Source organism: Variovorax sp. OV084 (assembly GCF_900111625.1).
Taxonomy (GTDB): domain Bacteria; phylum Pseudomonadota; class Gammaproteobacteria; order Burkholderiales; family Burkholderiaceae_C; genus Variovorax.
Window position 1 is genome coordinate 56268 of sequence record NZ_FOII01000018.1, and the last position, 55849, is coordinate 112116.

Annotated in this window: 52 protein-coding genes (2 of these 52 only partly in view); 22 read left to right on the forward strand and 30 right to left on the reverse strand. The window is 66.8% G+C overall.

Going from position 1 to position 55849, the window contains the following annotated elements:
• Positions 1-800, forward strand: partial view of an MFS transporter gene (locus BMW87_RS28725; protein WP_093080793.1) — the 3' portion only. Its footprint begins 448 nt before the window's first position; 800 of the gene's 1248 nt are visible here — the last part of the coding sequence; its start codon lies beyond the left edge, outside the window; it ends in the stop codon at positions 798-800.
• 30 nt (positions 801-830) lie between these two features.
• Here BMW87_RS28725 and BMW87_RS28730 read toward each other — a convergent pair whose 3' ends face one another.
• The 7 genes from BMW87_RS28730 to BMW87_RS28760 all read right to left on the reverse strand — a co-directional run bounded on the left by BMW87_RS28730 (position 831) and on the right by BMW87_RS28760 (position 8131).
• Entirely contained in the window at positions 831-1526 is a 696-nt protein-coding gene (locus BMW87_RS28730; RefSeq protein WP_176928970.1) for an alpha/beta hydrolase, read from the reverse strand.
• Positions 1527-1808: 282 nt separating this feature from the next.
• A complete protein-coding gene (locus BMW87_RS28735) occupies positions 1809-2960 on the reverse strand; it encodes a DUF4419 domain-containing protein (RefSeq protein ID WP_093080797.1) in 1152 nt (383 codons plus the stop codon).
• Positions 2961-3039: 79 nt separating this feature from the next.
• Entirely contained in the window at positions 3040-3465 is a 426-nt protein-coding gene (locus tag BMW87_RS28740; protein WP_093080895.1) for a hypothetical protein, read from the reverse strand.
• A gap of 8 nt (positions 3466-3473) precedes the next feature.
• Positions 3474-4814 (reverse strand): adenylosuccinate synthetase, encoded by a 1341-nt coding sequence (locus BMW87_RS28745; protein WP_256216957.1) that lies wholly within the window; start codon positions 4812-4814, stop codon positions 3474-3476.
• Between the two features lie 7 nt (positions 4815-4821).
• Positions 4822-5802 (reverse strand): hypothetical protein, encoded by a 981-nt coding sequence (locus BMW87_RS28750; protein ID WP_093080801.1) that lies wholly within the window; start codon positions 5800-5802, stop codon positions 4822-4824.
• A 27-nt stretch (positions 5803-5829) separates the two neighbouring features.
• Entirely contained in the window at positions 5830-6807 is a 978-nt protein-coding gene (locus BMW87_RS28755; protein ID WP_093080804.1) for a lipopolysaccharide kinase InaA family protein, read from the reverse strand.
• A gap of 10 nt (positions 6808-6817) precedes the next feature.
• Positions 6818-8131 (reverse strand): hemolysin family protein, encoded by a 1314-nt coding sequence (locus BMW87_RS28760; protein WP_093058490.1) that lies wholly within the window; start codon positions 8129-8131, stop codon positions 6818-6820.
• A gap of 23 nt (positions 8132-8154) precedes the next feature.
• Between BMW87_RS28760 and BMW87_RS28765 the strand changes: the two genes are divergently transcribed.
• The gene (locus BMW87_RS28765) at positions 8155-8997 is read left to right on the forward strand and encodes a symmetrical bis(5'-nucleosyl)-tetraphosphatase (RefSeq protein ID WP_093080806.1); all 843 of its coding nucleotides are present in this window, start codon (positions 8155-8157) and stop codon (positions 8995-8997) included.
• A 19-nt stretch (positions 8998-9016) separates the two neighbouring features.
• Here the strand turns inward: BMW87_RS28765 and BMW87_RS28770 are convergent, their stop codons facing one another.
• Positions 9017-10573, reverse strand: coding sequence for a M20/M25/M40 family metallo-hydrolase (locus BMW87_RS28770; protein ID WP_093080808.1), 1557 nt, complete (start codon positions 10571-10573; stop codon positions 9017-9019).
• A gap of 121 nt (positions 10574-10694) precedes the next feature.
• On the opposite strand from BMW87_RS28770, the gene BMW87_RS28775 reads away from it, so the two are divergent.
• Positions 10695-11612 carry a LysR substrate-binding domain-containing protein gene (locus BMW87_RS28775; RefSeq protein ID WP_093058493.1) on the forward strand — a complete coding sequence of 306 codons (918 nt, stop codon included), beginning with the start codon at positions 10695-10697 and terminating at the stop codon, positions 11610-11612.
• A 10-nt stretch (positions 11613-11622) separates the two neighbouring features.
• Here BMW87_RS28775 and BMW87_RS28780 read toward each other — a convergent pair whose 3' ends face one another.
• Entirely contained in the window at positions 11623-12336 is a 714-nt protein-coding gene (locus tag BMW87_RS28780) for a GNAT family N-acetyltransferase (RefSeq protein WP_093080811.1), read from the reverse strand.
• Positions 12337-12431: 95 nt separating this feature from the next.
• Between BMW87_RS28780 and BMW87_RS28785 the strand changes: the two genes are divergently transcribed.
• Positions 12432-13907 (forward strand): MocR-like pyridoxine biosynthesis transcription factor PdxR, encoded by a 1476-nt coding sequence (locus BMW87_RS28785; RefSeq protein WP_093080813.1) that lies wholly within the window; start codon positions 12432-12434, stop codon positions 13905-13907.
• Between the two features lie 170 nt (positions 13908-14077).
• Positions 14078-15616, forward strand: a complete 1539-nt coding sequence (locus BMW87_RS28790; RefSeq protein WP_093080816.1) for a peroxidase family protein — start codon at positions 14078-14080, stop codon at positions 15614-15616.
• Between the two features lie 27 nt (positions 15617-15643).
• On the opposite strand, the gene BMW87_RS28795 is transcribed toward BMW87_RS28790, so the two are convergent.
• Positions 15644-16561, reverse strand: coding sequence for a helix-turn-helix transcriptional regulator (locus BMW87_RS28795; RefSeq protein WP_093080818.1), 918 nt, complete (start codon positions 16559-16561; stop codon positions 15644-15646).
• Between the two features lie 110 nt (positions 16562-16671).
• Positions 16672-17376 (reverse strand): fumarylacetoacetate hydrolase family protein, encoded by a 705-nt coding sequence (locus BMW87_RS28800; RefSeq protein ID WP_093080821.1) that lies wholly within the window; start codon positions 17374-17376, stop codon positions 16672-16674.
• 380 nt (positions 17377-17756) lie between these two features.
• On the opposite strand from BMW87_RS28800, the gene BMW87_RS28805 reads away from it, so the two are divergent.
• Both BMW87_RS28805 and BMW87_RS28810 read left to right on the forward strand, forming a co-directional pair.
• Positions 17757-21077, forward strand: coding sequence for a bifunctional diguanylate cyclase/phosphodiesterase (locus BMW87_RS28805; RefSeq protein WP_093080823.1), 3321 nt, complete (start codon positions 17757-17759; stop codon positions 21075-21077).
• A 72-nt stretch (positions 21078-21149) separates the two neighbouring features.
• Positions 21150-21860, forward strand: coding sequence for a glycine-rich domain-containing protein (locus BMW87_RS28810; RefSeq protein WP_256216958.1), 711 nt, complete (start codon positions 21150-21152; stop codon positions 21858-21860).
• Here BMW87_RS28810 and BMW87_RS28815 read toward each other — a convergent pair.
• The 5 genes from BMW87_RS28815 to BMW87_RS28835 are packed head-to-tail and all read right to left on the reverse strand — an operon-like array spanning position 21857 to position 26832.
• Complete coding sequence (locus BMW87_RS28815) at positions 21857-22813, reverse strand: ABC transporter substrate-binding protein (RefSeq protein WP_177142479.1); 957 nt, start codon at positions 22811-22813, stop codon at positions 21857-21859. The genes BMW87_RS28810 and BMW87_RS28815 overlap by 4 nt on opposite strands.
• Before the next feature lie 20 nt (positions 22814-22833).
• Complete coding sequence (locus tag BMW87_RS28820; RefSeq protein WP_093080828.1) at positions 22834-23835, reverse strand: ABC transporter substrate-binding protein; 1002 nt, start codon at positions 23833-23835, stop codon at positions 22834-22836.
• A gap of 10 nt (positions 23836-23845) precedes the next feature.
• Positions 23846-24670, reverse strand: a complete 825-nt coding sequence (locus BMW87_RS28825) for a class II aldolase/adducin family protein (protein ID WP_093080831.1) — start codon at positions 24668-24670, stop codon at positions 23846-23848.
• A 3-nt stretch (positions 24671-24673) separates the two neighbouring features.
• Positions 24674-25792, reverse strand: a complete 1119-nt coding sequence (locus tag BMW87_RS28830; RefSeq protein WP_093080833.1) for an LLM class flavin-dependent oxidoreductase — start codon at positions 25790-25792, stop codon at positions 24674-24676.
• 38 nt (positions 25793-25830) lie between these two features.
• The gene (locus tag BMW87_RS28835; protein ID WP_093080836.1) at positions 25831-26832 is read right to left on the reverse strand and encodes an ABC transporter substrate-binding protein; all 1002 of its coding nucleotides are present in this window, start codon (positions 26830-26832) and stop codon (positions 25831-25833) included.
• A gap of 110 nt (positions 26833-26942) precedes the next feature.
• On the opposite strand from BMW87_RS28835, the gene BMW87_RS28840 reads away from it, so the two are divergent.
• The 5 genes from BMW87_RS28840 to BMW87_RS28860 all read left to right on the forward strand — a co-directional run bounded on the left by BMW87_RS28840 (position 26943) and on the right by BMW87_RS28860 (position 31744).
• The gene (locus BMW87_RS28840) at positions 26943-28187 is read left to right on the forward strand and encodes an acyl-CoA dehydrogenase family protein (protein WP_093080838.1); all 1245 of its coding nucleotides are present in this window, start codon (positions 26943-26945) and stop codon (positions 28185-28187) included.
• The gene (locus tag BMW87_RS28845; protein WP_093080841.1) at positions 28184-29167 is read left to right on the forward strand and encodes an ABC transporter substrate-binding protein; all 984 of its coding nucleotides are present in this window, start codon (positions 28184-28186) and stop codon (positions 29165-29167) included. Before BMW87_RS28840 ends, BMW87_RS28845 begins: the two co-directional genes overlap by 4 nt.
• The gene (locus BMW87_RS28850; protein ID WP_093080844.1) at positions 29164-29775 is read left to right on the forward strand and encodes a cysteine dioxygenase family protein; all 612 of its coding nucleotides are present in this window, start codon (positions 29164-29166) and stop codon (positions 29773-29775) included. Before BMW87_RS28845 ends, BMW87_RS28850 begins: the two co-directional genes overlap by 4 nt.
• Complete coding sequence (locus BMW87_RS28855; RefSeq protein ID WP_093080846.1) at positions 29772-31394, forward strand: rhodanese-related sulfurtransferase; 1623 nt, start codon at positions 29772-29774, stop codon at positions 31392-31394. The genes BMW87_RS28850 and BMW87_RS28855 overlap by 4 nt, the downstream gene beginning before the upstream one ends.
• 128 nt (positions 31395-31522) lie before the next feature.
• Positions 31523-31744: a hypothetical protein gene (locus BMW87_RS28860; RefSeq protein ID WP_093080849.1), complete on the forward strand. Its 222-nt coding sequence runs from the start codon at positions 31523-31525 to the stop codon at positions 31742-31744.
• 35 nt (positions 31745-31779) lie between these two features.
• Here the strand turns inward: BMW87_RS28860 and BMW87_RS28865 are convergent, their stop codons facing one another.
• The 6 genes from BMW87_RS28865 to BMW87_RS28890 all read right to left on the reverse strand — a co-directional run bounded on the left by BMW87_RS28865 (position 31780) and on the right by BMW87_RS28890 (position 37976).
• Complete coding sequence (locus tag BMW87_RS28865) at positions 31780-33243, reverse strand: DEAD/DEAH box helicase (RefSeq protein ID WP_093080851.1); 1464 nt, start codon at positions 33241-33243, stop codon at positions 31780-31782.
• A gap of 131 nt (positions 33244-33374) precedes the next feature.
• Complete coding sequence (locus BMW87_RS28870) at positions 33375-34271, reverse strand: KPN_02809 family neutral zinc metallopeptidase (protein ID WP_093080854.1); 897 nt, start codon at positions 34269-34271, stop codon at positions 33375-33377.
• A 110-nt stretch (positions 34272-34381) separates the two neighbouring features.
• The gene (dcd, locus tag BMW87_RS28875; RefSeq protein WP_093058509.1) at positions 34382-34948 is read right to left on the reverse strand and encodes a dCTP deaminase; all 567 of its coding nucleotides are present in this window, start codon (positions 34946-34948) and stop codon (positions 34382-34384) included.
• A gap of 79 nt (positions 34949-35027) precedes the next feature.
• Positions 35028-36314 carry a guanine deaminase gene (guaD, locus tag BMW87_RS28880; RefSeq protein ID WP_093058510.1) on the reverse strand — a complete coding sequence of 429 codons (1287 nt, stop codon included), beginning with the start codon at positions 36312-36314 and terminating at the stop codon, positions 35028-35030.
• Between the two features lie 76 nt (positions 36315-36390).
• Positions 36391-37374, reverse strand: coding sequence for an NHL repeat-containing protein (locus BMW87_RS28885; protein WP_177192866.1), 984 nt, complete (start codon positions 37372-37374; stop codon positions 36391-36393).
• A complete protein-coding gene (locus tag BMW87_RS28890; RefSeq protein WP_093058511.1) occupies positions 37371-37976 on the reverse strand; it encodes a short chain dehydrogenase in 606 nt (201 codons plus the stop codon). The genes BMW87_RS28885 and BMW87_RS28890 overlap by 4 nt, the downstream gene beginning before the upstream one ends.
• A gap of 105 nt (positions 37977-38081) precedes the next feature.
• Here BMW87_RS28890 and BMW87_RS28895 point away from each other — a divergent pair, with 105 nt between their 5' ends.
• From BMW87_RS28895 to BMW87_RS35600, 4 genes are all read left to right on the forward strand, one after another.
• The gene (locus BMW87_RS28895; RefSeq protein WP_093080856.1) at positions 38082-38963 is read left to right on the forward strand and encodes a LysR family transcriptional regulator; all 882 of its coding nucleotides are present in this window, start codon (positions 38082-38084) and stop codon (positions 38961-38963) included.
• Between the two features lie 64 nt (positions 38964-39027).
• Positions 39028-39498: a helix-turn-helix domain-containing protein gene (locus BMW87_RS28900; RefSeq protein ID WP_093058539.1), complete on the forward strand. Its 471-nt coding sequence runs from the start codon at positions 39028-39030 to the stop codon at positions 39496-39498.
• Positions 39491-39814 (forward strand): nucleotidyl transferase AbiEii/AbiGii toxin family protein, encoded by a 324-nt coding sequence (locus BMW87_RS35595; protein WP_256216959.1) that lies wholly within the window; start codon positions 39491-39493, stop codon positions 39812-39814. Before BMW87_RS28900 ends, BMW87_RS35595 begins: the two co-directional genes overlap by 8 nt.
• 19 nt (positions 39815-39833) lie before the next feature.
• Positions 39834-40211 (forward strand): hypothetical protein, encoded by a 378-nt coding sequence (locus tag BMW87_RS35600; RefSeq protein WP_354339289.1) that lies wholly within the window; start codon positions 39834-39836, stop codon positions 40209-40211.
• A gap of 2 nt (positions 40212-40213) precedes the next feature.
• Here the strand turns inward: BMW87_RS35600 and BMW87_RS28910 are convergent, their stop codons facing one another.
• The 3 genes from BMW87_RS28910 to BMW87_RS28920 form a co-directional block, all read right to left on the reverse strand.
• Positions 40214-41314, reverse strand: coding sequence for a BMP family ABC transporter substrate-binding protein (locus BMW87_RS28910; RefSeq protein ID WP_093080859.1), 1101 nt, complete (start codon positions 41312-41314; stop codon positions 40214-40216).
• Positions 41315-41404: 90 nt separating this feature from the next.
• The gene (locus BMW87_RS28915) at positions 41405-42211 is read right to left on the reverse strand and encodes an SDR family NAD(P)-dependent oxidoreductase (RefSeq protein WP_093080861.1); all 807 of its coding nucleotides are present in this window, start codon (positions 42209-42211) and stop codon (positions 41405-41407) included.
• A gap of 106 nt (positions 42212-42317) precedes the next feature.
• Positions 42318-43265, reverse strand: coding sequence for a GlxA family transcriptional regulator (locus BMW87_RS28920; RefSeq protein WP_093080864.1), 948 nt, complete (start codon positions 43263-43265; stop codon positions 42318-42320).
• A gap of 172 nt (positions 43266-43437) precedes the next feature.
• On the opposite strand from BMW87_RS28920, the gene BMW87_RS28925 reads away from it, so the two are divergent.
• Positions 43438-44679, forward strand: coding sequence for an MFS transporter (locus BMW87_RS28925; protein ID WP_093080866.1), 1242 nt, complete (start codon positions 43438-43440; stop codon positions 44677-44679).
• Positions 44680-44703: 24 nt separating this feature from the next.
• Here the strand turns inward: BMW87_RS28925 and BMW87_RS28930 are convergent, their stop codons facing one another.
• The 3 genes from BMW87_RS28930 to BMW87_RS28940 form a co-directional block, all read right to left on the reverse strand.
• A complete protein-coding gene (locus tag BMW87_RS28930; RefSeq protein WP_093080869.1) occupies positions 44704-47136 on the reverse strand; it encodes a penicillin acylase family protein in 2433 nt (810 codons plus the stop codon).
• Positions 47137-47250: 114 nt separating this feature from the next.
• Complete coding sequence (locus BMW87_RS28935; RefSeq protein WP_093080871.1) at positions 47251-48063, reverse strand: helix-turn-helix domain-containing protein; 813 nt, start codon at positions 48061-48063, stop codon at positions 47251-47253.
• Positions 48029-49057: a LysR substrate-binding domain-containing protein gene (locus BMW87_RS28940; RefSeq protein ID WP_093080874.1), complete on the reverse strand. Its 1029-nt coding sequence runs from the start codon at positions 49055-49057 to the stop codon at positions 48029-48031. The genes BMW87_RS28935 and BMW87_RS28940 overlap by 35 nt, the downstream gene beginning before the upstream one ends.
• 96 nt (positions 49058-49153) lie before the next feature.
• On the opposite strand from BMW87_RS28940, the gene BMW87_RS28945 reads away from it, so the two are divergent.
• Entirely contained in the window at positions 49154-50452 is a 1299-nt protein-coding gene (locus BMW87_RS28945) for an MFS transporter (protein WP_093080901.1), read from the forward strand.
• Here the strand turns inward: BMW87_RS28945 and BMW87_RS28950 are convergent.
• Entirely contained in the window at positions 50413-51474 is a 1062-nt protein-coding gene (locus BMW87_RS28950; protein WP_093080876.1) for an adenosine deaminase, read from the reverse strand. The two genes, BMW87_RS28945 and BMW87_RS28950, sit on opposite strands and share 40 nt — an antisense overlap.
• Positions 51475-51562: 88 nt before the next feature.
• Positions 51563-52366, reverse strand: coding sequence for an IclR family transcriptional regulator (locus tag BMW87_RS28955; protein WP_093058521.1), 804 nt, complete (start codon positions 52364-52366; stop codon positions 51563-51565).
• Between the two features lie 201 nt (positions 52367-52567).
• Here BMW87_RS28955 and BMW87_RS28960 point away from each other — a divergent pair, with 201 nt between their 5' ends.
• The 4 genes from BMW87_RS28960 to BMW87_RS28975 form a co-directional block, all read left to right on the forward strand.
• Positions 52568-53335 (forward strand): ABC transporter substrate-binding protein, encoded by a 768-nt coding sequence (locus tag BMW87_RS28960; protein WP_093080879.1) that lies wholly within the window; start codon positions 52568-52570, stop codon positions 53333-53335.
• 166 nt (positions 53336-53501) lie between these two features.
• The gene (gene ehuD / locus BMW87_RS28965) at positions 53502-54173 is read left to right on the forward strand and encodes an ectoine/hydroxyectoine ABC transporter permease subunit EhuD (protein ID WP_093058542.1); all 672 of its coding nucleotides are present in this window, start codon (positions 53502-53504) and stop codon (positions 54171-54173) included.
• On the forward strand, positions 54170-54931 hold the full coding sequence (locus BMW87_RS28970) for an amino acid ABC transporter ATP-binding protein (RefSeq protein WP_093058523.1): 762 nt from the start codon (positions 54170-54172) through the stop codon (positions 54929-54931). Before ehuD ends, BMW87_RS28970 begins: the two co-directional genes overlap by 4 nt.
• Positions 54928-55849: the 5' portion of an NAD(P)/FAD-dependent oxidoreductase gene (locus tag BMW87_RS28975; RefSeq protein ID WP_093080881.1), read on the forward strand. Its footprint extends 359 nt past the window's final position; only the first 922 of its 1281 coding nucleotides appear in the window; it begins with the start codon at positions 54928-54930; its stop codon lies beyond the right edge, outside the window. The genes BMW87_RS28970 and BMW87_RS28975 overlap by 4 nt, the downstream gene beginning before the upstream one ends.

A 55849-nucleotide genomic window follows, 5' to 3' on the forward strand; every position in this document is an offset into this window, starting at 1 on the left:
CCTCGGGAGGGCAGCATGGCTTCGCGCAGTCGGTGTTCCAGGTGGGCGGCAATACCGGCACGGCCATCGGGCCGCTGCTGGCTGCTGCCGTCATCGTGCCCTTCGGCCAGCGCAGCGTGGCCTGGTTCGGGTTGGCGGCATTGCTGGGCATCGTCCTGCTGCTGCAGGTGAGCCGCTGGTATGCCGCGCACCATGTCGCCACGGCCGGCCGCAAGAAGCCGGCCGCCGCGGCGCCGTATCCGCCCAAGGTGGTGATGGGCGCCATCGCGGTGCTGCTGGTGCTGATCTTCTCCAAGTACTTCTACGTAGCGGGCATCAGCAGCTTCTATACGTTCTACCTGATGGAGCGCTTCGGCCTGACGGTGCAGAACGCGCAACTGCACCTGTTCTTCTTCCTCTTCGCCTCGGCGCTGGGCACGCTCCTCGGTGGGCCCGTTGGCGATCGCATCGGCCGCAAACCGGTGATCTGGGTGTCCATTCTTGGCGTAGCGCCGTTCGCACTCCTGTTGCCGCATGCCGATCTGTTCTGGACTACGGCGCTGACCGTCGTGATCGGACTCGTGCTGTCCTCGGCCTTCTCTGCGATCCTGGTCTATGCGCAGGAACTGATGCCGGGCAAGGTGGGCATGGTGTCGGGGCTGTTCTTCGGCTTCGCGTTCGGAATGGGCGGGCTGGGCGCCGCGGTGCTGGGCATCTTCGCGGACCACACCAGCATCGCCTTCGTCTACCAGACCATCGCCTACCTGCCGCTGCTGGGCGTGGTGGCGGCGCTACTGCCCAAGGGCACCCGGCGGGACTGAACGTTGGAAGAAGAGGACCGGCTTGCGCTGCTAGTCGATGAACCTTGCCACGATATCCTCGAATGACGGCAGGTCCATCGGTGTGTGGCCGCCCGGATAGCCCTTCACGCTCAGCTGCAGGCCCTTGTAGTTGCGACTGGCGATCTGGTCGTACATCGCGGTGATCACCGTTCCTCCGACGTTGCCGATGCCATATCCGAGCAGCAAGGTCACGGGGATGTCCCGCCCGCTGCTGCTCGCGTACATCTGGCTTTCGAGCGGATCGATCTGGTCGTGTGCGCCGTTGAAGGGCGCCTCGGAAGAGAAGAAATACTGGAAGGTGAATTGGCTCGCACCTTCCATGAAGAAGGCACATGCGACAAAGATGCCGCCGTTCGACAAGCCCGAGAGCATGCGCTTGGCCGGGTTGGCACGGTAGTTCGACTCGACGTACGGCACCAGCTGGCCGGTGAGGAAGTCGTGGTACGCCTTGGCACCCGGCATCAGATAGTCGGTGTTGCGGCGCGCGGTGCCGCCGATGCCAACGACGATCGCCTTCTTGCCCGCCGCCTCGAGGATGTCCGTGAAGTTCTTGAAGCGCGTCACGCTGTTGTTGTAGACAGCGTCGCCATCAGTGATGTAGATCGCGGGATAGGACGACGTTGCGCTGTCGTATCCGGCCGGCAGATAGAACTGGATGGGATAGGTCGCGCCCGTGGCATCCGACTTCATCGAGATGCTGACCACTCGGCCGCTCGAGGTGTTCGCGGGCGGCGGTGTGGTGACTACAGGAGCTACGGGCAATACCGCTGCGCCACCCCCTCCGCCTCCGCCTCCTCCGCCGCAGCCTGAAAGCTCCAGCAGCAGGGCACAACCTGCCGTGAACATGAGCCTGCGAAGAATCCCTCTTGTCTCCATGTCGCGTTCCTTGATGATGGTTTTAGTGGAAGCCAGACTGTCAACCGCGGTCGCCGACGGATCTTAGTGGCAGCATCGATTTGCTCAACGGAACGACCTGTACCTCTGTACCTATTCGGCGATCCACTTCCCCGTGACTTCATCGAGAACAGGCACTGGCTCGGAAAGCGGGCTGGCGGCGGCCGCATCAACCGCCGGTTCATGAACCACCGCCCATCCAAAGCTCGCTGACAGCGCACCCGTGTCACCATCCTGCGCGACGCCGAACATACCCGCCACAAATCGCAGCTCTTTCTTCGAGCCGTTCAGCAGATCGATGCAGCGCACGGGCGCGCTAGCCAGCGCCTGCGGCACCGCATGGATGCCAGGGCCTTCTGATGGCACGTCGTAACGCAGCCATCCCGTGCGCGCATTCGCGGCGTCGAAGTGCGCCTTCCAGTTGCCCAGGTACTTGTTTGGCCCAAGCGCCTTGGTTCTCCAATCGACGATCAGGTAGGGGAACAAGGTAACGATCCAGCCGGTCAGCTCAGAGGGACCCGAACCGCTCTGGTAGCGAAAGAAAGAGCGCCAGAAATCGATGTCGACCTCGCCCGCTGCAGCGCGCTGAATCTTGTCCAGAACACCGCAGAGCGTTTCACCCCACTCCTCGAGCCCGTAGGTCGCGAGCTCCTTCACACGCGGGATCATCGAAGCCCAGTCTTCCGGTGTGCCGAGCAGCGTGATCTCAGGAATGCCGCAACCGCAGCGCACCTCATAGTCGAAGTACCCCTCGAAAGTTTCCATCAGGCACACGTCGAACGCGGCTGCCTCGGTAGGTGTGGTGGTCGAGAAGCGGGCGCTGACAACGCCTTTCAGTTCGCCCACATGTTCACCGATCTGAGCGGAGAAAGCATCGAAGACTTCGGGCCATGGGTTCGGCTGGCCGAGAACGAAGTCTGCTCTTTCAACAACGAGTGTTTTCTTGCCTTCATGCGCGACGAATCGTGACCGGAGCGCTTCAACGTTCTGCCCCACATGCGTCGCAAAACCCTGGGCAATGCAAAACCAGATGTCGTCTGGTCGGATGACCAGGGGATGGTGATCGTAGAAAGCGTCGTGCGCTGCCTTCACCAAGGCATGCTGTGTATCGCATGAGACGAGACGAGAGGCCGCGCAGTACAGGTCTTCGACAGGCTTGGCGAGCAGGCTGCGGATGCTTTCCTGCGCATCGAGCGTCTCGCATGGCCCGCCACGGACCACATCGGAAACCGCGAATTTCTTCATGTCTTGATCCCTTGTTTCATCTGGTTTTTTTACCAATGCGCAGATGCGTACGAACCGCTCGGACGCGCATTCGACAAATTCAAAGCCTATCCCACACCTGGACCAACCCAACCAGATGGACGATGCCGAACACGAGACAGATCGCCGAACTCCACACCCAGAAGGCCGTCAACCGCTGCCGGTCGAAGACGAACAGCGCCAATGCGACGAGTCCGCGCAGCAGGTACACCGCGGTGATCACGGGCAACACGAACGCCAGCAGCGGCAGTGGTTGCAGCACTCCGGCCCCCGAGAGTGCATACGCCGCCCACACACCCAGCACGCACGCGATCAGCAACGTGACGATGGGTGGATACAGGTGCCCGGCCGCCGCACCTGCGGCCATGCGCTCGCCCGCGCCAAAGAAGCGATACCACGCGGGCCCACCGAAGATCACGCAGATATGCAGCAGTGCGGCGATGGCGCTGAGTGCGGCGCCGACGATCAAGGGAATGTTGTAGGGCACGCTGTCTTTCAAAGACGATTGACGGGCTGCAATGCGCTCACTGTGCCCCGCGTCGGACCGAAGGCACCGTAGCGCACGGCAAGGCCGCTCAGGGTCTCGACGCGTTCGACCCATTCCTGCGGCGTGGCGATGGCGCCGGGCTCGTACAGTGGCTGCACGCCTTGCAGCTGTTGCGTCAGGGTGTGCTGGTGATCGAGGTTTGGCGTCTCGCTGCAAGGCAGCGAGGCGAGCCTCGAACCATCTGCGCTGCGATAGCCAGAGCACCAGCGCAAGCCTGCGCCTTCGATGCCGTCGAGATGGCTCGCCACCAACCCATCGAGCTTGCCGACCGCATCGAGCGCATACCGCAGCAGCACCGCGTCCGGGTGCCCTCGCCGAAACGCCCCTTGCCAGCCGTCATCGGCGTTGTGCGGCTCGGCCAGCCGCGCGTCGAGTGCGTGGTCATGCGTGGGAAGCGGGCCTGAGCCGTGGCGCGTGAGGTAGGTGCGCAGCACGCCGAGGTGCTGCACGGGCGCATCGATGCCCACGTCTCGCAGCACGGCTTCGACCGCTGCGGTCGAGATGGTGCTCCACGTGGTGTGCGGATGAAACCCGCGCCACTCGTCGAGCAGCACGCCCTGCGCGCCTTCGAAGATCACGGTGCCGGGCTGCGCGAGGCATTCAGCGATGCGGTCGGCGCTCGCAGGCGGCGACTGCTTCAAGCACAGCGCCACGGCATCAAGCCAGCGCCGTGCGAGCGTGTCGTCTCGAAGCATGGCGAGTTCCTGTGCAGCATCGGCATGCGAGGGAACTGAGTTGGTTGTGAACTCGCGCAGCAACGTGGTGCGCGAGGCTTCCAGCTTTTCAAGCGCGCGTGCGGGCTGCAGCAAGTCGCCGTAGTGCAAGGCTTCGTCGGGTGAAGCAAGCGCGTGCCGCACGGTCTCGCCAACACCGACACCGCAACTGCCATGCGCGTCCTCCCCTCGCACCCATTCGCGCAACCGCCCCGCTGCCTGGTGGAAAGGCGTGGTCACGCGGCAGCGAGCGTCGATCAGCAAACGCGAGAAGGCGTCTTCCACGCCCACGCGGCTCAATGCCGCTTCCTCTACGCGCAGTGCCGTCGGGTGCAGCACCACCGGGCTCGCGAGCACAGTGCCCACGCCCGCATGAAAACTGCCAGCACCGAATTGCGAGAAGGTGTGATGCCGCCCGTCGGCCAGCACCACGTTGTGCCCGGCCTGCGCGCCGCCGTTGAAGCGCACGACGGTGTGGGCTTGCAGCGTGCCGCAAAGGTGATCGGTAAAGAGCCCCTTGCCGCAGTCTCCAAATCCAAGGCCCAGCAGCGAGACGTAGCGCGTGGCGGCAGTCACACGGCCATCAGCCGAAAAGCCGCTTCCACCACGACGAACGCGGGCCCGCTGCCGCGGCGGCCACAGCCGGCGGTGCGCGGCGCGATGCGCTCGGGTCGAGCAGCGCGGCATAGCCGTCGAGCGCATGCAGAACACCCCCGACGCGCTCCTTGGCCATGCCGGTGCCGCTCATCACGCCGGCCAGTGCTTCGAGGCTGGGCACTGCCTTCTCGGTGAGGGCGACGATGCCGGCGGCCACGGCGCAGGCGTCGTCGGGCGAATCCATGCAGATGACGTGATCGCCCAGCAGTTCGCGCCAGCGCGGTTCGCAACGGCGGCGGCGCTGGGCATCGGGAATCAGGAAGAACAGGTTGGTGGTCTCGGCCGCGGCGGCGATGACTTCTTCGATGGGAATGTCCTCGTCGAGCTTCTCGCCGACGAGGCCTTCGACCTGGTGGCGCGAGACTGCCGGGTACGGCAGCTCGTCGCCGGTAACGAACAGGTAGCCGCGCTTCTTGCGCTTGACCCAGCAGTCCATGTCGGTGTGCTGCGCCATGACGTAGAAAGCCAGCTCGTAGCTCTCTTCGCCGGTGCCGCCACCGCCGCCTTCGAGATAGCTCCAGGTGAGCCACTGGTCCATGAGGTTTGCGGTCGACTCGAACTGGCCGACCTGCAGCGGCGCGTGGTCGGAGGTGGCGTCGCCGATAGCCATGAACATGAGCTGTGGGTCTGCCACGCCGCAGTCGGTCAGCAGCTTCATGAAGGTGGGCAGCTCGCGGCGCGCCAAGGTCTGCGGGATGTCGCCCATGGAGCCGGTGACGTCGAGCGCGAAGACGATGCCCAGGGAGTTGGGGTGGTCGGCGTTGTCGCGCGACTCACGCACCTTCAGGCCCTTCGGGTTCATCAGCGGGTGGGTGGAGCGCTGCGTGAAAACCTCGGCGCCAGGCTTGGCGGCGCGATCGGCAATGAGCGCCGTGTGGGCGGCGTGCGAGTAGTTTCCGTATCCCATGAGCTTTTCTTCCTTGATGACTGCGGTTCAGGCGCCGGCGCGCGGCGCGGGGTCGAAGTGAACGAACTTCGATGCGCCGAAGGCTTCGCGCGATGCGGCGGAGAGTTCTTGCTCGATGCCCTGCGCGCCGAGGCGCCGGCAGGTGGCGGCGTCTTCGCTGCACTGGCGCAGCAAGGCGACGAGCGGTGCGGGGGTGTGAGAGCCGAAGCCGGGCTCACCGGCCGCGCCGCCATGCAACACGGCGCGCACGGTCCAGGCGGCTTGCATGAGGTCGCGAGCAACAGCGGAGCCTTGGGCCGCGCCGGTCGCATGCTGAGCGCGCGACCAGCCGATGAGCAGTACGCCATGGTCACGCGGATGCACGAGCGCGTGCGCAGGCGACAGGTCACGATGCGTCCAGCCAGCGCCGTGCACGAAAGCCAGCACTTCGAGCATGCGGCGCCAGATCCACACGGCATGGCGCGGGTCGATGCCTTGTGCATTGGCCTGCTGCACGTCTTGCAGGCTGCCCCAGAAGCCGGGCGGATGGCGCAGCACCAGCGCCTGGCGAGCGCCGTCGCCCAGCCCCTCGGCCACGCCCACACCCAAGGGCTGCGGCAGGCGGCGGGTGAAGTAGGCAGCACCGGGCACCGACAAGTCTTGCAGGGCCTGCAGCACTACGCCTTCGCGCACCAGCACGTCGTTGGCCGCGCTGTCTCGCGCGAGCTTGAAGGTGACGCGCTCGGGCAAAGCGCCGAGGCGTTCGGCCAACAGCACTTCGCTGTGCTCGCCGGTAGCCAGCGGCGCCAGCACGCGGTAGCGCGCACCGCGCCACGCGAGGATGCGTCCGCCGGCCACGTCGGCATTGGCCCGGCGCAGCGCGGCGCGGAAGCTCTCGCGCTCGACGGTTTCCTCGCTGCGCACGACAGTGGCACCGCAGTAACTGCAGTTCACCGTGCGCCAACGGGCGGCGCGCGGCAGCGGCGCGGAACATTGCGGGCAGCTGAGAGCAAGCAGCGACAGCATGGCCCGCGCCTCAGTCTTCCTTGGGGGGCGCCGCCGGGTCGGGCGATGCCAGCACGCGATCGATGCGGCGGCCTTCCAGCGCGACGATCTCGAAGCACCAGCCGGCGCAGTCGATGTGCTCGCCCACCTCGGGCAAGTGGCCGGACACAGCCATCAGAAGGCCTGCTACGGTGTTGTACCGGTTGCGCTCTTCGTCGGGCAGCTCGCGGATGCCCAGGCGCGCGCGCAACTCCGACACGGGCATGAGGCCATCGAGCTCCCACACGCCGTCGGGCCGCTCGCGCGCCCAGGCGTCGGTCTGCATGCCGGGCTGCAGTTCGCCGGTGATGGCTTCGAGCAGGTCGCGCGGAGTCATGAGGCCCTGCACCACGCCGTATTCGTCGACCACGAACACGAGACGGCCGGCGCGGGCGCGAAACTGTTCCAGCAGCTCCATGCCGGTGAGGGTCTCGGGCACGAACACGGCGGGCGTGGCCTCCTGGCCGAGCACGCCGGGGTGTGCGGCGCCCAGGCGCAGCAGGTGCGCCACGCTGATCACGCCGACCACGTCGTCGAGCGAGTTGCGGCACACGGGGTACCAGGAATGCACGAGATTGAGCGCGCCCGCCTCGGCCACCTTCTGCAGCGCCTGCTGCACGCTGAAGGAGGCGTCGAGCCATTCGATGTCGGCACGCGGGATCATCAGCGACGACAGGCGCCTGTCGTCGAGGTGAAACACATTGCGCACCATCTGGTGCTCATGCTGCTCGATGACGCCGGCGTCCACGCCTTCTTCGAGGCTGGCCGAAATCTCTTCTTCGGTGACGGAGCGGGCCGCGTTGGCATCGATGCGCAGCACCTTCAGCATGGTGGCGGTGGCGCCCGCCAGCATCCAAACGAAGGGCTTGGCGGCCTTGGCCAGTCCGCGCATGGGGCGTGACACCCAGCGCGCCACGGGCTCGGGGTAGAGCTGGCCGATGCGCTTGGGCACCAGCTCGCCGAAGATGATGGTGAAGAAGGTGATGCAGGTAACCACCACCGCGGTAGACGCGATGCTGGCGGTGCCACGGCCCATGCCGACGCTTTCCATCCACACCGAGAGCGGCTCGGCAAAGGCGGCCTCGCCGACGATACCGCTGAGCATGCCGATGGAGGTGATGCCGATCTGCACCGTCGAGAGGAACTGCGTGGGCGACTCCATCAGCTTCAGCGCGGCCACCGCGCCGGTGTCTCCCGTTTCGGCCAATGCCGCGAGACGTGCGCGCCGGCTGGTGGAAAGGGCCATTTCGGACATTGCGAACAACGCGTTGAGCGTGGTCAACAAGGCCAGGAGGAAGACATCCATGAACTGAGGGAGAGAATGAGGGAATGTCACTTTACTTGATTGGCGACCTGCAGGGCTGCGACGCCCCCCTCGGGCGGCTGCTGCAAAAGATCGATTTCTCCCCCAGCCGCGACACCATCGTGCTGCTCGGCGACCTGGTGAACCGGGGCCCCGATTCGCTCGCGGTGCTGCGCCGCGTGCAGGGCTACGGCGCCTCGGCATTGAGTTTGCTGGGCAACCACGACCTGCACTTGCTGGGCGTGGCGCACGGCGCGCGCAAGGCCGGCCGCAAAGACACCCTGGCCGAGCTGCTGGCCGCGCCCGACATCGAGGCGCTGCTCGAATGGGTACGCCAGCAGCACATGGCGCTGCACATGCGCATCGGCAGCGGCGATCTGCTGATGGTGCACGCCGGCGTGCTGCCGCAGTGGACGGTGGGCGACACGCTGGTGCTGGCGTCAGAGGTCGAATCGGTGCTGCGCGGGCCGGCGCTCGGCGAGTTCCTGATGTCGATGTACGGCAACGAGCCGGCGCAGTGGAGCTACACGCTCACGGGCAGCGCCCGGCTGCGCGCCATCGTCAATGCACTGACGCGGCTGCGTTTCTGCACGACCGACGGCGTGATGGAGTTCGATGCCAAGGACAGCGCGGCCACCGCGCCCGAAGGCTTCATGCCCTGGTTCGACGTGCCCGGGCGCAAGACGGCCAACGCCACCGTCGCCTTCGGCCACTGGTCGACGCTGGGCTGGCTCTCGCGGCCCGACCTGCTCTCGACCGACACGGGCTGCGTGTGGGGCGGCTGCCTGAGCGCGGTGCGCATCGGCGCGACGCTGGACGAGCGGGAGCTGATCCAGGTCGAGTGCGAGCAGGCGCAGAAGCCGGGCTGAAGCTCGGCTGAAGGACCTCTCAGAACGCCTGCGTCATCAGCCCGTACACGGTGCGCACGCCACTCACGTAGTTGCCCATGCGCAGGTTCTCGTTGGCTGCATGCTGGTTGTTGTCGGCGTTCACCAGCGGAATGATCGCGAAGGGCACCGGCAGCACGCGCACGATCTCGGCGGTGGGAACCGTGCCGCCCATCATCCGGATGCGCACCGGCTCGGGCTTGGCGCCGAAGGTGTCGCTCAGCGCCCTGTAGGCCCATTGCCCCACGGGCGAGTCGATCTGCGAGCCCGCTGCTTCGCCGCCCTCGCTCTGGTAGGAGAAGCTCGCGAGCTTGTCGTAGCGGCTGCGCTCCTCGTCGGTCGGTTCGCCCTTGACCAGATGGTAGCCCTGGCGCTCGATGTGTTTCTGGATGAGCTGGCCGAGGTAGGCCGGATCGGAGTCGGGCGTGGTGCGAAGGTCCATCTCGGCCACGGCCTTGTCGGGCACGATGTTGGCCACCTTGTCGCCCACCGCTGCCGCGGCCATGCCGCGCACGTTCAGCGAGGGGTACTGCATCGCCTCCTGGTAGTTGGCGCCGACCTTGTCGGTCTCGGCAATACCCAGACGACGCTTGAGTGCGGCCTCGTCGTCGGGCACGGCGGCCATGATCTTGCGGTCGGCCTCGCCGATCTTCACGTGGTCGTAGTAGCCGGCCACCGTCACGCGGCCCTGATCGTTCTTCATCGAGGCCAGCAGGCTGGCCAGCCGCTGCGCCGGATTGGGCGCGTAGTTGCCATAGTGCCCGCTATGCAGCGGCACCTTGGCACCGTACACCGTGAGCTGGGCTCTGGCCGCGCCGCGGTTGCCGAACACCAGCGTGGGCCGGTTGGTGGCGTGCATGGGGCCGTCGTGGATCACGATCGCGTCGCAGCGCAGCAGGTCGCGGTGCGCCTGCATCACCTTGCTGATCGACGGCGAGCCTTTTTCCTCCTCGCTGTCGAGGATCACCCTGACGTTGACCGCCGGCTGCCCGCCGCCGGCCTTCAGGGCGTCGATGGCCGCGAGCATCATCATGATCGGCCCCTTGTCGTCGGCCGACGCGCGGCCGAACACGCGCCACTCGGGGTCGAGCGGTCCGCTGAAGAGCGGCGCCGAATCGATCTCTTCCCATCCGCCGTTGGCCGCCTTGCGCTTGAGCACGGGCGTCCACGGGCTCTTTTGCGCCCATTGCGCGGGAATGACGGGCTGGCCATCGAGGTGCATGTAGAACAGCACCGTCTTGCGCGTGGGGTCGCTGCCCGGATATTCGGCATAGAGCATCGGCTTGCCGTCGTTGGGCAACTGCCGCGTGGTGAAGCCGCGCTTGCGGAAGGCCTGCTCCAGCCATTCGACGTTCTTGCGGATGTCCTCCGGCGAGATCGCATCGTTGGGCAAGGACAGAAGCTCGAAGTACTCGCGATAGGTGGCCTGCGCATGGCGCTCGGCATCGGCCGGGGAAAGTTCTGCGGCTGCGGCCATGCAGGTCATGCAGGCGCCTGCGAGCAAGGCCAGTGGGAGCAGCGCGAGCGGGCTGCGCGAGGTTCTGCGCTGTAAGGGCATGGCGGGATCCGCTTTGTGACAGTTGCGAGGCAGTCTAGGCAAACGCGTGCTTTTGAACAATTGCCGATTTTTCGGGATATCTTTGCTTTTTTTGCAACGCAGCCAACCCGCGTCCGCCGCCATGTCCTCCCATCGCCTGCAGGAAACCTCGCTTCGCTACTTTCTCGAGGTGGTCCGCGGCGGCTCGCTGACCGAAGCGGCCACGCGCCTCAACGTCAGTGCATCGGCCATCAGCCGGCAGGTAGCCATGCTCGAGGAGTTGCTGGGCGTGCCGCTGTTCGAGCGCCGCCCGCGCGGCATGGCGCCCAGCGCAGCCGGGGAGCTGCTGGCGGCGCACGCGCGACGCGGTGCGCTGGAAGCCGAGCGCGTTGTGTCCGACATCCAGGGACTGCAAGGCCTGCAGCGCGGGCATGTACGCATCGCCTGCTCGTCGGGCTTCGCGAACGAGTTCCTGCCGCAGGCCATCGTCGCGTTCCGCGCGCTGCACCCCGGCATCCAGTTCGAGCTGGAGGCCTGCGACCCCGCCGACGTGACCGAAGCCGTGCTGCTCGGCGATGCCGACATCGGCCTCACCTACAGCCGCGCCGCGGTACAGGGCGTTCGGGTGTCGCATCGCCAGGCGGCCTCGGTGTTCGCGCTGATGCGGCCCGACCATCCGCTGGCGAAGCAGCGCAGCGTGACGCTGGCGCAGATGCTGCCGTTTCCCATCGGGCTGTCGGGGCCGGACACCACCGTGCGCCAGCTGTTCGACGTGGCCTGCAGCAACCGCGCAGTGGTGTTCGAGCCCGCGCTGGTGAGCAACCGTTTCGAGGCGCTCGCCAGCTTCGTGCTGCACGGCGGCGGCCTTGCGATTGCCGGCGAGATCACGGTGCGCGAACGCGTGCGGCGCGGCGAGTTGCATGCCGCGGAGATTCGCGAGCGCGGCATGCGGGCGCGCTCGGTCGAGCTGCAGACCTTGGCCGGGCGCACGCTGCCCGAGGTGGTGCGTGCCTTTCTCGACTTCCTGTGCAAGGCGCTGCCTGCGCCCGGTACGCAGTGACGATGCAGGCTCAGGAAGGCAGGCGGAACTTGTCGAGCGACATGCGCTGCTTGCCCTGCGCATCGAAGTTCTCGGGCGAGAGCCAGCGCTCGAAGGCGGTGCGCAACGCCGGCCATTCGCTGTCGATGATCGAGAACCACGCCGTGTCGCGGCCGCGTCCCTTGTAGATCACGGCCTGGCGAAAGAGCCCTTCGTACTGGAAGCCCAGCCGCAGGGCCGCACGCTTCGAAGGTTCGTTGAAGTTGTCGCACTTCCATTCGTGGCGGCGGTAGCCGAGTTCGTCGAAGACGAGCTTCATCAGCAGGTATTGCGCCTCGGTGGACATCGGCGTGTGCTTGAGCAGCGGCGAGAAATTGACGGTGCCGACTTCGATGACTCCATTGGCGGGGTCGATGCGCATCAACGCCAACGAGCCAATGGCGCGGCCGCTTTGCCTGTCGATGACGGCGAAGTGCATCGGGTCGGTGCTCTTCGCGATGCGCTCGGCGTAGGCCCGGGTGCTGTCGATGTCAGCGGGCGGCTCGATGCCCAGGTAGGTCCAGTCGCGGCCGTCCGGGGCCTGCGCGTAGGCGGCGTACAGGTCGTCGGTGTGCTTTGCTGCATCGAGCGGCTCGAGGGTGCAGAAACGGCCCTCGAGGGAGCGGTGCGGCGGCAGGGAACGCGGGGTCCATTCGGGCAGGTCTGGGCCGATGGACTGGCCGAATTCGTTGTGGCGGACTGGCATGCGGGTGTCTTTCTGAAAAGCTGGAGCGGCAAGGTCGGAGGACGTAAAGTACCCGCATCGTGGCTCCAATGAAAGTGCCACGAATACCTTATTCGATGGTGCCACGCCCACTCCCTTCCCCCACCGCCCTGCTCGAATCTCCGCTCGTGAAGGAACGCGACGCTGGCTCGATGCAACGCCAGCTGCACGATCGGCTCAAGCGCGCCATCCTCGACGGCAGCCTGGCGCCGGGCAGCCGCCTGCCCGGTTCGCGTGCACTCGCCGAGGCGCTCGCCATCTCGCGCAACACCGTCACCGCAACCTACGAGCATCTGGCGGCCGAGGGCTATGTGCGGCCCGACCGGCAGGGCACGCGCGTGACCGAGCTCTCGTCGCCCGCCCTTGCGCCGAAGCGCGCAGGCAAGCCAGCCGGCACGCCCACCACCGCGCTGCGCCTCTCGAACATCAAGCCCAGCGTGTCGCGCGCCGAGACAGACATGGCACTGCGCCCCGGCGTGCCCGCGCTATCGCACTTTCCGTCGGCCGCATGGCGGCGCGCGCTCGACCGGGCGATTCGCGATGCCGGCTCTGCCGCGCTGGGCTACGGCGACCCGCTGGGCGAGCCGCCGCTGCGCGCGGCCATCGCGCGGCATCTGTCGGTGGCACGCGGCGTGCGCTGTGAGCCGCACCAGGTCGTCATTGCCGAAGGCGCACAGGAAGCCATCTCGCTGTGCGTGCGGCTGCTGTCCAACCCAGGCGACATCGGCTGGGTCGAAGACCCGGGCTACCGCGGCGTGAAGGCTGCCATGCATGCGGGCGACATGCGCATCGTGCCCGTGCGGGTCGATGCCGAAGGCCTGTGCGTGAACGAGCGCGACTGGCAGAAGCATCCGCCCCGGCTGATCTACACCACGCCCTCGCACCAGTACCCAGCGGGTTCCGTGCTGAGCATCGCGCGCCGCCTCGACCTGATCGCGCAGGCCCGCCTGCATGGCGCGTGGATCATCGAGGACGACTACGACAGCGAATTTCGCCACACGGGCGAGCCCATCGGTGCGATGCAGGGGCTGGTGGACGATGCGCCCGTGCTCTACGTCGGCACCTTCAGCAAGACGATGTTTCCGTCGCTGCGGCTGGGCTTTCTTGTGCTGCCCGCCCAGTTGATGTCCGCCGTGCAGGCGCCGCTGGAAGAGATGCTGCGCGGTGGGCACCGCCACGAGCAACTGGCCATGGCCGACTTCATCGAGAGCGGCCAATTCAGCCGGCACCTGGGCCGCATGCGCCGGCTGTACCGCGACCGACAGCAGGCGCTGCGGCTCGCGCTGAACAAGCATTTCAAGGTGCCGCATGAAATCGACGGCGGATATTGCGGCCTGCACCTCACGGTGCGGTTGCCCGAGCGCTACGACGACCGCCGCATCGCAACCGAGGCGCTGCGCCATCGCATTGCGCCCACGCCGCTGTCGGGCTTTGCGCTGCAGCCCATGCCCTTGGACAACGGGCTGGTACTGGGCTACGGCAATACACCGGCCGAGCTCTTCGAACCACTGGTGAAGAGGTTGTCGCAATTGGCGCGTGCGGTAGAAATTTAGAACGGCCGGAGAAAGAGTCTGGCTATTCAGTGAGCTCTTCGTCGCAAAGCTTCGCTAGCGCAACCGGCCTACCGCGTGCAGCGTATATGAATTCTTCGGCCGCTTCGTAGGATGCAAGTCCGCTTTGAACATGTTGCTCGAAGCCCCACATACGAAGCAAGGAAACCCTCATGTCCGAAGAAATCGGTGTCGATCCCAAGCACGGCCGAGCCGGCCGCCACCCCACCAAAGGATCGCTGGATGCGCTCTCGGGACATGGCGATCCGGGCATGTTCGGCCGGATGTTCCCTCACCTGGCGCCTCTTTCTGTTTCCGACGACAAGTTGAAGGCGCTCGCCGCTGCAATGCTGGACGACAACAGCAGTGCAGACAACGCACGAGTGCCGGCGGGGTTCACCTATCTGGGCCAGTTCGTCGACCACGACATCACGCTGGATCTGACCTCCATCGGCGACAAGCTGGAGGACCCGACCGGGGTCGAGAACTTCAGGACGCCGGCGCTGGACCTGGACTCGATCTATGGGCGAGGTCCGGACGGCAGCCCGCACCTCTACGCCCGCGGCCCCAACAATGCGCCGAGCGCGAAGCTGCTGATCGGCAAGACCACCCTGGGCTTTCAACAGAATGCGGCCGACATACCTGGCGTGTTCCCCAACGACCTTCCGAGAAGCCCCGAGGGCCAGGCCTTGATCGGCGACCATCGCAATGACGAGAACCTGCTGGTCGCACAAACTCATCTGGCCTTCATGAAGTTCCACAACAAGGTGGTGGACCTGCTGATGGCTTCGCCAACGGCTCCCACGCCCGCCGAGCTCTTCTTTCAAGCCCGGCGCGAGGTGACTTGGCACTATCAATGGCTCGTGCTGCACGACTTCGTGGAACGGCTCACCGAAGACGGCATCGTGGCTCGCGTTCTCAACGAGGGCCGCCAGTTCTACCGGTTCAAGAAGACGCCCTACATGCCCGTGGAGTTCTCCGGTGCGGCCTACCGGCTCGGACACAGCATGGTTCGGGAGGTCTACAGCCATAACAGAGTCTTCACCCCGGGCGGGCTCGCACCCGCCTCGCTGGGACTTCTCTTCGCGTTCTCCGGCCTCTCAGGTGGCATCGTGGGTGACCTGGCGCCCAATCCGCTCACCGCTCCGACTCCGATAAGCAAGCTCGCCAGCAACTGGATCATCGACTGGCGGCGCTTCTACGATTTCGGCAACAACCCCCCAGGGGTCACGCTCAATCATGCGCGGCGCATCGATCCTTTCGTCGTCAAGGCGCTGCATACACTGCCTGGCGGTGCCAGCCTGCCATTCCTGAATCTGAAGCGGGGCGTGATGCTCGGACTGCCCTCAGGCCAGTCGGTGGCGCAGGCGATGGCAGTGCCCAACCCTTTGACAAGCGCCGAGATCTCGTCCGGCACGGACGGCGCAGTGGCCAAGGCGCAGGGACTGCATGAGCAGACGCCCTTGTGGTACTACATCCTCAAGGAAGCGTCGATCAGAGAGAGTGGCGAGCGATTGGGGCCTGTGGGGGCGCGTATCGTGGCGGAAGTCTTCATCGGTTTGGTCCACGGCGATCATGAGTCCTACCTTTGGAAGAAAGGCCCGGACTGGACGCCGACTCTTCCCTCGCGCACGCCTGGGACTTTTACGATGGTGGACCTCCTGCAGCTCGTAGGCGACGTAAGTCCCATCGACGGCGTGACCCAGGCCTGATCAGTCGAGGACTTGATCCGAGGGAAATCAACCTCGCGTATTCACCACGTGGTCGCGCCGGAAGTTGCGCGGCGTGCTACCCACCCACTGCCGAAAGCGCCGGTTGAAATACGCCTCGTCGGTAAAACCGCACTGGTGCGCAATCTCCCGCACCAGCAGCGAGGTGGATGACAGCAGTTCCTTCGCCCGCTCGATGCGCCGCTCGGTCACGAGGTCTGTGAAGGTGCGGTCGGTTTCCTTGCGCAGCAGGTTGGCGAGGTAGTTGGGCGAGAGGAACGCAGCGGCCGCTGCATCGGTCAGCGACAGCGGCTTGTCGAGGTTGTCGCGCACGTAGCGCACCACGCGCTGCAGCGCATCACGCTGCGATGTCTTGCCGTTGTGCTGCAGCGAAAGGCGCATCAGCGCCTGCTCCTGCCGCATGCAGGCCAGCCCGATGATCTGCTGCACGATGCCACGCATCGCGATCTTGGCGCCGAAGTTGCGGCCCGCGTTCAGTGCGTGCAGCTCGTCGAGCCAGCCGCGGATGCGGGCGAAGTCGGTCTCGTCGAAGGCGAAGTCGACGTACTCCTGGAACAGGAAGGGCGCGAGGTCGGGGTAGCGCGCGAGCGACACGTCGTCGAGGTCGAGCGCGTCGACCTCGAGTTCGGGCCACAAAAAGCGCTGGTCGAAGTTGACGATGCAGTACAGCGCCTCGGGCGGATGCGGAATCACGTGCACCCGGTACGGCAGCACGAAGCTCAGGTGGCGCGGCCCGAAGGGGCGCACCTCGCCGCCGATGGCCTGCTGCGAGCTGCCCTCGATGCCGATCTGGATCTGGAAGTACGCATGCCGGTGCGGCAGCGTGAGCTCGTTGCGAGCCCCCTGAAAGCGGATGTCGAAGTCGAGGTGGTCGGCACGCTCGTGCATGCCATAGGTGCGGACGGACGTGGAGGGAGAGGGGCGCATCGGAACAGGCGTGGCGGCAGGCGTCTGCCCGCGAGGGTACGCCAACTTGCGGCGTGCGAGGCGGCCAGGCCCGGCAGGTCCGATGCCCGATGCGCGGACCGTCCTCAGGCTCAGACGACCACGACTTCCAGCGCACCCACGCCCGCCACCGTGCCGCGCATGCGGTCGCCGCGCTGCACGGCCGCCACGCCGGCCGGTGTGCCCGTGAAGATCAGGTCGCCAGGCTGCAGCGTGAACAGAGTCGACAGGTAGGCGATGGTGTCGGGCACATTCCAGATCATGTCGGCGAGGTCGCCGACCTGGCGTTGCGCGCCATTCACTTCGAGGCGGATCTCGCCGACCGCCGGATGGCCGGCCTTGGCCACGGGCACCAGCTCGCCGCAGGGCGCCGAGCCGTCGAAGGCCTTGCCGGTGTCCCAGGGGCGGCCCATCTTCTTGGCCTCGCCCTGCAGGTCGCGGCGGGTCATGTCGAGGCCGACGGCATAGCCGTACACGTGGCTGAGCGCATCGGTGGCGGCGATGTTCGATCCGCCAGTCTTGAGCGCCACCACCAGTTCGATCTCGTGGTGCACATCGTTCGAGAGCGTCGGGTACGCGAACTCGCCGCCGTCGGCCACGATGGCGCTGGCCGGCTTCATGAAGAAGAACGGCGGCTCGCGATCGGGGTTGTGGCCCATCTCGCGGGCGTGTTCTGAATAGTTGCGGCCCACGCAGAAGATGCGGTTGACCGGGAAGCGTGCGCGTTCGCCCTGGATGGGCAGCGAGTGAACGGGCGCGGGTGCGATGGCGTAGAGGGTGTCGGTGGCAGAAATCATGTAACAACTCTAGCCAGCGGCGCCTCGCTTCCGGGGGACGCATCTACGCGAGTCTTGGACTTGGCTACGTTTTCGTTTTGACGTCTCTTTTCGGGGCGCGTGCACAGGAGCGCCGTCGCTACGCCGGGCGATCAACCGCCGCGCTCCGAATCGGCAGGTTGATCCGAATGCCAGGTTCCGCCTTGCCAGAGTTGAAACTTAAGCATTCAAACTCGGAATGAGCCGCCCATGCATGTGCTGTTATTGTTGTAACGAATTGCGTGACGCCCTCTCGCCAGCCATATATATTGCGGCAACGAAGCAACCTGCTGCGTTCTCTGCCGTGCCGCACCACTGCACACAGAGCTAACCGGCCTGTACCAACGACAGGATCAAATCCGATGTCAGTGTCCGTCTGGGTCAGGATTCGCTTGCCGCTGGTAATTTTCGTGGCCGGCACGGCGCTGTCGATCGCCCTCGGTGTCTCCGCCCACCAGGAGATCGGGCGTAGTGCCCAGACGCGCTTCGACGCAGCCGCCTTCGATCTGGCGCGCAAGGTCGAGGCCCGCTTCGACGACTACATCGCCGTCCTGATCGGCCTGCGTGCGCGATTCAACACCTCCGATTCCGTGACGCGGAGCGACTTCAGGGACTACGTCGCGGGGCTGAACCTGGCGAGCGCCTACCCCGGTTTCCAGGCTGTCAACTATGCGCCCCGCGTCGCGGCCAACGACAAGCAGGCCTTCGAGGAACGAGTCCGCGGTGATGCCGGCCTCGACGCCGGCGTTGCCTCCGGCTTCGCCATCAAGCCGCCCGGTGGGCGGGACACGTACTACCCGCTGATCTACGTCGAACCACAGGGCGGCAACGAGAAGCTGCTCGGCAATGACCTGGGCGCGATGCCCGACAGAGGAAACGCGCTCGAGCAGGGGCGCGACACCGGCGGGCTCGTCATGTCCGGCCGCAAGGTCCGCCTCCCGGGTCGCGAGTCCGACATTGGATTGGCGATGCGGCTGCCGGTCTATCGCCCGAGGCAACCGCTCGACACGCTCGAGCAGCGGCGCAGTGCCTACATCGGTTCGGTTGGCGCGGGCTTCAGCATCGCAGGGATGCTGAGCGACGTGGTCGGTACCGATGCCGCGAGGACGTTCCGGTTGCGCCTGATCGATGCCGGGCCGGGTAAGGGGGCGATCGGGACGCGCGTGGAGACCAGGTTTGTAACGCCAACCCCATTCGGCGAGCGGCAATTGCTGTTCGACAGCGCGTCCCTGGCGAAACCCGCTGCCGCACCGGCGCACAGCCTCGAGCGCGTGCTCGGCTTCGAGTTGGGCGGGCACTCCTGGCTGGTGGAAGTCGGCCAGGACGAAAACCAGGTCTTCGGCCCGCTCGACAAGACCATCCCGTGGCTCATCGTCCTTGGCGGCCTGGCTACCAGCATGCTGCTTGCCGGCATCGTCTTTTCGTTGACCACCGCACGCAGCCGGGCCCAGGTCCTGGCGAACAGGATGACCAGCCACCTGCGCAGGAGCGAGCGGCAGCTGGAGGAGGCCCAGCACCTGGCAAGCCTGGGCAGCTGGATCCTCGATCCTGAAACCGGAGCCCTGCAATGCTCCGAAGAAGCCCGGCGCATCCTGGGCTTCGAGGCGGGCCCCTTGCCGCCGGACCTGCCCACGCTGCTCTTGCGCATTCCGCCCGCAGAGCGTTTCGCGGTCGAACAGCGCATCGCAATGGCATCCCGGTCCACGGAACGCAGCGAATTCGAGCATCGTCTGTGCCTGCCCGATGGCACCGAACGCTGGCTCCACGTCATCGCGCAATCGGCCGAAGATGAAGGCAAGAGATTGGTGCGCGGCACCGTGCGCGACGCCACGCAGCCGCGCAAGGATGCGTTGCGCCAGAAGCTCGAATACAAGATCGCCCGGCTGCTTGCCGGTGACGGCAGGACCGAGACGGTGATCGCGCTGGCGCTGGAGGCGGTATGCACCGACCTGCGCTGGGACTGCGGCGCGTTGTGGAGCGTTGGCGACGACGGCCTGGCTCGCTGTGCCGCGGCCTGGCATGCCGACAACGACCCGGCTGTGCAGCGATTCGTCAGCGCCAGCCGGTCGCTCACCTACCGGCCCAGCGAAGGTTCGCTGGGCCGCGCCTGGGGGATCGGCGGTGTCGTGCGAATCGACACGCTGGCGGCTCCGAGCCATTTCACGCGCGATACGATGGCCCGCCAGGCCGGGCTGACCGTCGGCCTCATCGTGCCGATGGTCGCCTCCGATGCGACCACTGCACTGGAACTCTTTGGCTCCGATCCGTACGTTGCCGACACAGAGACTCTGGAGTCGCTGCGTGTGATCGCCTTGCAGATCGCCCAGTACAAGCAACGCAAGCGGGCCGAGCGGAGCCTTCGCTTCATTGCCAGCCACGACGAATTGACCGGGTTGCTCAATCGCGCCGCGCTGCAGCATGAGCTTGCCCGTGCCATCAGGCGCAGCAACCGCCATCAGAGGCAGTTCGCGGTGATGTTCGTCGACCTGGATCGCTTCAAGCACATCAACGACACGCTGGGCCACGGTGTGGGCGACGAGATGATCAAGATCTGCGGCGAGCGCTTCACGGCGCTGCTGCGCGATACCGATGTCGTGGCGCGTTTTGGCGGCGATGAGTTCGTGCTGGTGCTGGAGAACCTGTCCGGCCCGAAAGATGCCGAGGTGCTCGCCGAAAAGGTGCTGGCCTGCTGCGCCGAGCCTTTCGTGATCGAGGGGCGCGAACTGCACGTCAGCGCAAGCGTCGGCGTGAGCATCTATCCGGAGAACGGCGCCGATGCCGAAGCGCTCCTGAAAAATGCCGACACGGCGATGTACCGCGCCAAGGAAAAGGGCCGCAACACCTACCGGTTCTACGCAGCGAAGATGAATGCGCAGAGTACCGAGCAGCTGATGCTGGAAAGCGCGCTGCGCCATGCCCTGGAACGTGGCGAGCTGGAAATGTATTACCAGCCGAAGATGGATCTGCAGACCCAGCGCATCGTCGGCGTCGAGGCGCTGATGCGCTGGCACCATCCGGTTCTGGGCATGATTCCGCCGATGCAGTTCATTCCGATCGCCGAAGAGATCGGCTTGATTGTGTCCATGGGCAAGTGGGCACTGGAGAGGGCCTGCGCCGATTCGCGTTCGTGGCAGAAATACGGTTTGCCCGCGGTGCTGGTGAGCGTCAATCTGTCGCCGCGCCAATTCGAAAGCCGCACGCTCATCGCCGACATACGGGCCGTCCTGGAAACCTCGGGCCTGGAGCCGTCGCTGCTGGAGCTGGAAATCACCGAAGGCGCGGTGATGGCGAATCCCGAGCATGCGGCGAAATTGCTCCGGACGATTCGGGACATGGGCGTCAGGCTCGCCATCGACGATTTCGGAACGGGCTATTCCTCGCTCTCTTACTTGAAGCACTTCCCGCTGTCGACGGTCAAGATCGACCGCTCCTTCATCAACGACCTTTCGCAAGACCCCGACGCACGAGCGCTCATCGACGGAATCATCACCCTGGCCCACGGGCTGCGGATGAAGGTGGTGGCCGAGGGCATCGAGACCACAGCCCAGCTCGACTACCTGCGCAGCCACGGATGCGACGAGGCCCAGGGCTATTGGCTGTGCAAGCCCGTACCCGCCGACGAGGCGCGCGATTTCATGGCGCATCACCTGCGCAACCAATTTGCCCCATCGGTAGTGGTCTGACGGCCGAACCTTCGGAGCAATCTTCACCGGGCACGTTCGCTCGGACCTTCCAGCAACTCAACAGGAGCATTCATGGTTCATTCCACTCAAGGCAAGACACTGGAGCAGACGATCACCGCGATCAATGCGCTCGACCTCACACCGATCAAGTTCAAGGCCTGCCGCAAGGAGGACGGCTACGGCTGGTCGGCAGCCTACGCGGATCAGATGGAGGTGGCCTACAAGCGCTACCTGATACTGCACGCCAAGCACCCCGACCTGACGCTCGCTCCAGAGCAGGACGTCGATCGCTTCTGGCACATGCACATCCTCGACACGAGAAAGTACGCAGCTGATTGCGAAACCACTTTCGGCTATTTCCTGCACCACTTTCCATACCTCGGCCTGCGCGGCGAGGAAGATGCCCAGGCGCTGCAAGCAGCCTTCCTGGAGATGCAGCGCCTGACCGTCGAGGAATTCGGCGAGCCTGCGCCCGCGCCCCGACATGCAGCGGCCAAGGATGTGGCCGCATGGTGCTCGCTTGAGGCGGGCAAGCCTGCAGCAGCGTGGTGTTCGGCGGAGGCCGGCAACCCTTCGGCAGCATGGTGTTCGCTCGAGACGGGCAAGGCTTCAGCAGCGTGGTGTTCGCTCGAGGCAGGCAAACCCGCAGCAGCATGGTGTTCGCTGGAGGCGGGCAAACCTTCGGCAGCATGGTGCTCGCTCGAAACGGGCACCGCGGCCGTTACGGCCTCCGCGGCAGAGCATTCGGTGAAAGCCGGCGCATCTGCAGCCGGGCATCACTAGCCAGCCGCTACCCCGAAGCCCGTGTCGAAAGTGCCCTTCACATCAAGCGGCTGCTTGATGAGTCCGACCTGCCGGTAGAAGTCTGCGGTGCCCTGCTGATCGGCGATGACCTGCGCGTCGATGGGCACCCACTTCTGCTGGCGGCGTTCGAACTGCAGCTTCGCCGCTTCGGGCGGAATGCCGATGATGCGAGCCAGCGCGGCCGAGTAGGCGTCGACGTTGCGGTATGACCAGATCTGGGCCTTCACCACGCGCTGCAGGAAGTCTTGCAGCACCGGCCGCTTGGCCGCGATGGCGCTGTCGGTCGCCGCGAGGTAGCTCAGGCCCGGCAGCAGCCCTCGCCCACTGACCAGCACGCGTGCATGGTGGCTGACCTCGGCCAGTGCGGTGTAGGGCTCCCACGTGGCCCAGGCATCGACCGAGCCCTGCGTGAGCGCGAGCTTGGCATCCGCCGGCGCGAGGAAGCGCAGGTTCACGTCTTCGGGCTTGAGGCCGGCCGCAGTGATGGCCTTGAGCGTGATGTAGTGGCCGATGGAGCCACGATTGGTCGCGACGCTTTTCCCCTTGAGGTCGGCAGCGGTCTTCAGCGGTGAATCGGGCCGCACGAGCACTGCCGTGCCGTAGGAGTCGGAGCGGTTCGCGCCGATGGCTTTCACGCGCGTGCCCGCGGCCAGCGCGAAGATCAGCGGCGCATCGCCGATGGGGCCAGAATCGACCGCAGCGGCATTGAGCGCCTCGGCCAACGGCGCAGCGGCCGGGAACTCCGACCACTGGATGTCGTAGCCCAGGCCTTCGAGCCCGCCCGCTGCTTCGAGCAGCGCGCGCAGGCCCCCCTTCTGGTCGCCAGCCTTGAGCACCGGGCGGCCCTGTGCGGAGGCCCAGCCGGGCAATGCGATGGCGGCGGCTGCGGTGGTGCCTTGAACGAGAAACTGGCGGCGTGAACTGTGGGTCATGGATTTGCTGATGCCGGGCTTCATGCCAGCGGATCGAAAGAAACATGCTCGGCGAAGCGCACCGGGTCCGTGCTCTTCTTGAGCACGCCCACGCCTCGGAAATCGCGCGCATAGAACTCGACTTCGTCGCGCAGGTTGCGGCCCAGCGGATGGTGGTTGTGCGTGAGCGTGCCGAGCAAGGCGCGCAGGTCTTCCACCGGGACGTTGGGCGAATACTTGGCGAAGAGCTTGGCCGACTCGTTCGGGTTCTCTGCCACGTAGTCGGAGGCCTGCGCGATGGCGCGCACCAGCGAGGCAACGGTGGCCTTGTCCTTGCGCACGAGCTCGCCACGTGCACCGACGATGCAGCAGACCTTGTCCTTGTATTCGCCCGAGAGGTTGCTCGCCACCTCTACGTAGGCGCCCTGGTTGCGCTTCTCGATCAGGTAGACGTTGGGGTCGCCGTCGGCAATGGCCTGGATCTCGCCCTTCTTCACCGCGATGTCGAGCAGGTCGGCCGGGTACTGGCGCCAGGTGACGTCCTTGTCGGCATCGATGCCATTTTTCGTGAGCAGGATCGAGAAGAAGTTCTTGCCCGGGCTCGCGATGTCGGACACGCCGATGGTCTTGCCCTTGAGGCTCGCCAGGTTGGTAACGCCCGCGCTCTTCGCGCCCACCAGCCGCACGCAGCCGCCGTGCGAGCTGCCGACGATCTTCACGTCGAAGCCCGATTCGAGCGGCTTGAGCCAGCGGTGGATCATGCCCACGGCCGCATCGGCCTTGGCGGTGGCCAGCGACTCCAGCAGTTGGTCGGTGGAGCCGGTGTAGTTGATGAGGTCGACCTGCAGGCCGTTGCGCTCGAAGTAGCCGCGCTCCTGCGCCACCACCACGGGCGAGAGGCAGAAGGCTGCGGCGTTCCAGGCGAAGGTGAGCTTGCGCGCCTGCTGCGAGAAGGCCCGCGAAGCGATCAGGCCACCCGAGGCGACCACGGCGGCTGCACCGCCGGCGCGCAGCACGCTGCGGCGGGAAAGAGTTGGGATCATCGTCGTCGCGCTACAGCAGCAGTTCGGGCTCGGCTTCGACCAGGCCTTCATAGAGGCTGTCGAAGGAATGGATGGCACCCTCGGGTCCGCCGATCTGGCTGTGCGTGTGGCGCGCAGTGGCCTCGTCGATGGGCTGCGGCTTGCCGGCGGCTTCGGCCAGCAGCTGCGTGTGGCAGGCGTTGTCGAGCGCGATGTACCACCACGCGGCGGCTTCCACCGTGGGGCCTGCGGTCAGGATGCCGTGGTTCTTGAGGATGGCGCCCTTCTTGTCGCCCAGCGCGTGGGCGATGCGGTCGCCCTCGCTGGTGTCGACCACCATGCCGGTGAAGTCGTCGAACAGCGCCACGTCTTCGTGGAACACGCAGCTGTCTTGCGTGATGGTGTCGAGCTTGCGGCCCAGCGTGGACCAGGCCTTGCCGTAGGTCGAATGCGTGTGGGCGGCGGCAACGATCTTCGGGTTGTGCTCGTGGATGGCAGCGTGAATGGCAAAGGCGGCCTTGTTGAGCGGCCTGTCGCCAATGACTGTCTCGCCCTTCGAATTGACGAGCAGCAGGTCGGAGACCTTGATGCGCGAGAAATGGATGCCCAGCGGATTGACCCAGAAGTGGTCGCTCAGCTCAGGGTCACGCGCCGTGATGTGGCCGGCCAGGCCCTGCGCAAAGCCGAAGCGCGCGAACAGGCGGAAGGCGCCGGCCAGGCGCTCCTGCCGGTGGCGGCGCTCGGCCTGCACGGTGGTGCGCGGCGGGATGGGGTCGAACCAGTACTTCTGCTGCGGGTTCGGGTTGAGCTTCAGCGGCTGGGGGGCGTTGCGGTCGATGGAGAGAACAGCGCTCATGACTCAGGCCGCCTTGCGTTGTGCCTGCGCGCGCTGCGCCACCAGTTCGCGCGTACGCGGAATCAGCTCGCGCCCGTAGTCCAGCGCGTCTTCCAGCGGGTCGAAGCCACGGATCAGGAAGGTCGTCACGCCCAGGTCGTAGTAGTCGAGCAGCGCATCGGCCACCTGCTCGGGCGTGCCGACCAGCGCGGTGCTGTTCGAGCGACCGCCGATCTCCTGCGCGACCGCGGTCCACAGCCGCTTGTCGAGCCGCGAGCCTTTCTCGGCCGCGGCCAGCAGGCGCTTGGCGCCTTCGCTCTGCTGCGGACCGCCGCGGTTGTAGCCCTGCACCACGCGCAGGCGCTTGGTCTCCGCCAGGATGTTCTCGGCGCGCGCCCATGCGGCTTCTTCGGTCTCCGCCAGGATCGGACGGAACGACACCGAGAAGCGCACGCTGCGCCCGTGCCTGGCCGCTTCAGCGCGCACGCGCGTGGTCAGCTCGCGCGCCTGGTCGAGCGATTCGCCCCACAGCGCGTACACGTCGGCGTACTTGCCGGCGACCGGAATCGCAGCCTCGGAAGCGCCGCCGAAGTACACCGGCACGTGCGGCTTGCCGTTGCGCGTCTGCAGCGGCTTCACTTCGGAGAACGCGTTCTGGAAGCGGTAGTGCGCGCCTTCGTGGTCGAAGGGCTTCTCGGCCGTCCACACCTTGTGCAGCACTTCGAGATATTCGTCGGTGCGGGCGTAGCGCTGGTCGTGGTCGAGCCAGTCGCCGTCGCGGCGCTGCTCTTCGTCGGAGCCGCCCGAGATGTAGTGCACACCCAGCCGGCCTCCGCTGAACTGGTCGAGCGAGGCGAACTGCCGCGCCGCCAGCGTGGGCGCCACGAAGCCGGGGCGGTGCGCGAGCATGAAGTGGATGCGCTCCGTCACCGAGGCGGCGTAGGCCACCGTGAGCGTGGCGTCGGGGCTGGTCGAGTGGTGCGGCACCAGCACGCGGTCGAAGCCGGCCGTTTCGTGGGCCTGCGCGAAGGCGCGCACGTAGTCGCGATCGAGCGAGGGCCCCTTGGCCGCGTGGATCTCCGAGACCTTCTGGCCTTGGATCATGCCGATGAATTCGACGCCGTCTTGGTGTTGCTGGCTCATGGTGTTGTCCTTGTTTGAATATGAATGGGAGGTGGATGTCAGGCGACGGGCAGGCGCAGTGCGTTCTCGAAGCTGCGGTCCCACAGCGGCTTGACGTCGGCCGGACCGTCGAGCACGCCGATCTTCAGGAAGGTGTCGGCCACGTCCTGGTGGCTGCGCACCACGGCATCGCTGACGGGGCCGAGGCTGTAGTCGCCGCTGCGGCCGTTGAAGAGCTCGACGATGTCGCCGACGGGCACGCGCGTTTCGGCCGACTGCGCGCGGGCATAGGCCAAAAAGTTGCCGTTGATCCACGCGAACGAACGTTGCAGGCGCTGCAGCAGGTCGCTCAGTGCGGCGCGCCGCAACGCATCGTCGAGCGCGCGCGGGTTGGCGTAGATCGGAAAGTTGCCCGAGAGATACCCCACGCCGGTCTTGATGACGCGGGCGCCGTACTGCGTGCGCGCCAGCTGGCCGTTGTAGCCGTAGATGGCCCAGGCATCGAGGTCGCCGCGCGCGAAGGCCGAGAGGCCGTCCGACGGGGTGAGGCTCACGGCCTGGATGTCGCTGAACGACAGGCCCGCTTCGGCCAGCTGCTTGGCCAGGTAGTAGTGCGAGGTGGTGGCGCGCACGTAGCCCACGCGCCTGCCCTTGAAGTCGGCGATGGTACGGATCGGTGCGTCCTTGCGCGCCAGCGTGGCCTGGTTGTTCAGGTCTTCATGCGTGACGGCTACCAGCTTCACGCTGGACTTCTGCCGCGCCGCGAACACCGGCGGAATCTCGCTGCCCGAACCCAGGTCGAGTGCATCGCCGTTGATGGCCTCGATGTGCAGCACGCCGTTGTTGAGCTCGCGCCAGTCGATCTTGTAGGGTGTGTTGGCTTGGCCCGAAGCCGCGAGCAGCGGGCGCCAGAGCCCCTTGTAGGTGCCCACTCGCAGCGTGACGCCGGACAGGTCGCGCGAGGGCGTGGCCGCCTGCGTCCAGCCTGCTGTGCCGGTCGCGGCCAACGCCGCGGCGGCTTGCAGCAGACGACGCCTGTCCAAAGGAAAGTCTGGTTTCATGCACCGAACCGTAACCAGACGCCCCACGGAAGCGAACGCAGAAAAACGAGTTTGCATATGCGGGATGCGTCGTTTTCCCGCGCCGGGCGGCCCGGTACCGTGCGGGAACCATGAGTGCACTCCCCTTGCGCCGCACGCCGGCCACGCCTGAACACCCCTCCCCGCCTTCCACCGTCGATGCCTCCGTGCTGGCGCGCCTGTCGGCCCAGTTCGCAGCCACCGCGGCCGACCACGACCGCAGCGGCGCTTTTCCGCGCGAGAACTTTGAGGCACTGCAGGCGCATGGACTCATCGGGCTGGTCGCGCCCGCCGAGCACGGCGGCGGCGGTGCCACGCTGGCGACGGCACGGCGCGTGATCTCGGCCGTGGCGCGGGGCGAGCCGGCCACGGCGCTGATTCTCACGATGACCTATCTGCAACACCACGCACTGACGCGCATCGACAGCCGCTGGCCACCGCATCTGCGCGAACGCGTGGCGCGGGATGCAGTCGCAAACGGCGCGCTGATCAACGCGCTGCGCGTGGAGCCCGCGCTCGGCTCGCCGGCCCGCGGCGGCCTGCCCGGCACGGTCGCGCGGCGCGACGGCAGCGGCTGGAAGATCGACGGCCACAAGCTCTACACCACCGGCATCGAGGGCCTGAGCTGGCTCGCCGTGTGGGCTCGTACCGATGAGGCTGATGAAGCCACCCCGCGCACCGGCGTGTTCCTGGTGCCGCGCAACGCGCCCGGCGTGCGCGTGATCGCGAGCTGGGACCATCTGGGCCTGCGCGCCTCGGGCAGCCACGAGGTGGTGTTCGAAGACGTCGCCATCGATCTCGACCACGCGGTGGACCTTCGCGCGCCGGCCGACTGGGCGCCCGATGCAGGCAGCCAGACCGATATCGACGCCCATGCCACGCAGCAGGCGTGGATGACTGTGCTGCTCGGCAGCCTGTACGACGCCGTGGCCACGGCCGCACGCGACTGGCTGGTCGGCTTCCTGAATCAGCGAGCGCCTGGCAGCCTCGGCGCGCCGCTGGCCAGCCTGCCGCGCGTGCAGGAGCATGTGGGCGAGATCGAGGCGCTGCTGCGAACCAACCGGGTGCTGCTCGACGACGCAACCGCCGCCGTCGATCGCGGCCATGCGCAACCTGCCGCCGACAGCGGCCTGCTCAAGTACGCCGTGACAGGCAACGCAATCCGCGCGGTCGAGCTGGCGCTGCAGCTCAGCGGCAACCACGGCCTCACGCGGCAGAACCCGCTGGAACGGCACTACCGCGACGTGCTGTGCAGCCGCATCCACACACCGCAGAACGATGCGATCCTGGTGGCCGCGGGCAAGCGCGCTTTGCTCTCGACGGGAGCCGCTGCATGACCGACCTGCTGTTTTCCAGGGCTTCCCGCCGCAGCTGGCTGAAGCAAGGCGCCGCGCTCTCGCTGGCCGCCGCTGGCTCGCTGCGCGTGTGGGCGCAGCCGCAACAGACGACGTTGGTGCTTGGCGACCAGGCCGGTGGCCTGCGCTCGCTCTTCGAGGCCTCGCGCACGCTCGAAGGCGCGCCGTTCGCTTACCGCTGGGCCAACTTCCAGGGGGCGGCACCGTTGTTCGAGGCGCAGCGCAGCGCGGCAGTCGACACAGCCATGGCCGGCGACCTGCCCGTGCTGGCCGCGGCCGTGGGCAAGACGCCGCTGAAGATCGTCGCCACGCGCGTCGGAAAGGCCGACTCGCTGGGCATCGTCGTGCAGCCCGATTCGCCGCTGCGCAGCGTTGCGGACCTGCGCGGCAAGACGGTGATCGTGTCGTCGGCGCGCGGCAGCATCTCGCAGTACCAGCTGTACGGCGCACTCGAAGAAGCCGGCGTGCGGCGCGAAGAGGTAACGGTGAAGTTCGTGCTGCCGACCGACGCAGCCGCCGCCTTCGCCTCGAAGCAGATCGACGCGTGGGCCATCTTCGATCCGTACTACACCATCGCCGTGCAGCAAGGCGGACGCATCCTGCGCGACGGGCGCGGAATCAACACTGCCCTGGGCTTCATCACCGCGAGCGAACATTCGCTGGCCGACCCGGCCAGGCGCGCGGCCATCGTGCAGTTTCTCGACCGGCTGGGCCGAGCGGGCGACTGGGCGCTGGCCAACCCCGAAGCCTACGCACAGGCCTACAGCCAGCTCACGCGGCTGCCGATCGAGTCGTCGCGCATCATCACCGCGCGGGCTTCGGTGGCAGGCCGGCCGGTGAGCGAAGCCGACATCGTCGCGCTGCAGGCCGTAGCCGACCGCTCGGCGCGCGACGGCATCCTGCCGGTGCGGGTGGATGTGCGCGCGATTACCGACACCAGCGTCTGGAAGCGCCCGGCGTGATCGCCACCTTGGCGCCCCTGCGCGAATTCGTCGGCGCCTTCGGCCGGCTGCTCGACAGCGCGCCCGACGAGCCCCGCATTCTTTCTGAAGGCGGCGCGTTGCTGCGCACGCTGGTGGCGCGCGACGACTGGCTGCCCGAGGCCTTTGCCCAGCCCGACCCTGTGCGCTATCGGCAATTTCTGCTGCACGCGGACAGCACCGAGCGCTTTTCGGTCGTGAGCTTCGTGTGGGGGCCGGGACAGGCCACGCCGGTGCACGACCACACGGTGTGGGGGTTGATCGGCATGCTGCGCGGCGCGGAGTACAGCAAGGGCTATGCGCTCGATGCGCAGGGCAATGCGCAGCCGCAGGGCGAGGCGGTGCGGCTCGACGCTGGCGACGTGGAAGCCGTGTCGCCCACCATCGGCGACCTCCACCGCGTGCACAACGCACATGCGGATCGCGTGTCGATCAGCATCCACGTGTACGGCGCGAACATCGGCGCCGTGCGGCGGCATACTTACCCGACGGAGGGCGGCCGCAAGCCCTTTGTCTCCGGATACTCCAACGCGCTGCTGCCCAACCTGGGGGATCGCTCCGCTGAACTCGCATCCTCGAACACCGTATGACGACTGCCTCCTTTCCCGTTTTTTCATTCGCCGCCGTGCGCGAGCGGCTCATCGCCCGCGACGAAACTGCCCTGCTCGACGTGCGCGAGGAAGATCCGTTCGCACAGGAGCATCCGCTGTGGGCTGCGAACCTGCCGCTGTCGCGCATCGAGATCGAAGCGTGGCGGCGCATTCCGCGGCGCGACACGCTGATCGTGCTGTACGGCGAGCACGGCGGTGTCGACCTTGCGCCGCTGGCCGCGAAGACATTGGCTGCGCTGGGCTACACGAACTTGCATCTGCTCGAAGGCGGCCTCGAAGGCTGGCGGCGCGCGGGCGGCGAGTTGTTCCGTGACGTGAACGTGCCGAGCAAGTCCTTCGGCGAACTGGTCGAGCATGAGCGGCACACGCCTTCGCTGTCCGCGCCCGAGGTGAAGGCGCTGGTCGATGCGAAGGCCAACGTGGTGGTGCTCGATGCGCGCCGCTTCGACGAGTACCAGACGATGAGCATTCCCTCGGCCACCAGCGTGCCGGGCGCGGAGCTGGTGCTGCGCGTGCGCGAGCTGGCGCCTGATCCTTCGACGCAGGTGATCGTCAATTGCGCAGGACGCACACGCAGCATCATCGGTACGCAGTCGCTGGTGAACGCGGGCATTCCGAACCCGGTGGCTGCGCTGCGCAACGGCACGATCGGTTGGAAGCTTGCGGGGCAGGTGCTGGACCATGGTGCCGACCGGCAGGCGCCTGCCGTGGTGTCGCAAACGCATCGCGCACAGGCGCAGGCCGATGCAAAACGCGTGGCCGATCTGGCTGGCGTGCGCCGCATCGCGCTCGACGCACTGCAGACGCTCGAAGCGCCGGGACGCACCGTGTACCGCTTCGACGTGCGCACGCCCGAGGAATATGCGGCGGGCCACCTGCCCGGCTTTGCCAGTGCGCCCGGCGGGCAACTTGTGCAGGAAACCGATCACCAGGTGCCCGTGCGCGGCGCGCGCATCGTGCTGGCGGACGACGATGGCGTGCGGGCTTCGATGAGCGCGTCGTGGCTTGCGCAGATGGGGTGGGAGGTTTATGTGCCGGAGGTCGTGCCAACGGCTGCGGACTTCATCGAGACCTCGGCGCCGCCGAGCTCATACCCGCCGGTTGCGGCCGTTGTGGGCGAGCTCGCGCCGAAGAAACTGGCTGCGTTGCTGGAGCAACCCGGCACCGCGGTGATCGACGTGACGACGAGCGCGAACTACGTGAAGCGCCACATTCCCGGCGCCTGGTATGTAATCCGCGCGCAACTTGCGCAGGCCCTCGATGCGGTCATTCCACCGGCGCAGCGCTACGTGCTGACCTGCGGCAGCAGCCTGCTCGCCCGATATGCCGCGGCCGACCTGCGCGCGCTGCTCGATGCGCGCGGCAAGGGCGATATCGAGGTGCTGGTGCTGACCGGCGGCAACGCGGCATGGTTCGCCGCAGGCCTCGACGCGGAGACCGGCGAGACGCGCCTTGCAACCGCGCGCACTGATCGCTATCGCCGGCCCTACGAAGGCACCGATGCGCCGGCCGAAGCGATGCAGGCTTATCTCGATTGGGAGTACGGCCTGGTGGCGCAGCTAGGGCGCGACGGCACGCATCATTTCAACGTGATCTAGATGCAAGCGTTTTGAAAGGATGACAACACGGTGGTGACACTGTGTAGGCTGGGTAAAGGCCGTCATCCGGCGATGCCACGGGACGTTGGTTGTTCATACCGACAACAACTCGTCCCAGGAGCTTTGCCATGAGATTCCCTGTTCTTGCCTTGTCCGCCGCCGCGCTGGCAGCAGTCCTGACCGGCTGCGTGGTCGCACCGGCAGCCCCCGTGTACTCAGCGCCTCCGGGTGTGGCCTATGTGGCACCGACCTACGTGTCGCCCGGTGTCGGCTTCGTGTGGGCCTACCACCCGCGCTACGGCTGGGGCTGGCACCACCCGCAATACGGATGGCACCGCGGCTGGCGCTGAACCGAGGCGGCTGATGCCGCCTCTACACGCCTGGATCAGCTCGGCTCGGCGCTCTTGAACAGAGCGGCGACCTTGCGCTTGGTCTTGATGTTGCTGGAGATGCCGCGTGCGGGCGTTGCAGCCTTGGCGGCAGCTTCCCATGCCGGTGTGGCATCGGGCTCGCCGGCTTCGTAAGGCTTGTCGAAGAACGGATCGCGCGGTGCCGACGGTGCGCGGTGCGGACGTCCACCGCCGCGGCGGGCTTCGGCCTCGCGGCGTTCGCGCGGCTGGTCGAGCACATCGCGTGCGTCGCCGGCTTCGCCTTCTTCGCGCCAGTGGCGGCGTCCGTCGTTGATGCGGCCGCGCGGGCGGTCTTCTTCGAACTCGACGGGTTCGAGCTCGATCTTCTTCTTGATCAGCTTCTCGATGTCGGCCACCAGGCGCGCATCGTTGCCGCCGCTGGCAAAGCTCACGGCCAGGCCCGAGGCGCCGGCACGGCCCGTACGGCCGATGCGGTGCACGTAGTCTTCGGCGTTGAACGGAATGTCGAAGTTGAAGACCGCGGGCACGTCCTTGATGTCGAGACCACGGGCCGCGACGTCGGTGCACACGAGCAGGTCGACTTCGCCGGCCTTGAACGAGGCGAGCGCCTTCAGGCGTTCGTCCTGGCTCTTGTCGCCATGCAGTGCGGTGGTACGCAGGCCATCGCGCTCCAGCGAGCGTGCGAGGCGCGCGCAACCGAGCTTGCTGTTGACGAACACGAAAGCCTGCGTGATGCCGCGCTGCTGCACGATCTGCTTGAGCGCGCGGCGCTTGTCGTCGTCGGCCACGCTGTAGAAATGCTGCTCGACGGTGGAGGCCGTTTCGTTCGGCCGCGCCACTTCGATGGTGACGGGGTTCTGCAGGTAGCTGCCGGCCAGTCGCTTGATTTCGGGCGAGAACGTGGCCGAGAACAGCAGCGTAGTGCGCTGCTTGGGCAGGTAGCTCAGGATGCGCTGCAGGTCGGGCAGGAAGCCGATGTCGAGCATGCGGTCGGCTTCGTCGAGCACGACGTATTCGACCTGGTTGAGCACCGCGTTCTTGGCTTCGATGTGATCGAGCAGACGGCCCGGCGTAGCGACCAGCACTTCGACGCCCTTCTTCAGTTCCAGCGTCTGCGGCTTCATGTCGATGCCGCCGAACACCACCGTGCTGCGCAGGTTGGTGTACTTGGCGTACAGCTTGACCTGCTGCGCGACCTGGTCGGCCAGTTCACGCGTGGGCAGCAGCACGAGAGCCCGGACCGGATGCCGCGCGGGCGAGGTCGAGGCGTTTTCATGCTTGAGCATGCGCTGCAGCAGCGGGAGCGAAAACGCCGCCGTCTTGCCGGTGCCGGTCTGGGCGGCGCCCATCACATCCTGGCCCGCGAGCACGACCGGAATGGCCTGCTCCTGGATCGGTGTCATGGTCTCGTAGCCCATTTCGGCTACGGCGCGCGCCAGCGGTTCCGCCAGCGATAGATTGGAGAAGGAGCTTGTCATTGAGCCCGCTATTGTCGCATTGCCGCAAAAAACGGCAGTGACGGCGGCATGACAACGCCCGCGCCAGCGGAATTGCTATTTATTAGATAGCAACCAATTCAGCACTGGCAGGCCCTTCAAGACGATGCAGCTCAGAGGCTACGCGCATTGAAGGTGTCGCAGGACTTGATATCGCCGCTTTGATAACCCGCGCCGAACCACCGTTGGCGCTGCGCGCTCGAGCCGTGGGTGAAGCTGTCGGGCACCACTGCACGGCCTGCGGAACGCTGCAGGGCGTCGTCGCCGATCTTCTGCGCGGCGTTCATGGCGGCCTCGATGTCGCCCGGGTCGAGCCACTTCTTCGACTCTTGCGAATGGTGGGCCCACACGCCCGCGAAGCAGTCGGCCTGCAGTTCGACGCGCACGCTCATCGCGTTGTTCTGTGTCTGGCTCAGGCGGCTGCGCATGCCGTCGACCTTGGCGGTGATGCCGAGTTCGTCCTGCACGTGATGGCCGACCTCATGCGCGATGACGTACGCCTGCGCAAACTCGCCCGGCGCGCCGAGCTGGTTCTTCAGCGTGTCGTAGAAGCCGAGATCGATGTAGACCTTCTGGTCGCCAGGGCAGTAGAACGGGCCCATGGCCGATTGCCCCGTGCCGCAGGCCGTGGGCGTGGCATTGCGGAACAGCACGAGCCGGGGTGCGTGGTACGTGCCGCCGTTCTGCTTGAAGATGCCCGTCCAGACCACTTCGGTGTTCTTGAGCACAGTGGAGACGAAAGCCGCCTCGCGGTCGCCGGACGGTGGCTTGGGTGCGGGCCCCTGTTGCTGTTGCTGCACCGGGGCTGGACCGCCGCCACCGCTGAGCAGGCTCAGCACCGTGAGCGGGTTGATGCCGAAGACCCAGCCCGCGATCAGCGCGACCGCGATGGTGCCGATGCCGATGCCGCGACCGCCGATGAAGCCGCCGCCCCCGCCACCACCGCCACCTTCACCTTCACCGCGGCGGTCTTCGACGTTGTCCGATTGTTCGTTGCCTTCCCATCTCATCGCAGTCTCCTTGCCGGCCATTGCAGGAGGATTTGCCGGCGGTCGCAGGATGGTACTTGCCCCGGCGCCCTCCGGGGTAACCGGCCGTCAGCAGACGGCCTGGTGTTTCGTCAGGTTTTTGGCAGGGTGACGCCGCGTTGGCCCTGGTACTTGCCGCCGCGGTCCTTGTAGCTGGTCTCGCAGACCTCGTCGCTCTCGAAGAACAGCACCTGCGCGCAGCCTTCGCCCGCGTAGATCTTGGCGGGCAGAGGCGTGGTGTTGCTGAATTCGAGTGTCACGTAGCCTTCCCACTCGGGCTCGAAGGGCGTGACGTTGACGATGATGCCGCAGCGCGCATAGGTGCTCTTGCCGAGGCAGATGGTGAGCACGTTGCGCGGGATGCGGAAATATTCGACGGTGCGCGCCAGCGCGAAGCTGTTGGGCGGAATGATGCAGTAGTCGCCGTGCATGTCGACGAAGCTCTTCTCGTCGAAATTCTTCGGGTCGACCACGGTGCTGTGGATGTTGGTGAAAACCTTGAATTCAGGCGCGCACCGGATGTCGTAGCCATAGCTGGAGGTGCCGTAGCTGATGATCTTGTGGCCGTCGCTCTCGCGCACCTGACCGGGCTCGAAGGGCTCGATCATGCCGTTCTGCTCGGCCATGCGCCGGATCCATTTGTCGCTCTTGATGCTCATATGCGGTCGCTACTGCTGCTGCGGGGGGAGATGGCGCGAATTGTGGCATGCGCCACTGCCCTCCCCGCCGCCCCGGGTGCTACAGCGCCTGCGAAATCACGGTGCGCTCGACCAGGCGGTCGTCGCCCAGCACGATCATCGCGAAGAGCATTTCTTCCAGCGTGCTCGCCAGTTTTGTCTTGCGCGCCAGCAGAGGCGTGGCCGCCGGGTTGAGCACCAGGAAGTCGGCCTCGCAGCCCGGCTGCAGGTTGCCCACCACGCCGTCGAGCCCCAGCGCGCGCGCCGCGCCGCCGGTGTGGCGCCACCAGAGCTCGGAGGGCGCGATGCTCAGGCCGGTCTTGGTCTGGCCTTCACGGCCGACGTAGTAGGCGGCCATCATGGTGTGGAAGGGACTGAAGCTGGTGCCGCCGCCCACGTCGCTGGCGAGGCCGTACGGATAGCCCACGCGGTCGGCCGCGCCGAAGTCGAAGAAGCCGCTGCCGAGGAACAGGTTGCTCGTCGGGCTCACGGCCGCCGCCGTCTTCGTCTCGCGCAGCAGGGCGCGGTCGGCGTCGTCGAGGTAGATGCAGTGGGCGTACACGGCGCGCTCGCGCATCAGGCCGAAGCCGGCGTACACGTCGAGATACGAGCGCGCCTTGGGGTACAGCTCGCGCACCCAGCTCACTTCGTCGCGGTTCTCCGCCACGTGCGACTGGATCCAGGTGTCGGCGTATTTCGCGGCAAGCTCGCTCGCGCCGCGCATCTGGGCATCGGTGCTCGCGGGTGCAAAGCGCGGCGTGATGGCATAGCCCAGCCGGTCGACGTTGTGCCACTTGCGGATCAGCGCTTCGGAGTCGATCAGGCTCTGCTCGGTTTCGTCGCGCACGCCGTCGGGCGAATTGCGGTCCTGCAGCACCTTGCCGGTCATCATGCGCAGGCCGCGGCGCTGCGCGCCTTCGAAGAAGGCATCGACCGAGGCCACATGCGAAGTCGCGAAGGTCAGCGAGGTGGTCACGCCGTTGCGCAGCAGTTCACCGAAGAACACGTCGGCCACTTCGTTCGAATGCGCGGGGTCTGCGAACTTGCTTTCGGCAGGGAAGGTGTAGTTCTCGAGCCAGGGCAGCAAGCCGGGCGAGGGCGAACCGATGATGTCGGTCTGCGGATAGTGGATGTGCATGTCCACGAAGCCCGGCGCGAGGATGCGCCCCGGCAGATGGGTCACGTGGGCGCCGGGGTGGCGCGGCGCGACGGCGGCGTGGCTGCCGGCATCGAGCACGCGCTGGCGGCCGGTGCTGTCGGGGGCCACGACCAGCAGGCCGTCTTCATCGAAAACGGGCTGGCCGGCGGCGTCGAATCGCAGGAGGGAGGCGCGGTAGGCTTTTTTCATCGTGGGTGCGGAGGGTAATCCAGCCCCACCGCACCGCAATTTCCATGCGCATATGAGTGCTATATGCGGAACGCACTCACCGCGGCGGCAGCGCACGCGACTGGATGTCGAAGGGCACGCCGGTCGGCACGGGCCCGTCGCCGTCCTTGCGCTTGGTCAGCAGCGCGTACTTCGATTCGATGAAGTAGACGCGATCGCCCCGCACCGCGCCCGACGAGGGGTCGTTGAGCCCTGTCACTACCGTCTGCAGGCCGAGCTTCGTGCCGTCGACACGCGCCACCGTGATCTGGCCACCGTAGGGGCCTTCGCCGAAGGCATTGCTCTCGAACAGCACGAGCCGGCCGGGCTTCCAGGCGCGGATTGCGTCGACGTTCTTCAGCACGCGCGGCGCCTCGATGCGCGTGACCTCGCCGGCGTTGCCGCCGGTGCCCAGGCCGATGCGCAGCACGTAAGGAGCCGCCGCCACGAGGCTCACATAGACATCGCGCCCACCATCGATGGCGATGCCGTTCAGGCCCTTGTAGGGGCCCGGTCCGGCCAGCGCCGGGTCTTCCTTCCACACCGTGAGCGCGGCAGCGCCCGGTGCGAGCTTCAGCACGCGCGGGTGGTAGGAGTCGGTCACGTAGAGATTGCCGCGTGCGTCCTGCGCGAGGTCGTTGCAGTAGCCGCTGTCGGGCATTGCATAGCTCGCGCGCGGCGCGCCCGTGGCCAGGTCGTAGCGCTTGAGTGCGCTCGGCGTCTGCGGCACGGTGGTGAAGCCGCTGCTGCCCGAGCAGACCCACAGCGCCCGACGATTCGCATCGACCAGCACGCCCTGCCCGTTCGCCAGACCATTGGCGCCTGGCTTCACGAGCACCTCGGCCTTCGGCGCGACACCCGGCTTCAGGCGCGCGACCGCGCCCTCGCGCCAGCTGCCGACGTAGAACGAGCCGTCCGGGCCGATGGCGACGCTTTCCGGATACCAGTCGTCCGGCAAGGCCTGCACCCCGGCCGGCGCAGCCGAAGCCGTCGCCGCCACGAACGCGAGCGACACGCCCCCGAGCAACGCACGCACTCTCATTGCCACACGCGATACACGCGCCCCGTCTGCGGCCCTTCGACGCTGCGAACATAGGCCTGCGCAGCCTTCGCCGCCGACACCGACTCGAATCCGGGAAAGAACGACCCGTACAACGGCAGCGACTCGGTCAGCACCGTCGGGCTCACCACGTTGATGCGGATGCCGCGCGGCAGTTCGATCGCCGCGCCGCGCACGAAACCCTCGACCGCTGCATTGACGGCCGTGGCATTCGCGCCCTGGCGGATCGGCTCGTCCGCCACGATGCCCGTGGTCAGCGTGATCGAGCCGCCATCGGTCAGCACATGCTGGCCCAGCAACGCGAGCCGCACCTGGCCGAGCAGCTTGTCCTGCAGGCCGACGTTGAAGTCGGCCGGCCGCATTTCATTCAGCGGACCGAAGAACAGCCCGCCCGCCGCCGACACGATGGCATCGACGCGTCCCACCGCCGCATACAGCGCCTCGACGCTCGCATCGCTCGTGATGTCGACCTGGAGATCGCCGCGCGTGCGGCCTGCGCGAATCACCTCGTGACCGCGCTCAGCCAGCGTCTGAGCCACCGCACTGCCAATTGCGCCCGTCGCGCCCACAACAAGAACCTTCATGGAGAACCTCGCCAAAAGTGAATCAACAAGCGGCTATTGTTTTACGAACCATTGATTTGATAAATTGCCGTCTGGTTCGGTCATTCGAAACTCTGGATTCTCAATATGGACAAGCTCCGCGCCATGGAAGTCTTCGTGGCCACGGTGGATGCAGGCAGCTTCGCCGCTGCCGCCGAGGCGCTCGACCTGTCGGCAGTAATGGTCGGCAAGCACATCCGCGCGCTCGAAGAGCAGCTTGGCGCCCGCCTGCTGGAGCGCACCACGCGCCGCCACTCGCTCACCGAGATCGGCGCCGCCTACCTCGAGCGCTGCCGCGACGTGCTGGCCAGCGTGCACACCGCCGACGGCGTGGCCGAGTCGCTGCGCGCCATGCCCCAGGGCGTGCTGCGCGTCACCGCGCCCGTGGCCTACGGCGCGCACCGGCTCACGCCGGTGATCGGCGACTACATCGCCGCCTACCCGCAGGTGAAGGTCGACTTAAGCCTCAACGACCGCGTGGTCGATCTCGCGGAGGAGGGCTTCGACTGCGGCATCCGCTCGGGCGCCGCGGTCGACGAGCGGCTCATTGCAAGACCGCTCGCGCTGGCGCGCATGTATGCCGTCGCCAGCCCCGCGTGGGTCGCGCGCCACGGTCAGCCGAAGCACCCGTCCGACCTGGAGGCTTTTCCGCTGCTGGGCTTCGCGACCTGGGGGCCGAACCATTCGTGGCGCTTCACGCGCAAGGGCGAGACGGTGCACGTGCCGGTGCGCGGCCCGCTCACCACCAACAACGGCCAGGCACTGCTGGCCGCGGCCATGGCCGGCGTAGGTGTGATCGTGCAGGCCGATGCGCTGCTCGGACCTGCACTCGCATCGGGCCAGGTGGTGCAGCTGTTGCCCGAGTGGGAACTGCCCACGCGGCAGGTGCACATCATGCGGCTGCCGGAAGCGCGGCCGAGTGCGAAGCTGCGGACCTTTGTGGACTTCGTGGTCGAGCGGCTGGGCTGAAAGATAGCTCTTGATGTCACTCATTCTGGACAAATTTTCAAATTTGTCTAACATGGGAGACATAATGCCCTCCACTTCCCCGCCCACCACAGCCACAGCAGACCGGCGCCTCGCAACGCTCGGCAGCCGCATTCATGCACACCGCAAGGCGTTGAAGGTCAGCGCCACCACCGCCGCAGAGGCAGCGGGCGTGTCTCGCATGACGCTGCACAGGATCGAGCGCGGAGAACCTTCGGTCACGATGGGCGCCTATATGAATGCGCTGGGAGCATTGGGTCTCGACGTCGATGTGGTGATGTCCACTGAGCCGCCAGCCCTTGCGCCGCTCCCAGGGGGCATTCGAATTGCCGATTACCCCCAGTTGCGCCGACTTGCCTGGCAATTGGCCCCGACCACCGAACTCACGCCCGAAGAAGCATGGGGAACCTACGAGCGCAACTGGCGCCATGTCGACACATCCGCACTGGACGCCAAAGAGCGCGACTTGTTGGAAGACCTGGCGCGCACCCTTGGCAGGAAGCCATTGCATGTTTGAACGGCCACACCATCAACGCGTCGCTCAGGTGCTGGCCTCACTCGACGCAAACCTGCTCGCCCAAAGCCATTGCTTCTTCGGCGGAGGCACGGCTATCGCGCTTCGCTACGGCGAGTACCGCGAGTCCGTGGACATCGACTTCCTCGTATCCGACATCGATGGCTATCGCCAACTGCGCCAACTGCTGACGAGGAATCAAGGCCTCGGCGCACTCGCACGCCAAGGCTCCGAGATTCAGCAATCGGCTGAACTTTCGCACCGATCAATACGGCATTCGATCGTCGGTTCGCGTAGACAACACCGAGATCAAGTTTGAAATCGTTCTCGAAGCGCGCATCGAACTTGAATTGCCGGGAGCAGAGGACCGAGTCGGCGACATCGCGACCCTTACGCCGCTCGACATGGCAACGAGCAAGTTGCTCGCAAACTCGGACCGTTGGGCCGACGACAGCGTCTTCAGCCGCGACATCATCGACCTGGCCATGATGAAACCCGGGGCGGCACTGTTGCGTCGAGCAACGAGCAAAGCCAGCCGCGCCTACGGCAACAGCATCGACACCGATCTCACCAAGGCCGTCTTGGCGCTGCTTGCGCGGCCGGGTCGAATGGACCGTTGCATGGCCGTGCTGCAAATGACTCCGACCGTGACGCCCGCGCTGCTTCGCCAGCGCATCAAGGCTCTGTTGCCTCGTGCTGCGCGCGCAGGTCAATAGAGCTAGCGCGCCACCCGCCCCTGCACGCCTTCGACCAGCCAGTTCATCTTCAGGATCTGCTCGTCGCTGAGTTGCACGCCCTTGGCGATCACGACGTGACCTTCGTTGTCACGCACGTCACCGGCAGTTGCGCGAAACGGCTGCAGCTTGCCTGCCGCAATGTCCTTCTGCCGCGCCAGCACCTCGTCCTGCACGGCCTTGGGCACCTTCGTGCCGAAGTCGCCGACGCGGATCATTCCTTCCTTCACGCCGCCCCAGAGGTTGCCGCTTTTCCAGCTGCCGTCGAGCACAGCCTTCGCGCGCTGCGTGTAGTAGCCGCCCCACTGGTGCGTGACCGCGACGATCTGCGCGTCGGGCGCGATCTTGCGCATGTCGGAGTGGTAGGCAATGGCCATCCTGCCGCGCTCCTGCGCCGCAGCCATCACGGCGGTGGAACCTGTGTGGAAGGCGATCACGTCGGCGTTCTGGTTGAACAGCGCCATGGCCGCGTCGCGCTCCTTCGGCGGATCGAACCACTCGTTGAGCCACACCACGTGCACCTTCGCGGCCGGGTTCACCGAACGCATGCCGAGCGTGAAGGCGTTGATGCCCTGCAGCACCTCGGGAATCGGAAAGCCCGCAACGTAGCCCGCAATATTGGTCTTCGTCATGCGGCCGGCCGCGATGCCCGCGAGATAACGGCCCTCGTAGTAGCGCGCATTGGCGGTCGCCACGTTGGGCGCGGTCTTGTAGCCGGTGATCGATTCGAACTTCACCTCGGGGAAGTCCTTCGCCACCTTCAGCGTCGGCTCCATGTAGCCGAAGCTCGGCGTGAAGATGAGCGTATTGCCCTGCTGCGCGAGGTCGCGGATCACGCGCTCGGCGTCGGCACCCTCGGCCACGTTCTCGACATAGGTGGTCTTGACCTTGTCGCCCAGCGCCGCATCGACGGCCTTGCGGCCCTCTTCATGCTGGCGCACCCAGCCGGCATCGGTGACGGGCGTGACGTAGACGAAGCCGATCTTCAGCGGCACTTTCGGCGGCTGCGTTTGCGAGAAGGCGGGAGATAAAAAGCACGCGGCGGCCAGCGCCAGAACGGCGCGGCCCGCGAGGTTTTTGTACATGGTGTTCCTCTACATGGCCCCGGAAAAGCAAAACCCCGCAGCAGGCCGGGACGCCCTGCTGCGGGGTGGGGATTTTATGCCCCGAGCCGTCTAGGCGGCGCGGTAGCGCACCGCGGGCACGGTGCTGGACAACCGCCCCGACATCGCACGCCGCGCCGCATCGAAGGCATCCCACTCGGCAAGGTCGGGCAGCGCGGGAATCGTGACCTGCTCGCCCTGGTCGAGCCCTGCGAGGGCCGCGTCGACCATGTCTTGCGCGGTCATCACGATCTCGCTGGGCAGGTGCTCGATCGGCACGCCCGCGACGCCCCAGAACTCGGTGGCCGTCGCACCGGGCAGCACCGCCTGCACGCGCACGCCCTTGTCCTTCAGCTCGTGCTGCAGCGACTGGCTCAGCGCCAGCACGAAGGCCTTGGTGCCACCGTACACGCCGTTGAGCGTCTCGGGCGAGATCGCCACGATGGAGGCGATGTTCACCAGCGTGCCGGCGCCGCGCTCGACGAAACCGGGCACGGCCGCATAGGTGAGCCGCGTGAGCGCGCTCACGTTGAGCTCGATCATTTCCTCCATCCTGTCGATGTCCGAGCCGAGCAGCGGTGCGGCGGCGCCGAAGCCGGCGTTGTTCACCAGCACGGTGATGTCGCCGCGAGTGCGCAGCACGGCTTCCACGGACGCGATGTCCTTCCGATCGGACAGGTCGGCTGAAAGGACCTCGACCTTTCGGCCGGTCTCGTCCGCGAGCTTCGCGGCCAGTGCGGCGAGGCGCTCGCGGTTGCGCGCCACCAGGATCAGGTCGAAGCCGCGCCGCGCAAGGCGGTCCGCGTACACGGCGCCGATGCCCGACGAGGCGCCGGTGATGAGGGCTGTGCCCTTGCCGGGATTTGAAGTTGCAGTCATGGAGTTTCCTTTGATCGCCACGGGGTTGTGGCCATGAGGGGAAGTCTCCTCCTGCAAGGCTATGGCGTAAATGTCATATAAGCCACCTTTCAGGACATCCGGCGCTTCAGGCCGTGGCGGCCTCTTTCCGGGCCACTCGGCGCACGCTCTGCGGCGGTTGCCCCAGCGTGCGCAGGAAGGCGCGGCGCATGCGCTCGGGGTCGCCGAAGCCCGTTTCGCGCGCGACCACGCCTAGCGCAAGGCTGCCCTCGTCGATCAGCGCGCGCGCCGCCTCCACGCGCAGGTTCTCGACCGCATGCGCGGGCGAATGCCCGGTCTCTGCCTTGAAGGCGCGGCTGAACTGGCGCGGGCTCAGGTGCGCGACCTCGGCCAGTTCCTCCACCGAAAGCGTCTCGCGCAGGTTGGCGCGCGCATGCACCAGCGCCTTCTGGATGCGATCGGACTTGGGTTCCAGCTCGAGCAGCGCGGAGTACTGCGACTGCCCGCCCGCGCGGCGGTGATACACGACCAGCTTCCTCGCCGCGAACCGGGCAGCCTCCACGCCGAGGTCGTCCTCCACCAGTGCCAGCACGAGATCGATGCCGGCCGTCATGCCGGCCGAGGTCCACACCGGCCCGTCGTTGATGAAGATGCGGTCGGGCTGCACCCTGATGGCGGGATGGCGCTTCTGCAGCTCGCCCGCAAAGGACCAGTGCGTGGTCGCCCGGCGTCCGTCGAGCAGGCCTGCATCTGCCAGCCCGAAGGCGCCGGTGCAGATGCTGGCCACACGGCGCGCATTGCGCAGCCCCGCACGCAGAAAGCGGCGCATCTTCTCGGACGTGGGCGCGATGAAGAGCGCGCCGCTCATCACCAGCGTGTCGAACTTCGCCGTGCCGAAGCGCTTGCTGTCGGTGGCCACGCCCGACGAGCTGGTCACGAGGCCGCCCTCTTCCGACAGCAGCTCGACCTTGTAGACCGCCTTGCCGGCATGGATGTTGGCAAGCTCGAACGCCGCGATCGCCGCGAGGTCGAGGATCTGGAAGCCGGGGAAGACGAGCACGCCGATGCGTTTCATGGCCATGTCCTGAAAAGAGGGTTGCACTGAATGACAGACGCGAGGCTAGACGACCTGCGCTGACCGCGTTGGAGTGAGGGATACGCAGCACGGCCTTCCCGCGCGGCGATGGGTGCCGCCACCAATCAGCAAGCGCCAACCCGGCCGCGTCGTCCCACAATGGGTGCTCCCCATGACGCACCCGACAACAACGAACGCAACAAACGCCCCGCCAGCCGAGTCGGGCGCCCACACCCACTGGCAGCGCAACCTCGCCGTCTGCATGTTCGGCTCCTTCACCACCATCATCGCGATGACGCTGCTGCTGCCCTTCCTGCCGCTGTACGTCGAGCAGCTCGGCGTGAAGGACCATGCGGCCATCGTGCAGTGGTCGGGCGCGGCTTACGGTGCCACCTTCTTCAGCGCCGCGCTGGTCGCGCCGCTGTGGGGCCGGCTGGCCGACCGCTACGGGCGCAAGCCGATGCTGATCCGCGCGAGCCTCGGCATGGCGGTGGCGATGGCGCTGATCGGCCTTGCGGGCAACGTGTGGCAGCTCGTGGGGCTGCGGCTGCTGGCGGGGCTGCTCGGCGGCTATGCCTCGGGCTCGATGGTGCTGGTCGCAACGCAGACGCCCAAGGACCGCACCGGCTGGGCGCTGGGCACGATGTCGTCGGCCATCATGGCGGGCAACCTCGTGGGGCCGCTGGTGGGTGGCGTGCTGCCGCCGCTGGTCGGCATTCGCAACACCTTCTTCGCGGCGGGCGCGATGATCTTCGTGGCCTTTCTCGCAACGGCCTTCCTCATCCGCGAAGAGAAGAAGGCGCCTTCCGCATCGAAGCAACGCGGCGCCTCCGACGACACCGGCTGGGCCGCCGTGCCCGACAAGCGACCGCTGGTCGCGATGCTCTTCACCGGCATGCTGCTGATGCTCGCGAACATGTCGATCGAGCCGATCATCACCGTCTACGTTGCCACGCTGGTCGAAGACCCGAACCGCGTGACGATGATGGCCGGCCTCGTGATGTCGGCAGCGGCGCTCGGTAGCATCCTCTCGGCCTCGTGGCTGGGCAAGCTGGCCGACCGCGTGGGTCACTGGAACGTGATCGTCGGCTGCCTTGCGGTGTCGGCACTGCTGCTGGTGCCGCAGGCTTTCGTCAGCTCGGGCTGGCAGCTGGTGGTGCTGCGCTTTCTGATGGGGCTGTCGCTCGGCGGGCTGCTGCCCTGCATCGCGAGCGTGATCCGCCACAACGTGCCCGAACGCGTGGCGGGCAACATGCTCGGCTACTCGACTTCTGCGCAGTACACGGGCCAGGTCGCGGGGCCGCTGCTCGGCGGCTTCGTGGGCGGGCACATCGGCATGCGCGCCGTGTTCCTCGGCACCTGCGTGCTGATGGCCGCGGGCGCCGGGTGGAACTGGCTGGCGAAGCGGCGCTGAAGAAGCACCGCTGCGCCCTCCTCCCTACTCGCTGATGGTCACGCTGCTGTAGGCGGCGTCGGCCTTGATCTCCGATTCGGAGAACGGCAGGCGCAGCCACTGCCCGGCGCTGTAGGCGCGTGTGTAGTCGGCGTTGTGCGGCGATGCCGGATCGTCCGACAGCGAGAAGGTGAGGAAGGTGTGAGCCTCGACGCCTCCTGCGGGGAAACGCACGATCTGCATGTAGCTGTTGCCGTTGGGGTTCGCGTCCATGGTGTAGCCGCCCTTGTCGAGCCGGTTCTCCGAGCAAAGGATCGTGAAGTAGCCCTGGCCGTCGCAGCCGCCCGACAGCGGGATCTTCTGGCCGTTGCGCGTCACGAACAGCGTGTCGCCGCGCGGCGCGTCGAGCGCGTAGCCGCTGGCCTGCACGCGCAGCACCGCCGCGCCGAAGGCCTGCCGCAGGTCCTCGGCAGCCGAAGTCTTCAGGCCGCTCGGTGTGTTGATCGGATCGCTCGCGCTGAAAGGCACTTCATAGAGCCTGTCCGCGGGCAGCCGCGAGGCACGCGCCCAGAACTCGTCCCACACATGGGCGCCGCGCGCCGAGGCCAGGCCGGTGTTGTTCCACGCCTTCAGCACCGCGCATGCGGGTCCGGTGTCGACGCTGCGCGGCGGCGAGAACACCTCACCGGTCTGCGCATCGCCCGTCACGGCAATGCGCGGCACGCCGCACACCAGTTCCAGCGCACGGGCCTTGAACAGTTCTGCTGTGTAGGCGCGGCTGCCGAGCGTCGCACGCTCGACGGCATCGACCGTTGCGCCCTTGCTCGTGTCTTTCGCAATGAGATGGCCGAGCCGCGTGCGGAATGTCTGCGCGTTGCTGCCCGTCGGGCCGAAGATGGCCGGGTACCCCGTGAGCGGCGCCTTCGGGTTGGCGAGCCAGTAGCTGTCGTTCATGTTGGCGACGTAGTCGTCGCGCAGCAGGCTCGGCATGCGCGAAGGGCCGACTGCCCCCTTCTGCACCGAGTCGGCGTCGCTCTGCCAGTCGCAGGCACTGCGCGAGCCGTCGAACACCGGCACGCGCGGCAGCGCGGCCGCCATCGCCTTACCGGCGGGCGTGGTGCAGCCAGCCATCTGCTCGGGCGACACGTTGGGCACCGCGCCGATGTCCGCATACCAGGCCTTGGCGCTGCCACGGCCCACGGCCACGGTGTTGACCCAGGGAATAGCGGCCTCTTCGCGCTGGATGGCGATGAGCTCGTCGAGCGATTTCGCCTGCGCCCAGCGCAGCCAGGTGCGGAAGGTGCGGTAGTTGTCGGCGTTGATGTCGCGGATGGCGAAGGCCATGCTCTGGCTCCAGGCCAGCGCCGGGTTGATCGCGCCCAGGTTCACCAGCGGGCCGTATTCGGAGGTGTAGAGCGTGCGCGTCACCGGCTCGACCTTGCCAGAGGCCTGCTTCACGTTCACGGTGACGGTGCTGGCCTGCATCTTCACCACGCGACCGTCGCGCAGGTAGCTCGTTGCGTCACCCGGAGCGAGCTGCAATTGAAAGAGACCGAAGCGCCGCGCCGCCGACACCGTGTGGCTCCACGCGATGTTGTCGTTGAAGCCGATCAGGATCACCGGCACGCCGAGGAAGGAAGTGCCGCTGACGTCGAGTTGCCCCGGAATGGTGAGCTGCGCCTGATAGAAGCGATCAGGCCCGCGCCAGTACCAGTGCGGGTTGCCGAACAGCAGCGGGCTCGCGTCGCCGGTGGCGGCCGTGCCGAAGCCGATCATGTTGCTGCCCACGCCCGCCTCGCCGCCGACCTGCAACGCCAGCGGCTGCGCGCCGTGCTCCTCGCGCGACGACACCTTGGCGGCAGGCGGCGCCGCATTCGCGATGTTCGAGAGGAAGTTGCTGTAGCCCGCCGCCAGATTGGTGGCGTACATGCGGCGGTAGATGTCGTCGGCGCTCACCGGCCGCACCCACGCCTCGTTGCGGCAGGCCGCATGTGCGTTGCCTGCACCGGCACCAGCCTTCAGCTCGCGCACGTAGCGGTTGTAGCCAGCGGCAAAGCCTTCGACCATGCCGCGGATGCTGGCCGGCTGCGCGCGGGCCATGGCCCCCACCACGTCGGCCGTGATCACGTGCTTGTGGAAGAAGTCGGAGTCGATGTTCCTGGGCTGGCCGATGGTGCTCTTGGCCGTCAACAGCGCCTCGGCGCCGAAGAACTGCGAACGCTCGCCGCGGTAGGTGAGAAAGCTGTCGGCCATGGTGCAGAGATCGTCCTGCGCCTGCGCATAGCCGTAGCCATAGCCGGCACCGGCCCAGTCGTCGGCCTTGATGTGCGGCACGCCCATGGCGGTGCGGCGGATCTCGGCCTTGTAGCTGCCGTGCGGGGGCGTTGAACGGTCGGTAATGCCGGTGCAGGCCACGAGGGCCATGGCAACCGACACGAGAAAAAGCGACCCGAGGCCGCACTTGAATTTCGAGCGCATGCAGTGTTCCTGTTGTGTATGAGGAACGCAGCTGCGTGGGCAATGAGCGTGCGTGGCGCGTTCGGCGGCAATCTTAAGACGGGCGACGCGAACGCCTCGCACGCGCGCCCTTCTTTACATTGACGCCAGCCCCTGCTGATGACCCCAGACGTGCGAGGCGCCGTCGTCGGCGGTCACGCGCACCTGGCTCGCCAGGAAGGACGGCGACAGGCCGAAGTAGCGCTGGAAGGTGCGGCTCATGTGCGCCGCGTCGGTGAAGCCGCTGACCAGCGCCACGTCGGTAAGTGGGCGCCGCACGGTGAACTGCTGCACCGTGCGCCGCACCTTGGTCCACAGCGCATAGCGCTTGACCGACGCCCCCACCTGCCGGGCGAACAGGTGCGTGAGCCGGTCGGGCGAGAGGCAGGCCACCGCCGACAGGTCGCGCAGCGGAATCTGCCCCGCATGCGCGCGGATGGCCTGCAGCACGCGTTCGATGCGCGGGTCGATGGCCGCTTCGCTCTCGGGGAATTCGTTGATGGCCTCGACCAGCTTCACGCTGAGCACCCGCAGCCCGCGGCTGCAAAGCGCGCCGTGCTGCGCCGGATCGAAATCGTCGCGCAGCCGGCCGAAGCGGCGCGCATCGATCGGCAGGATGCCGTGGCCGCCCATGCGCTTTGCAAGCATGCGGTAGGCGCTCGACGCCGGATCGAGATTGAGCGACAGCAGCCCGCAGCCATCGACGTCGAGCCGGCGCGACACGTGCGGAGCGACCAGCGCCGCGGTGCAGTGCACGCGTGTGCCATCGACCGCCTCCAGCGCGAAGGGATGCCCGCTGATCGACGCCAGCAGCGTGGCCGACGAGCGGGCCGTCAGGCCCGACTGGATCGCCGGCGTGATGTAGAGGAACCGGTCATCCCACAGGTGCAGGAAGTTTTGCGTTGCCATGCCGTATCACTTTTGTTTTTGTCTCCAGCGGCGGATTCTCCCGCATCGGAACAGCCATGGGCTGCACATGCTGGCGCACCGCCTCCAGCAGCAGCGTGGCCAGCCGGCCCACCGGGGCCTCGGAGTGGGCCTGCGCGCGATAGAGCACGAGCGATATCTGCGGCAGTGCCGGCAGGGACAGCATCGTGCGATCGATGATGCGCACGTGCGATGGCAGCCCGAAAGGCGTGCGCACCGTGAGGCCCAGGCCGGCCGAGGCAGCGGCCCACAGCGCGGCCAGACTGGCGCTGCCGAAGGCCCGGCGCCATGGCACGCCGGCACGGTCGAGCGCAGTGATGACGATCTCGCGCAGCGGGCACGGGGCGTCGAGCATGATGAGCGGCAACGGCTCCTTGCTCTTGGCCTGGCGCGTGCCGGTGCCGCGGTACTCGCGCTGCGTCCACCAGTCGGCCTCGACCCGGTCGGGCGCCTTGGGGCCGATCCACAGCAGGGGCAAGCGCGCCACGCGCTCGGCATACGGCGACAGGGGCTGGTCGCCCGCGTCCCATGCCAGCGCCAGGTCGAGCTGGCCGAGTTCGAGCCGCTCCCGCAGCTCGCCGCTGCGCGCCACGCAGGCCTCGATGCGCACCTTGGGATGCGCGCGCGCGAAGCGGCCGAGCACGGCAGGCAGCAGCGTCTCGCCGAAGTCTTCCTGCAGGCCGAGGCGCACCCAGCCCTGCAGGTCGGCGCCGCGCATGGCGGCGCTGGCTTCTTCATTCAGTTCGAGCATGCGGTGCGCATAGGCCAGCAGCGTTTCGCCGGCGTCGGTTAGCTCCAACCCGCGGCCGGCCTTGCGGAACAGCACGGTGCCGGCCTGCGATTCCAGCTTCTTCAGCTGCGCGCTCACTGCTGAAGTCGAGCGGCCCAGCTTGTCGGCGGCACGCGCATAGCTGCCGAGCGCGATGCCGGTGGAGAAAGTGCGCAGCACGTCGAGATCGAACATCACCTGGCTCATGTCGGGGCTCCTTCTTGACCGTCCTGTTTTTCAGGATGATTGGCGCATTATTTTCTGATTTTCAAAACCTTGTCGGCGGCGGACACTGCGCCCAACATGACGCAATCTCCCTCTTCCTCCTCTACGTTCTCGCCGCGCCACCGCTGGAAGGTGCTGACTGCCGGCGTGGCCGCCAACGCGGCGTTCTCCGTGGCCTTCAGCGGCATCCCGATGACCGCCGTGCTCATGCGCACCGGCTACCAGCTCGACAACGCCACGCTCGGGCTGGTGCTCGGCCTCATGGGGCTAGGCATCGCGGTGAGCGAGTTGCCATGGGGCCTGCTGACCGACCGCTGGGGCGACCGGCCGGTGCTGCTGATGGGCCTGGGCAGCACGGCCATCGCGCTCGTGGCTATGGCGCTGTGGGCCGCACCAGCGGCGGGGCACATTCCCGGCCTGGGCTGGCTCGGCGCCGGGCTGCTGCTGGTCGGCCTGCTTGGCGGCAGCGTCAACGGTGCCAGTGGCCGCGCGGTGATGACGTGGTTCGACGCCAGCGAGCGCGGCCTCGCGATGAGCATCCGGCAGACGGCCGTGCCACTGGGCGGCGGCATCGGCGCGCTGGTGCTGCCTTTCGTCGCCCTGCACTTCGGCTTTGCCGCGCTGTACGGCCTGCTCGCGCTGTTGTGCGCGCTGAGCGCGGCGATGAGCTGGGCGTGGGTGCACGAGCCACCCATTGCGCCGCGCGGCAACAAGACCGTGGAAGCGGCCGCACCCAAGAGTGGTCCACTGCGCGACGTGCGCGTGTGGCGCATCGTGGCCGGCATCGGCATCCTCTGCGCGCCGCAGTTCGCGGTGCTGTCCTTCGGCACCGTGTTCCTGCACGACTTTGGCCATGCGGGCTTCGCGACGATCACCGCGACCATGGTGTTCACGCAGGTCGGCGCGATGGTCATGCGCGTGTGGAGCGGTCGCTGGACCGACCGGCGGCGCAACCGGCCGGCCTACCTGCGGGCTTGCAGTGCGCTCAGCGTGCTGCTGTTCGCTGGCCTCGCGGTGCTGGTGATGGTCTCGGGCACGCATGCCGCCGATTCAGTTGCGCTGCGCATCGCGCTGGTCGTGCTGCTGGGCGTGAGCGGCGTGTGCGTGTCGGCCTGGCACGGCGTGGCCTACACCGAACTCGCCACGCTGGCCGGTGCAGCCCGCGCCGGCACGGCATTGGGCATGGCCAACACCAGTGTGTTCCTGGTGTGCTTCGTCACGCCGTTTTCCATTCCGTACCTGCTGGCGCTACAGGGCTGGCCGATGGTGTGGCTGGCGGCCAGCGCCTGCGCGCTGGTGGCGATGCCGCTGCTGGTGCCGCGGCCCGCCGTTGCGGATCAAAAAGTCGCGAAGGCCGCGTTGAGCCGGTCGACGTAGGCACGCTTGGCAGCCGCGTCGATGAAGCTGCCTTCGAAGCTGTTCGCCGCGAGCTGCCAGGCCTGTTGCACATTGAGCCCGGTGGCCGCGAAGGTCTGCGTGAAGTTCTGGTTCATGTAGCCGCCGAAGTAGGCCGGGTCGTCCGAGTTGACGGTGGCGACCAGGCCCGCGCCCAGCAGCGCGCCAAGGTTGTGCTGCGACAGGTCCGGGAACACGCAGAGCTTGAGATTCGACAGCGGGCACACGGTGAGCGGAATGCGGTCTTGCGCGAGCCGCTTCATCAGCGCAGGGTCCTTGGTGCTTTGCACGCCGTGGTCGACACGCTCGACCTTGAGCACGTCGAGCGCGCTCCACACATAGGCCGGCGGGCCCTCTTCGCCCGCATGCGCGACAAGGTGAAAGCCAAGCTCGCGGCAGCGTGCGAACACGCGCGCGAACTTCTCTGGCGGATGGCCGACTTCGCTCGAATCGAGCCCCACGCCGATGAATTTGTCGCGGAATGGCAGCGCCTGCTCCAGCGTCTCGAAGGCTTCTTCCTCGCTCAGGTGCCGCAGGAAACACAGGATGAGCGTGGCGCTCACGCCCAGCTTCGGTTGCGCATCGACGCAGGCGCGGTGCAGTCCGTTGATTACCGTTTCCATCGACACGCCGCGCGCCGTGTGCGTCTGCGGGTCGAAGAACATCTCGGTGTGCACCACGTTGTCGGCCGCGGCGCGCTCCAGGTAGGCCCAGGCCATGTCGTAGAAATCCTGTTCCTTCAGCAGCACGCTGGCGCCGGCGTAGTAGATGTCGAGAAAGCTCTGCAGATTGGTGAAGGCGTAGGCCTTGCGCAATTCTTCGACGCTGGCGTAGGGAATGGACACGCCATTGCGCTGCGCGAGCGCGAAGATGAGCTCGGGTTCGAGCGAACCCTCGATATGCATGTGCAGTTCGGCCTTGGGCATGGCGCGCAGCAACTCGGGCAGGCGGTCGGCTGCGATGCGGTCGAAGCTCTTGTCGTAGGCGGGGCGGAAATCGGTCATGGTGGGGGACTCTGCTGCTGCGTTTTGATCCCGCACAGCATAAAGCCAGCCATGGCCGGCGCGATGCCTGAAACCGTATAGCCGTCAGTCAGTCGATGCTGCGCGCCGAACTGGTCAGCGAGCGCGCGCACAGCAGCAGCGTGGGCGCCAGCTTGCGCACGGCTTCGTCGATCGTCCAGCGGCTGGTAGGCGCCACGATGTGCACCGAGGCCACCGGCCGCCCCTGGCTGCCCAGCACGGGCGCCGCGATGGTCATGTCGCCGAGGAACAGCTCCTCGGCATTGGTGGCAAAGCCCTGCAGCCGCGCCTGGCGCAACGTTTCGAGGATTGCGTCCACATCGGTGCACGTGTGCATGGTGTGGGCCACGCGGTCGGAGGCCTCGATGAGCGAGCGCGCCTCTTCCTCGGGCAGCGCACTCAAAAAAGCGCGCCCCGAAGCCGTGCAGTACATGGGAATGCGGCTGCCGATGGGCATGTGCACCGGCACGAACTGCGCGCTGACGAAACGCGCCACGTAGACCATGTCGAGCCCGTCGGGCTCGGTGAGGCAGGAGGTTTCCGTCGTCACCTTGGTCAGCTCCGACAGGAAGGGGTTGGCCATGTCGATCAGCGAATGGGCCGCCAGGTAGTTGAAGCCGATTTCCATCACGCGCGGCGTGAGCTGGTAGCGCCGCGTCTTCGGGTGCTTGCGCACGTAGCCCAGTTTTTCGAGCGTGAAGACCATGCGCTGGGCCGAGCTCTTGGTGATGTCGGTGGCCTCGGCCACGTCGGCCAGCGTCATGGTGCGCCGCCGTGCGCTGAAGGCGCGCAGCACGGCCAGGCCCTTCTCCAGCGACTGGTTGAAAAGCAGGCTCTGGCTGTCTTCGGGGGCTGTGTCGGGTGTGGCGTCCATGGCGCTGGAGTATAGCTACAGTCTCTTGAAATATCGAATATCGATTCTTAAAACACGACTAGTGGTTTTCATTTATTGATTAGAGATTCAAAAGAATCGACTATTGGCATGCATGTTGCATCGCAGGGTGCATCACCTTTTTCCGTTCCCTTTCCGTTCATTTCCACTTTTCAACGTCCTTTTCCTCCGAGGAGTGCTTCCATGAATCGCATCGTTCGCCGCCTTCACCGCCTGGCCCTGGGTCTTTGCATCGCCGGGACCGCCTCGCTGGCCATGGCACAAGGCGCCACCCCGACCTACAACGTGGGCGCCACCGCCACCGGCGTGCCCTTCACCTTCCTCGACGTGAAGACCAACACCATCCAGGGAATGATGGTCGACACCGTCACTGCCGTAGGCAAGGCGGGCGGCTTCAACGTCAACGTGCAGCAGACGGTGTTCTCGGCGCTGATTCCCTCGCTCACGGCCCGCAAGATCGACATCGTCTCGGCGGCCATGCTCAAGACAGCGGCGCGCCAGGAAGTGGTCGACTTCAGCGACCCGGTGTATTCGTACGGCGAGGGCCTGATCGTCAAGGCCGACGACACCCGCGCGTATGTCTCGCTCGACGAGCTCAAGGGCGAAGTGGTGGGCGCGCAGGTCGGCACCGTGTTCCTCGACATGCTGAACAAGAAAGGCATCTTCAAGGAAGTGCGCAGCTACGACTCGGTGGCCGACATGACGCGCGACCTTTCGCTCGGACGCATCAAGGCAGGGCTGGGCGACCAACCCATCATGGCCTACCAGATCCGCCAGAACACCTTCCCCGGCGTGAAGCTGGTCGACAGCTACAAGGCCGTGAACGTGGGCGATGTGTGCCTGGTGGTGCGCAAGGGCGACACCGAGACGATGGCCCGCATCAACAAGGCCATTGCCGCCGTGAAGGCTGACGGCACGCTCGCCAAGATCGTCCAGAAATGGGGGATCTGATGCACACCCCCAGGCTTCGCGCACTTCGTGTCGCTTCGCCAACCCCCTTGCAGGGGGCAACACCTGCCGCCCGGCAAAGCCGGTTCCGCGGTGTTCCCCGAATGGGCCTGACTGCGTCGGCCGACCAGTTCGATGTGCCGCGCATCAAGCGACGAGGCTGATGCAGATGGCTGCTCCCACCTTTCTACAGAACGCGCAGGACTTCCTGCCGATCCTCCTGCAGGGCGCGGTGGTCACCGTACAGGTTACGGTGCTCGCCTTTCTGCTGAGCAGCGCGCTCGGCCTGGCGCTCGCGCTGATGAAGCTGTCGCCCGTGCGCGCCCTCTCGTGGGCCGCCACGGTGGCCATCAACGTGATTCGCGGGCTGCCGATCATCGTGCAGCTCTTCTATATCTACTTCGTGCTGCCGGAGTTCGGCGTGCAGCTCACGGCCTTCCAGGCCGGCGTGATCGGGCTGGGCATTGCCTACTCGGCGTACCAGGCCGAGAACTTCCGCGCCGGCATCGAGGCGGTCGATCCGGGCCAGCGCGAGGCCGCGCAGGCCATGGGCATGCGCTCGGCGCTGATCATGCGGCGCGTGATATTGCCGCAAGCCTTTCGCATCGCGCTGCCGCCCTACGGCAACACGCTGGTGATGATGCTGAAGGACTCCTCGCTGGTCTCGACCATCACCGTGGCCGAAATGACGCGCGCCGGCCAGCTCATCGCCTCGTCGACCTTCCAGAACATGACGGTCTACACGCTGGTCGCGCTGCTCTACCTGTTGATGAGCCTGCCGCTGGTCTACGGCCTGCGTCGGCTAGAGAAGCGCTTTGCCGCCGGGAGAAAACAACCATGATCCACGTCGAAGGACTGGAAAAGCGCTTCGGCACGCACCGCGTGCTGCAGGGTGTGAGCCTGAACGTGGACAAGGGCGAGGTCGTGTGCCTGATCGGCCCTTCGGGCTCGGGCAAGTCGACGGTGCTTCGCTGCATCAACGGGCTGGAGTCGTACGAAGGCGGCGAAGTGCGCGCCTTCGGCGAGCGGGTGGACCGCAACGCGCCCAACATCCACCGGCTGCGCAGCCGCATGGGCATGGTGTTCCAGCGCTTCAACCTGTTCCCGCACCGCACCGTGCTGGAGAACGTGATGGAAGGCCCGGTCTACGTGCTGCGCCAGAACGCGGCGCAGGCGCGCGAAGAAGCGCTGGCGCTGCTGGCCAAGGTGGGGCTGGCCGAGAAGGCACAGGCGTATCCGGCCCAGCTCTCGGGTGGGCAGCAGCAGCGCGTGGCAATCGCCCGCGCGCTCGCGATGAAGCCCGAGGCCATGCTGTTCGACGAGCCCACATCGGCGCTCGACCCCGAGCTGGTCGGCGACGTGCTCGGCGTGATGCGCGCACTGGCCGACGAGGGCATGACGATGATCGTGGTCACGCACGAGATGGGCTTTGCGCGCGAAGTGGCCGACCGCGTGTGCTTCCTGCACAGCGGCAGCATCGTCGAGGAAGGCCCTTCCGCGCAGGTGCTGGGCGCGCCGCGCCAGGCGCGTACGCAAGACTTTCTGCGGCGCGTGCTGCACCCCTCCGGTGCCGTGGCGTCCGCGGAGGTGCGCGCATGAGCGTTCGCGCGTTGCCTCCTTCGCTCTGGGCCGACACCGCGCCACCCGCTCCACCGACACCGCCGCTGACCGAATCGCGCAAGGCCGACGTGCTGATCGTCGGCGGCGGCTTCACCGGCCTCTCGGCTGCGCTGCACCTGGCCGAGGCCGGCGTGCAGGCCTGCGTGCTCGAGGCGCACGAACCCGGCTGGGGCGCGTCGGGGCGCAACGGCGGGCAGGTGAATCCTTCGCTCAAGCACGACCCCGATGAGCTGGTCCAGCTCTATGGCCATGCGCGTGCAGAGCCCTTGATCGATGCAGTCTCGCGCTCGGCCGACCTGGTGTTCGACCTGATCGCCCGCCACGGCATCGACTGCCAGCCGGTGCGCAAAGGCTGGATCCAGGCCGCATACGCACAGAAGGACGTGGCCGCGCTGCATGCGCGCGCCGAGCAGTGGGCGAAGCGTGGCGTGACGACACTGCAGCTCGACCGCGCCGCCGTCAGCGCGCGACTCGGCACCGAAGCCTTTGCCGGCGGCTGGCTCGACGGCCGCGCTGGCAGCATCCAGCCGTTGGCCTACACGCGCGGGCTGGTGCGCGCCGCGCAGGCCGCGGGCGCTGCCGTGCACGGCGGCACCGAAGTCACGGCGCTGGAGCGCCGCGGCACGCACTGGCATGCGAGCACATCGACTGGCGCGAGCGTCACCGCCGAGCAGGTCCTCATCGCGACCAACGGCTACACCGGCGCGCTGTGGCCGAAGCTGTCGAGCACCGTGCTGGCCGCCAACAGCTTCATCGTCGCGACCGAACCGCTCAAAGGCGCAGCGGCCGACGCCATTCTTCCGGGCGGCGAAACCGCCTCGACCTCGCAGCGCTTGCTGCTCTACTTTCGCAAGGACGCGCAGGGCCGCCTGCTGATGGGCGGGCGCGGCCACTTTG

Bases quoted from the DNA above. Each gene is read 5' to 3' on its own strand.
- BMW87_RS28840 (WP_093080838.1), top strand. From the start codon at position 26,943: ATGAGTGCACTCCCCTTGCGCCGCACGCCGGCCACGCCTGAACACCCC.
- BMW87_RS28940 (WP_093080874.1), bottom strand. From the start codon at position 49,057: ATGAGCCAGGTGATGTTCGATCTCGACGTGCTGCGCACTTTCTCCACC.
- BMW87_RS28790 (WP_093080816.1), top strand. From the start codon at position 14,078: ATGTCCGAAGAAATCGGTGTCGATCCCAAGCACGGCCGAGCCGGCCGC.
- BMW87_RS28800 (WP_093080821.1), bottom strand. From the start codon at position 17,376: ATGATTTCTGCCACCGACACCCTCTACGCCATCGCACCCGCGCCCGTT.
- BMW87_RS28735 (WP_093080797.1), bottom strand. From the start codon at position 2,960: ATGAAGAAATTCGCGGTTTCCGATGTGGTCCGTGGCGGGCCATGCGAG.
- BMW87_RS28970 (WP_093058523.1), top strand. From the start codon at position 54,170: ATGATCCACGTCGAAGGACTGGAAAAGCGCTTCGGCACGCACCGCGTG.
- BMW87_RS28935 (WP_093080871.1), bottom strand. From the start codon at position 48,063: ATGGCAACGCAAAACTTCCTGCACCTGTGGGATGACCGGTTCCTCTAC.
- BMW87_RS28820 (WP_093080828.1), bottom strand. From the start codon at position 23,835: ATGATCCCAACTCTTTCCCGCCGCAGCGTGCTGCGCGCCGGCGGTGCA.
- BMW87_RS28815 (WP_177142479.1), bottom strand. From the start codon at position 22,813: ATGACCCACAGTTCACGCCGCCAGTTTCTCGTTCAAGGCACCACCGCA.
- BMW87_RS28795 (WP_093080818.1), bottom strand. From the start codon at position 16,561: ATGCGCCCCTCTCCCTCCACGTCCGTCCGCACCTATGGCATGCACGAG.
- BMW87_RS28910 (WP_093080859.1), bottom strand. From the start codon at position 41,314: ATGTACAAAAACCTCGCGGGCCGCGCCGTTCTGGCGCTGGCCGCCGCG.
- BMW87_RS28755 (WP_093080804.1), bottom strand. From the start codon at position 6,807: ATGCTGTCGCTGCTTGCTCTCAGCTGCCCGCAATGTTCCGCGCCGCTG.
- BMW87_RS28950 (WP_093080876.1), bottom strand. From the start codon at position 51,474: ATGACCGATTTCCGCCCCGCCTACGACAAGAGCTTCGACCGCATCGCA.
- BMW87_RS28900 (WP_093058539.1), top strand. From the start codon at position 39,028: ATGCCCTCCACTTCCCCGCCCACCACAGCCACAGCAGACCGGCGCCTC.
- BMW87_RS28920 (WP_093080864.1), bottom strand. From the start codon at position 43,265: ATGAAACGCATCGGCGTGCTCGTCTTCCCCGGCTTCCAGATCCTCGAC.
- BMW87_RS28890 (WP_093058511.1), bottom strand. From the start codon at position 37,976: ATGAAGGTTCTTGTTGTGGGCGCGACGGGCGCAATTGGCAGTGCGGTG.
- BMW87_RS28945 (WP_093080901.1), top strand. From the start codon at position 49,154: ATGACGCAATCTCCCTCTTCCTCCTCTACGTTCTCGCCGCGCCACCGC.
- BMW87_RS28845 (WP_093080841.1), top strand. From the start codon at position 28,184: ATGACCGACCTGCTGTTTTCCAGGGCTTCCCGCCGCAGCTGGCTGAAG.
- BMW87_RS28760 (WP_093058490.1), bottom strand. From the start codon at position 8,131: ATGGATGTCTTCCTCCTGGCCTTGTTGACCACGCTCAACGCGTTGTTC.
- BMW87_RS28885 (WP_177192866.1), bottom strand. From the start codon at position 37,374: ATGAGAGTGCGTGCGTTGCTCGGGGGCGTGTCGCTCGCGTTCGTGGCG.
- BMW87_RS28960 (WP_093080879.1), top strand. From the start codon at position 52,568: ATGAATCGCATCGTTCGCCGCCTTCACCGCCTGGCCCTGGGTCTTTGC.
- BMW87_RS28870 (WP_093080854.1), bottom strand. From the start codon at position 34,271: ATGAGATGGGAAGGCAACGAACAATCGGACAACGTCGAAGACCGCCGC.
- BMW87_RS28860 (WP_093080849.1), top strand. From the start codon at position 31,523: ATGAGATTCCCTGTTCTTGCCTTGTCCGCCGCCGCGCTGGCAGCAGTC.
- BMW87_RS28785 (WP_093080813.1), top strand. From the start codon at position 12,432: ATGGTGCCACGCCCACTCCCTTCCCCCACCGCCCTGCTCGAATCTCCG.
- BMW87_RS28770 (WP_093080808.1), bottom strand. From the start codon at position 10,573: ATGCCCTTACAGCGCAGAACCTCGCGCAGCCCGCTCGCGCTGCTCCCA.
- BMW87_RS28825 (WP_093080831.1), bottom strand. From the start codon at position 24,670: ATGAGCGCTGTTCTCTCCATCGACCGCAACGCCCCCCAGCCGCTGAAG.
- BMW87_RS28835 (WP_093080836.1), bottom strand. From the start codon at position 26,832: ATGAAACCAGACTTTCCTTTGGACAGGCGTCGTCTGCTGCAAGCCGCC.
- dcd (WP_093058509.1), bottom strand. From the start codon at position 34,948: ATGAGCATCAAGAGCGACAAATGGATCCGGCGCATGGCCGAGCAGAAC.
- BMW87_RS28930 (WP_093080869.1), bottom strand. From the start codon at position 47,136: ATGCGCTCGAAATTCAAGTGCGGCCTCGGGTCGCTTTTTCTCGTGTCG.
- BMW87_RS28925 (WP_093080866.1), top strand. From the start codon at position 43,438: ATGACGCACCCGACAACAACGAACGCAACAAACGCCCCGCCAGCCGAG.
- BMW87_RS28780 (WP_093080811.1), bottom strand. From the start codon at position 12,336: ATGCCAGTCCGCCACAACGAATTCGGCCAGTCCATCGGCCCAGACCTG.
- guaD (WP_093058510.1), bottom strand. From the start codon at position 36,314: ATGAAAAAAGCCTACCGCGCCTCCCTCCTGCGATTCGACGCCGCCGGC.
- BMW87_RS28765 (WP_093080806.1), top strand. From the start codon at position 8,155: ATGTCACTTTACTTGATTGGCGACCTGCAGGGCTGCGACGCCCCCCTC.
- BMW87_RS28805 (WP_093080823.1), top strand. From the start codon at position 17,757: ATGTCAGTGTCCGTCTGGGTCAGGATTCGCTTGCCGCTGGTAATTTTC.
- BMW87_RS28865 (WP_093080851.1), bottom strand. From the start codon at position 33,243: ATGACAAGCTCCTTCTCCAATCTATCGCTGGCGGAACCGCTGGCGCGC.
- BMW87_RS28895 (WP_093080856.1), top strand. From the start codon at position 38,082: ATGGACAAGCTCCGCGCCATGGAAGTCTTCGTGGCCACGGTGGATGCA.
- BMW87_RS35595 (WP_256216959.1), top strand. From the start codon at position 39,491: ATGTTTGAACGGCCACACCATCAACGCGTCGCTCAGGTGCTGGCCTCA.
- ehuD (WP_093058542.1), top strand. From the start codon at position 53,502: ATGGCTGCTCCCACCTTTCTACAGAACGCGCAGGACTTCCTGCCGATC.
- BMW87_RS28915 (WP_093080861.1), bottom strand. From the start codon at position 42,211: ATGACTGCAACTTCAAATCCCGGCAAGGGCACAGCCCTCATCACCGGC.
- BMW87_RS28855 (WP_093080846.1), top strand. From the start codon at position 29,772: ATGACGACTGCCTCCTTTCCCGTTTTTTCATTCGCCGCCGTGCGCGAG.
- BMW87_RS28955 (WP_093058521.1), bottom strand. From the start codon at position 52,366: ATGGACGCCACACCCGACACAGCCCCCGAAGACAGCCAGAGCCTGCTT.
- BMW87_RS28830 (WP_093080833.1), bottom strand. From the start codon at position 25,792: ATGAGCCAGCAACACCAAGACGGCGTCGAATTCATCGGCATGATCCAA.
- BMW87_RS28750 (WP_093080801.1), bottom strand. From the start codon at position 5,802: ATGGGATACGGAAACTACTCGCACGCCGCCCACACGGCGCTCATTGCC.
- BMW87_RS28775 (WP_093058493.1), top strand. From the start codon at position 10,695: ATGTCCTCCCATCGCCTGCAGGAAACCTCGCTTCGCTACTTTCTCGAG.
- BMW87_RS28810 (WP_256216958.1), top strand. From the start codon at position 21,150: ATGGTTCATTCCACTCAAGGCAAGACACTGGAGCAGACGATCACCGCG.